General features: G+C 67.0%; 44 protein-coding genes, 2 tRNA genes and 3 pseudogenes (2 of these 49 only partly in view). 14 read left to right on the forward strand and 35 right to left on the reverse strand.

The genetic code is table 11. The features are described 5' to 3' along the window. The 3 genes and pseudogenes from ACZ9GM_RS13890 to ACZ9GM_RS13900 all read right to left on the reverse strand — a co-directional run. Positions 1-1,910: the 5' portion of a 3-hydroxyacyl-CoA dehydrogenase NAD-binding domain-containing protein gene (locus tag ACZ9GM_RS13890; RefSeq protein WP_291475486.1), read on the reverse strand. It extends 382 nt beyond the left edge of the window; only the first 1,910 of its 2,292 coding nucleotides appear in the window; its start codon is at positions 1,908-1,910; the stop codon falls past the left edge of the window. Positions 1,911-1,939: 29 nt separating this feature from the next. Further along, positions 1,940-3,175, reverse strand: a complete 1,236-nt coding sequence (locus ACZ9GM_RS13895) for an acetyl-CoA C-acetyltransferase (RefSeq protein WP_476038188.1) — start codon at positions 3,173-3,175, stop codon at positions 1,940-1,942. Positions 3,176-3,337: 162 nt separating this feature from the next. Beyond that, positions 3,338-4,151: pseudogene (locus tag ACZ9GM_RS13900) on the reverse strand (class I SAM-dependent methyltransferase). 105 nt (positions 4,152-4,256) lie between these two features. On the opposite strand from ACZ9GM_RS13900, the gene ACZ9GM_RS13905 reads away from it, so the two are divergent. Beyond that, positions 4,257-4,889 carry a DUF4395 domain-containing protein gene (locus ACZ9GM_RS13905; protein ID WP_255307709.1) on the forward strand — a complete coding sequence of 211 codons (633 nt, stop codon included), beginning with the start codon at positions 4,257-4,259 and terminating at the stop codon, positions 4,887-4,889. Here ACZ9GM_RS13905 and ACZ9GM_RS13910 read toward each other — a convergent pair whose 3' ends face one another. Continuing rightward, positions 4,890-6,137 (reverse strand): MFS transporter, encoded by a 1,248-nt coding sequence (locus ACZ9GM_RS13910; protein WP_476038189.1) that lies wholly within the window; start codon positions 6,135-6,137, stop codon positions 4,890-4,892. Positions 6,138-6,246: 109 nt separating this feature from the next. Next, positions 6,247-7,104, reverse strand: coding sequence for a hypothetical protein (locus tag ACZ9GM_RS13915; RefSeq protein ID WP_476038190.1), 858 nt, complete (start codon positions 7,102-7,104; stop codon positions 6,247-6,249). 164 nt (positions 7,105-7,268) lie between these two features. Between ACZ9GM_RS13915 and ACZ9GM_RS13920 the strand changes: the two genes are divergently transcribed. The 4 genes from ACZ9GM_RS13920 (at position 7,269) to ACZ9GM_RS13935 (ending at position 11,502) form a co-directional block, all read left to right on the forward strand. After that, positions 7,269-8,399 carry a glycosyltransferase family 4 protein gene (locus ACZ9GM_RS13920; protein ID WP_476038191.1) on the forward strand — a complete coding sequence of 377 codons (1,131 nt, stop codon included), beginning with the start codon at positions 7,269-7,271 and terminating at the stop codon, positions 8,397-8,399. 131 nt (positions 8,400-8,530) lie between these two features. Next, a complete protein-coding gene (locus tag ACZ9GM_RS13925; protein ID WP_291475499.1) occupies positions 8,531-9,607 on the forward strand; it encodes a quaternary amine ABC transporter ATP-binding protein in 1,077 nt (358 codons plus the stop codon). Continuing rightward, positions 9,607-10,482 carry an ABC transporter permease gene (locus ACZ9GM_RS13930; RefSeq protein WP_291475501.1) on the forward strand — a complete coding sequence of 292 codons (876 nt, stop codon included), beginning with the start codon at positions 9,607-9,609 and terminating at the stop codon, positions 10,480-10,482. Before ACZ9GM_RS13925 ends, ACZ9GM_RS13930 begins: the two co-directional genes overlap by 1 nt. 9 nt (positions 10,483-10,491) lie before the next feature. After that, positions 10,492-11,502, forward strand: coding sequence for a glycine betaine ABC transporter substrate-binding protein (locus ACZ9GM_RS13935; protein WP_014008838.1), 1,011 nt, complete (start codon positions 10,492-10,494; stop codon positions 11,500-11,502). Positions 11,503-11,614: 112 nt separating this feature from the next. Here ACZ9GM_RS13935 and ACZ9GM_RS13940 read toward each other — a convergent pair whose 3' ends face one another. Next, entirely contained in the window at positions 11,615-13,174 is a 1,560-nt protein-coding gene (locus tag ACZ9GM_RS13940) for an MmpA family trehalose lipid delivery protein (protein WP_476038192.1), read from the reverse strand. A gap of 28 nt (positions 13,175-13,202) precedes the next feature. Continuing rightward, the gene (pgfA, locus tag ACZ9GM_RS13945; RefSeq protein WP_476038193.1) at positions 13,203-14,393 is read right to left on the reverse strand and encodes a cell envelope lipid trafficking protein PgfA; all 1,191 of its coding nucleotides are present in this window, start codon (positions 14,391-14,393) and stop codon (positions 13,203-13,205) included. Between the two features lie 54 nt (positions 14,394-14,447). On the opposite strand from pgfA, the gene ACZ9GM_RS13950 reads away from it, so the two are divergent. After that, the gene (locus ACZ9GM_RS13950) at positions 14,448-15,692 is read left to right on the forward strand and encodes an acyltransferase family protein (protein WP_476038194.1); all 1,245 of its coding nucleotides are present in this window, start codon (positions 14,448-14,450) and stop codon (positions 15,690-15,692) included. A gap of 1,367 nt (positions 15,693-17,059) precedes the next feature. Here ACZ9GM_RS13950 and ACZ9GM_RS13955 read toward each other — a convergent pair. From ACZ9GM_RS13955 to ACZ9GM_RS13965, 3 genes and pseudogenes are all read right to left on the reverse strand, one after another. Beyond that, positions 17,060-18,994 (reverse strand): annotated as a pseudogene (locus ACZ9GM_RS13955) (DUF3367 domain-containing protein); the annotation flags it as partial. 68 nt (positions 18,995-19,062) lie between these two features. Beyond that, a complete protein-coding gene (locus tag ACZ9GM_RS13960; RefSeq protein WP_014008842.1) occupies positions 19,063-19,257 on the reverse strand; it encodes a DUF2613 domain-containing protein in 195 nt (64 codons plus the stop codon). 37 nt (positions 19,258-19,294) lie between these two features. Further along, positions 19,295-19,804, reverse strand: coding sequence for a universal stress protein (locus ACZ9GM_RS13965; protein ID WP_291475509.1), 510 nt, complete (start codon positions 19,802-19,804; stop codon positions 19,295-19,297). Between the two features lie 37 nt (positions 19,805-19,841). Here ACZ9GM_RS13965 and ACZ9GM_RS13970 point away from each other — a divergent pair, with 37 nt between their 5' ends. Further along, the gene (locus ACZ9GM_RS13970; RefSeq protein ID WP_476038195.1) at positions 19,842-21,128 is read left to right on the forward strand and encodes a glycoside hydrolase family 3 N-terminal domain-containing protein; all 1,287 of its coding nucleotides are present in this window, start codon (positions 19,842-19,844) and stop codon (positions 21,126-21,128) included. A gap of 82 nt (positions 21,129-21,210) precedes the next feature. Continuing rightward, positions 21,211-22,860: a VanW family protein gene (locus ACZ9GM_RS13975; protein ID WP_476038367.1), complete on the forward strand. Its 1,650-nt coding sequence runs from the start codon at positions 21,211-21,213 to the stop codon at positions 22,858-22,860. 239 nt (positions 22,861-23,099) lie between these two features. Here ACZ9GM_RS13975 and ACZ9GM_RS13980 read toward each other — a convergent pair whose 3' ends face one another. Both ACZ9GM_RS13980 and ACZ9GM_RS13985 read right to left on the reverse strand, forming a co-directional pair. Beyond that, a complete protein-coding gene (locus tag ACZ9GM_RS13980) occupies positions 23,100-23,282 on the reverse strand; it encodes a hypothetical protein (protein ID WP_476038196.1) in 183 nt (60 codons plus the stop codon). Between the two features lie 558 nt (positions 23,283-23,840). Further along, positions 23,841-24,944: an oxidoreductase gene (locus ACZ9GM_RS13985; protein WP_291473711.1), complete on the reverse strand. Its 1,104-nt coding sequence runs from the start codon at positions 24,942-24,944 to the stop codon at positions 23,841-23,843. A gap of 450 nt (positions 24,945-25,394) precedes the next feature. On the opposite strand from ACZ9GM_RS13985, the gene ACZ9GM_RS13990 reads away from it, so the two are divergent. Beyond that, positions 25,395-26,996, forward strand: a complete 1,602-nt coding sequence (locus ACZ9GM_RS13990; RefSeq protein ID WP_476038197.1) for an MFS transporter — start codon at positions 25,395-25,397, stop codon at positions 26,994-26,996. Here the strand turns inward: ACZ9GM_RS13990 and ACZ9GM_RS13995 are convergent, their stop codons facing one another. The 7 genes from ACZ9GM_RS13995 to ACZ9GM_RS14025 all read right to left on the reverse strand — a co-directional run bounded on the left by ACZ9GM_RS13995 (position 26,997) and on the right by ACZ9GM_RS14025 (position 33,944). After that, the gene (locus ACZ9GM_RS13995; protein ID WP_476038198.1) at positions 26,997-27,698 is read right to left on the reverse strand and encodes a LutC/YkgG family protein; all 702 of its coding nucleotides are present in this window, start codon (positions 27,696-27,698) and stop codon (positions 26,997-26,999) included. Next, positions 27,691-29,217 carry a lactate utilization protein B gene (locus ACZ9GM_RS14000; RefSeq protein ID WP_476038199.1) on the reverse strand — a complete coding sequence of 509 codons (1,527 nt, stop codon included), beginning with the start codon at positions 29,215-29,217 and terminating at the stop codon, positions 27,691-27,693. The genes ACZ9GM_RS13995 and ACZ9GM_RS14000 overlap by 8 nt, the downstream gene beginning before the upstream one ends. Next, a complete protein-coding gene (locus tag ACZ9GM_RS14005) occupies positions 29,214-30,038 on the reverse strand; it encodes a (Fe-S)-binding protein (RefSeq protein ID WP_291473707.1) in 825 nt (274 codons plus the stop codon). Before ACZ9GM_RS14005 ends, ACZ9GM_RS14000 begins: the two co-directional genes overlap by 4 nt. A 542-nt stretch (positions 30,039-30,580) precedes the next feature. Further along, a complete protein-coding gene (locus tag ACZ9GM_RS14010; protein WP_476038200.1) occupies positions 30,581-31,672 on the reverse strand; it encodes an acyltransferase family protein in 1,092 nt (363 codons plus the stop codon). Between the two features lie 110 nt (positions 31,673-31,782). Next, positions 31,783-32,355, reverse strand: a complete 573-nt coding sequence (locus ACZ9GM_RS14015; protein WP_476038201.1) for a hypothetical protein — start codon at positions 32,353-32,355, stop codon at positions 31,783-31,785. 3 nt (positions 32,356-32,358) lie between these two features. Further along, positions 32,359-32,868: an arsenate reductase/protein-tyrosine-phosphatase family protein gene (locus ACZ9GM_RS14020; RefSeq protein WP_476038202.1), complete on the reverse strand. Its 510-nt coding sequence runs from the start codon at positions 32,866-32,868 to the stop codon at positions 32,359-32,361. Continuing rightward, positions 32,865-33,944: an acyltransferase family protein gene (locus ACZ9GM_RS14025; protein ID WP_476038203.1), complete on the reverse strand. Its 1,080-nt coding sequence runs from the start codon at positions 33,942-33,944 to the stop codon at positions 32,865-32,867. The genes ACZ9GM_RS14020 and ACZ9GM_RS14025 overlap by 4 nt, the downstream gene beginning before the upstream one ends. 180 nt (positions 33,945-34,124) lie before the next feature. On the opposite strand from ACZ9GM_RS14025, the gene ACZ9GM_RS14030 reads away from it, so the two are divergent. Next, positions 34,125-36,380 (forward strand): glycosyltransferase, encoded by a 2,256-nt coding sequence (locus ACZ9GM_RS14030; RefSeq protein WP_476038204.1) that lies wholly within the window; start codon positions 34,125-34,127, stop codon positions 36,378-36,380. 569 nt (positions 36,381-36,949) lie between these two features. Here ACZ9GM_RS14030 and ACZ9GM_RS14035 read toward each other — a convergent pair. From ACZ9GM_RS14035 to ACZ9GM_RS14060, 6 genes are all read right to left on the reverse strand, one after another. Then, positions 36,950-38,104 carry a hypothetical protein gene (locus ACZ9GM_RS14035; RefSeq protein WP_476038205.1) on the reverse strand — a complete coding sequence of 385 codons (1,155 nt, stop codon included), beginning with the start codon at positions 38,102-38,104 and terminating at the stop codon, positions 36,950-36,952. A gap of 59 nt (positions 38,105-38,163) precedes the next feature. Further along, positions 38,164-40,866 carry a tyrosine-protein kinase domain-containing protein gene (locus ACZ9GM_RS14040; RefSeq protein WP_476038206.1) on the reverse strand — a complete coding sequence of 901 codons (2,703 nt, stop codon included), beginning with the start codon at positions 40,864-40,866 and terminating at the stop codon, positions 38,164-38,166. Positions 40,867-40,878: 12 nt separating this feature from the next. Beyond that, entirely contained in the window at positions 40,879-41,976 is a 1,098-nt protein-coding gene (locus tag ACZ9GM_RS14045; protein ID WP_476038207.1) for a glycosyltransferase, read from the reverse strand. Then, positions 41,976-43,505 carry a sugar transferase gene (locus tag ACZ9GM_RS14050; RefSeq protein WP_476038208.1) on the reverse strand — a complete coding sequence of 510 codons (1,530 nt, stop codon included), beginning with the start codon at positions 43,503-43,505 and terminating at the stop codon, positions 41,976-41,978. The genes ACZ9GM_RS14045 and ACZ9GM_RS14050 overlap by 1 nt, the downstream gene beginning before the upstream one ends. 443 nt (positions 43,506-43,948) lie before the next feature. Beyond that, positions 43,949-44,024: transfer RNA gene (locus tag ACZ9GM_RS14055), tRNA-Thr, on the reverse strand. 27 nt (positions 44,025-44,051) lie between these two features. Continuing rightward, a tRNA-Gly gene (locus tag ACZ9GM_RS14060) sits at positions 44,052-44,122 on the reverse strand. A gap of 101 nt (positions 44,123-44,223) precedes the next feature. Between ACZ9GM_RS14060 and dcd the strand changes: the two genes are divergently transcribed. Beyond that, positions 44,224-44,832 carry a dCTP deaminase gene (gene dcd, locus ACZ9GM_RS14065; protein WP_476038209.1) on the forward strand — a complete coding sequence of 203 codons (609 nt, stop codon included), beginning with the start codon at positions 44,224-44,226 and terminating at the stop codon, positions 44,830-44,832. Positions 44,833-45,078: 246 nt separating this feature from the next. On the opposite strand, the gene ACZ9GM_RS14070 is transcribed toward dcd, so the two are convergent. Next, positions 45,079-46,221 (reverse strand): lipase family protein, encoded by a 1,143-nt coding sequence (locus ACZ9GM_RS14070; RefSeq protein ID WP_291473696.1) that lies wholly within the window; start codon positions 46,219-46,221, stop codon positions 45,079-45,081. Between the two features lie 138 nt (positions 46,222-46,359). Here ACZ9GM_RS14070 and ACZ9GM_RS14075 point away from each other — a divergent pair, with 138 nt between their 5' ends. Continuing rightward, positions 46,360-47,676, forward strand: a complete 1,317-nt coding sequence (locus ACZ9GM_RS14075; protein WP_291473695.1) for a UDP-glucose dehydrogenase family protein — start codon at positions 46,360-46,362, stop codon at positions 47,674-47,676. Here ACZ9GM_RS14075 and ACZ9GM_RS14080 read toward each other — a convergent pair. From ACZ9GM_RS14080 to ACZ9GM_RS14105, 6 genes are all read right to left on the reverse strand, one after another. Further along, the gene (locus tag ACZ9GM_RS14080; protein WP_476038368.1) at positions 47,628-48,293 is read right to left on the reverse strand and encodes a response regulator; all 666 of its coding nucleotides are present in this window, start codon (positions 48,291-48,293) and stop codon (positions 47,628-47,630) included. The genes ACZ9GM_RS14075 and ACZ9GM_RS14080 overlap by 49 nt on opposite strands. Positions 48,294-48,370: 77 nt before the next feature. After that, a complete protein-coding gene (locus ACZ9GM_RS14085) occupies positions 48,371-48,547 on the reverse strand; it encodes a hypothetical protein (protein ID WP_476038210.1) in 177 nt (58 codons plus the stop codon). Positions 48,548-48,560: 13 nt separating this feature from the next. Further along, the gene (locus ACZ9GM_RS14090) at positions 48,561-49,742 is read right to left on the reverse strand and encodes a sensor histidine kinase (protein WP_291473692.1); all 1,182 of its coding nucleotides are present in this window, start codon (positions 49,740-49,742) and stop codon (positions 48,561-48,563) included. A gap of 15 nt (positions 49,743-49,757) precedes the next feature. Then, positions 49,758-51,014 carry a pyridoxal phosphate-dependent aminotransferase gene (locus ACZ9GM_RS14095; RefSeq protein WP_476038369.1) on the reverse strand — a complete coding sequence of 419 codons (1,257 nt, stop codon included), beginning with the start codon at positions 51,012-51,014 and terminating at the stop codon, positions 49,758-49,760. A gap of 37 nt (positions 51,015-51,051) precedes the next feature. After that, the gene (locus ACZ9GM_RS14100; RefSeq protein ID WP_476038211.1) at positions 51,052-51,939 is read right to left on the reverse strand and encodes a hypothetical protein; all 888 of its coding nucleotides are present in this window, start codon (positions 51,937-51,939) and stop codon (positions 51,052-51,054) included. Positions 51,940-51,999: 60 nt separating this feature from the next. After that, on the reverse strand, positions 52,000-52,935 hold the full coding sequence (locus ACZ9GM_RS14105) for an alpha/beta hydrolase fold domain-containing protein (RefSeq protein WP_476038212.1): 936 nt from the start codon (positions 52,933-52,935) through the stop codon (positions 52,000-52,002). 204 nt (positions 52,936-53,139) lie between these two features. On the opposite strand from ACZ9GM_RS14105, the gene dnaK reads away from it, so the two are divergent. Together dnaK and grpE are read left to right on the forward strand one after the other, a co-directional pair. Beyond that, positions 53,140-54,987 (forward strand): molecular chaperone DnaK, encoded by a 1,848-nt coding sequence (dnaK, locus tag ACZ9GM_RS14110; RefSeq protein ID WP_476038213.1) that lies wholly within the window; start codon positions 53,140-53,142, stop codon positions 54,985-54,987. Beyond that, positions 54,984-55,586, forward strand: a complete 603-nt coding sequence (gene grpE / locus ACZ9GM_RS14115; protein WP_291473687.1) for a nucleotide exchange factor GrpE — start codon at positions 54,984-54,986, stop codon at positions 55,584-55,586. The genes dnaK and grpE overlap by 4 nt, the downstream gene beginning before the upstream one ends. A gap of 450 nt (positions 55,587-56,036) precedes the next feature. On the opposite strand, the gene ACZ9GM_RS14120 is transcribed toward grpE, so the two are convergent. The 3 genes and pseudogenes from ACZ9GM_RS14120 to ACZ9GM_RS14130 all read right to left on the reverse strand — a co-directional run. Beyond that, positions 56,037-56,627 carry an SHOCT domain-containing protein gene (locus ACZ9GM_RS14120; protein WP_476038214.1) on the reverse strand — a complete coding sequence of 197 codons (591 nt, stop codon included), beginning with the start codon at positions 56,625-56,627 and terminating at the stop codon, positions 56,037-56,039. A 197-nt stretch (positions 56,628-56,824) separates the two neighbouring features. Continuing rightward, positions 56,825-57,250 carry a hypothetical protein gene (locus ACZ9GM_RS14125; RefSeq protein ID WP_291473685.1) on the reverse strand — a complete coding sequence of 142 codons (426 nt, stop codon included), beginning with the start codon at positions 57,248-57,250 and terminating at the stop codon, positions 56,825-56,827. Between the two features lie 213 nt (positions 57,251-57,463). Further along, positions 57,464-57,671, reverse strand: a pseudogene (locus tag ACZ9GM_RS14130) (transposase) (its annotated part continues 594 nt past the right edge of the window); the annotation flags it as partial.

Raw genomic sequence — 57,671 nt, forward strand, 5'->3', positions numbered from 1 at the left:
ACGGTGACCGGGGTGATACCGAGCTTCTCGGCGAGCTCACCACGCAGACCGGACCAGAGGCCGGCACGCTTGCCGTTCTCGTCGTACTCGTAGAAGCCCTTGCCCTCGAGCTTGCCGGGGCGCTCGAAGTGGTCGAGCATGGCGTCCACCAGGGCGTTGACACCACCGTCGTCGACGGTGACACCCGCAGCATCTGCGGCGGCCTTGTTCTCGGCACCGATCTTGCGGGCCAGCTTGAGGTTCAGCTCGTCCTGCAGCTGGAGCTGCGGGGCGGGGTAACCGGCCTGGCGGCCGGCGGATTCGATGACGGCCGGGTCGACACCCTCGACGAGCATGCGCATCGCCTCGTTGAGGACGGTGCCGATGACGCGGGAGGTGTAGAAACCGCGGGAATCGTTGACGACGATCGGGGTCTTGCGGATCTGGCGGGCGAAGTCGAGGCCCTTGGCCAGGGTCTCCGGGGAGGTCTCGGCGCCGGAGATGATCTCGATGAGCGGCATCTTGTCGACCGGGGAGAAGAAGTGCAGACCGATGAAGTCGCCCTTGCGGTCCACGCCCTCGGCCAGACCGGTGATCGGCAGGGTGGAGGTGTTGGAACCCAGGACGGCGGTGCCCGGCACGGCGGCCTCGATCTCGGCGAAGACCTTGTGCTTGAGCTCGGTGTTCTCGAAGACGGCCTCGACGACCAGGTCGACGTCGGCCAGGTCGGCGTAGTCGGCGGAGGGCTTGATGCGGCCCAGCAGCTCGGCGGACTTCTCCTCGGTGGTGCGGCCGCGCTTGAGCGCCTTGGCCTCCAGGCCCTCGGAGTAGGCCTTGCCCTTGGCGGCGTTCTCCTCGGAGATGTCCTTGAGGACGACCTCGATACCGGACTTCGCGGCGACGTAGGCGATGCCCGCGCCCATCATGCCGGCGCCGATGACGCCGATCTTCCTGAAGGTGGTCTTCGGGAACGGGGTGCCGTCAGCCTGCAGCGGGCGGGAGCCGCCGCCGTTGCAGTGGTTCAGGTCGAAGAAGAAGGCCTGCATCATGTTCGTCGAGGTCGGGCCGGTGACCAGCTCGACGAAGTAGCGGGTCTCGACGGCCGTGGCGTCCTCGATACGCTTGAGCTGCGCACCCTCGACGGCGGCGGCGAGGATCGCCTTCGGGGCGGGCATCGGGGCGCCCTTGACCTGCTTGGTGACGTTGGCCGGGAAGCTGGGGAGCATCGCGGCGAGCGCCGGGGTGGACGGGGTGCCGCCGGGGATCTTGAAGCCCTTGCGGTCCCACGGCTGGGTAGCGTCCGGGTTCTCGGCGATCCAGGCCTTGGCGGCGTCGACCAGCTGGTCGGCGGGGACGACCTCGTCGATGAGGCCGATCTCCTTGGCAGCCTCGGCGTTGAACTGCTTGCCGGTGGTCAGGACCTTGGTCAGGGCTGTGGCCAGGCCGAGCAGGCGGGTGACGCGGGTGACGCCGCCGCCACCGGGCAGCAGCCCCAGGGTGACCTCGGGGAGGCCGACCTTCAGGCCCTTGGCGTCGGAGGCGATGCGGTGGTGGGTGGCCAGGGCGACCTCGAGGCCACCGCCGAGGGCGGCACCGTTGATCGCGGCGACGACCGGGACGCCGAGGGTCTCCAAAGCGCGGAAATCGGCCTTCATACCGTCGCACATGTCACGGGTGGCCTCAGCCTCGGCGGGGCCGGCGGTGATCATGGACTTGATGTCGCCGCCGGCGAAGAAGGTCTTCTTCGCGGAGGTGATGACGACACCGGTGATCTCCTTGGCCTCGACCGCGGCCTGCAGCTTCTTCACGGTCTCGGCGAGGGAGTCGCGGAAGGCGTCGTTCATGACGTTGACGGGGGCGGACGGGTCGTCGATGGTCAGGGTGACCACACCGTTGGCGTCTGCGTCCCAACCGATGATGTTCTCGCTCATTGTTGCTCCTTGTTGAGGTGGTGGGGCGCTTAGACGCGCTCGATGATGGTGGCGACGCCCATGCCGGCGGCGACACAGAGGGTGATCAGGGCATAGCGTCCGCCGGAGCGGTGCAGCTCGTCGACGGCGGTGCCGGTGATCATGGCGCCGGTGGCACCCAGCGGGTGACCCATGGCGATCGCACCACCGTTGATGTTCAGCTTCTCGTCCGGGATGTTCAGCTCGCGCTGGGCACGCAGGACGACGGAGGAGAACGCCTCGTTGATCTCCCAGACGTCGATGTCCTCAGCCGTCAGACCGGCCTTGGCCAGGGCGGCACGGGCGGCCGGGGCCGGGGCCGTGAGCATGATCGTCGGCTCGACACCGGTGGTCGCGGCGGTGACGACGCGGGCGCGCGGGGTCAGACCGTTCTTCTGGCCGGCGGCCTCATTACCGATGAGCAGCAGGGACGCGCCGTCGACGATGCCGGAGGAGTTACCGCCGTGGTGGACGTGGTTGATCGCCTCGACCTGCGGGTACTTGTTCAGCGCGACGGCGTCGAAGCCACCCTGGTCGCCGACCATGGCGAAGGCCGGGCGCAGGCCGGCGAGCTTCTCCGGGGTGGTGCCGGGGCGGATGGTCTCGTCGCGGTCGAGGACGGTCAGGCCGTTGTTGTCCTTGACGGGCACGACGGAGTTGGCGAAGCGTCCCTCTTCCCAGGCCTTGGCGGCGCGCTCGTGGGAGCGGGAGGCGTAGGCATCCAGCTCGTCACGGGAGACACCGTCGAGGGTGGCGATGAGGTCGGCGGAGACACCCTGCGGGATGAAGTCGTTGTAGAAGGAGGTCTCCGGGTCCATGGCGAGGGCACCGCCGTCGGAACCCATCGGGACGCGCGACATGGACTCCACACCACCGGCGAGGACGAGGTCGTCGAAGCCGGAGCGGACCTTCATTGCGCCGTAGTTCACGGAGGTCAGGCCGGATGCGCAGTAGCGGTTGAGCTGCACGCCGGTGACGGAGTAGGGCAGGCCGGCGTTGAGTGCGGCGGTGCGGGCGATGTCCATGCCCTGGTCACCCAGCGGGGTGACGACGCCGGTGAGGATGTCCTCGATGGCGCCCGGGTCGAGCTCCGGGTTCCGCTCCAGGACCTCGGTGATGAGGCCGGAGAGGAGGTCGACGGGCTTGACGGTGTGCAGCGAGCCGCCCGGCTTGCCCTTGCCACGCGGGGTACGGATCGCCTCGTAGATGAAGGCCTCGGGGATTCCCGAAGCGGATGCGTCAGTCATAGTGGTCCTCACATCTGTGCTGTGTTGCCGCCGTAGCGCAACCTGTGTCGCCGATCACTATAACCGCATATCGGTCTCCGGTGGGCAATCCCCGGCGAATCGGGGGTGGTTTCTTTTATGCCCTCTGCCTGCGGTTTTGTCCTGTGAACCTATGTTGGCTGCTCACCGCTTCCGCAGGACCAGCACGAGGTTCGAGACCCCCACTTCGCGCAGCCCGGGCACCTTGGTCATCCACCAGGCCCACGACGGGTGGTACCGGGGGAAGGACGCCACGAGCTCGGCGTCCCCCCTGTCCTGCAGGGTCTGCGCGTACTGCAGGCCGTCGGCGCAGGAGACATTGAACAGGGACTCTCCCCACCGGTTCTTCGGTGGGTGACCGTGCGTCTTCTCGTAGCGGCGCGCCGCGAACCCGCCGCCGACATAGTGCTGCCACAGGCCGGTCTCGTGGCCGCCGAAAGGCCCCAGCCAGCAGGTGTAGGAGTAGACCATCAGTCCGCCGGGCCTGGTGACGCGCAGCATCTCGTCCGCCATCCGCCACGGGTCGGACACGTGCTCGGCGACGTTGGAGGAGTAGGTGAGGTCGAAGACCTCGTCCGCGAAGGGCAGGTCCATGCCCGACCCCCGCACCGAGGACGCCAGCCTGATCCCCGCCGCCGCCATCTCGCCGACATCGGGTTCGCAGGTCACGTAGTTGTCGACCCCGGCCGCGGCGAAGGCCTGCCCGAAGTAGCCGGGTCCGCCGCCGACGTCGAGGATCCGGGTGCCTGCCAGGGAGGCTCTCCCCGCGGATGTGGTGGGGCCGGGCGTCCGCCCAGATGTCGGAGAGGATGCCGACCGTGTCTGCGGCGAGGTGCCCGTAGAACCGGTCGGGGTCGGACTGCTCGAAGCGGAAGTCGGCGAGCAGACCGAGGGACCGGCGCAGTGTCGCGCGGCGGCGCAAGGTAGGGAGGGTCGTGGTGGCCGACGTTTGCGTCACCTTTTCCGCCGATCCGTGGCAGCGAACGGCGGAAAAGGTGACGCAAACTCGGCGGTTGCAGGTGACGCGGGTGATGACGCGGGCATGCGTCGATCATGGCACAGTGTGACCGGAACCCTGGCCAGTACGGCGGCGGGGGAGTACGCTCCGCGGATCATGAGCCAGCAGTACAACCTCAGCAACCTCAACGCCCCGGTCATCCCCTCGCTGACTGAGCAGGACGCGCGTCCGCCCCGTGGTGCGGGGACGCTGTGGTGGTTTCCTCCGGTGGTCAACGACCGTGCGGCGCGGACGACGGCGATGCTGGTCGTGGTACTGACGGTAGTGACTGTCGTGGTGTCTCTGCTCGGGTTCGGCACCGCGGCACTGGTCCTCAATGCCCTGCTCTTCATCGGTTTCGTGCTCCGGGTGCTCGCCGGGCCACGGTTCGACCCTTTCGGCCAGCTCTCGGTGCGGTGGCTGGCCGGTGCGGTGTTCGGGGAACCGCTGATGACCGCCGGGCCGCCGAAGCGGTTCGCGCAGGGGATCGGGGTGGTGTTCTCCGGGGTGGCGCTGGTGTTGCGCCTCGTCGGTGGAGACATCGCGGTGGTCGCCGCCGATGTGGTGCTCGCACTGCTGGTGGTGGCCGCGTCCCTGGAAGGTTTCGCCGGGTTCTGCCTGGGCTGCCGGATCTTCGCCTGGCTGCAGCACCGTGGCATGATCAGTGCGGATATCCGGGCGGACTGCGCGGTGCGGTGACTACCGTGCGGCGTGACGCACCGCACCGGCCACCAGAGCGCCGACCACGCCGACCGCGGCGAAGAGCAGGAACGCAGCAGTTCCACCGGAGGTCGCGGACACGATCCACCCGGTGACCGACGGGCCGACGATGCCGCCGATCCGTCCGATGCCCAGTGACCAGCCCACACCTGTGGTCCGTGCCTGCGCCGGGTAGGACCTCGTCACCCAGCCGTTGATCAGCGTCTGTGTGGCCACCGCCCCGTAGCCGGCGACCGCCGCCAGAACGAGCAGCAGTGCGGTGCCGTCCGCCCCGGAGAAGGCGAGGACCGCCAGCGCCCCGACGAGGAAGGACGCCGTCACCACGATCTTCGACCCCCACCGGTCTGCCGCCCATCCTGCGGCGATGCCGCCGACGATCGCTCCGAGGTTGAAGCACAGCAGGAAGTTCAGCGAACTGGAGAAGCCACGTCCGTCGTCCTGCATGAGAGTGGGCAGCCAGGTGTTCGCCCCGTAGACGAACAGCAGGGAACAGAAGCTCATCACCCAGAACATCACCGTGGTGGTCCGAATCCCGGGGGCGAAGATGGCCCCCAGGCCGGCCCGTGCGGCGTCCCGACGCTCCTCGCGGGACGCCGCCACCGACTGTTCCTCGGCGGATTCCGGTAGCCACCGCCACGCCGCCGGAAGGACAGTGATCAGCGGCAGAGCGGCGATGAGGTACATCCAGTGCCAGGAGAACTCGGGGATGATCCACTTCGCCAGCAGGGACGCCGCGACGCCGCCGACCGGATAGCCGGACTGCATGATGACGTAGGCGACGGCGGCGCGGTCACGTGGGGCGAACTCGGTGGTGAACGCCGCGGCCAGGGGCATGACGCCACCCAGGCCGATACCGGCGAGAAAGCGGACGACCGCGAAGAACTCCGGCCCGGGCGCGGCGGCGCAGAGGACCATCAGCACACTGAACCAGGTGACGCAGGCGAGGAAGGTGCGCTTGCGCCCCCACCGGGAGGCGAAGGTCCCGACGACCAGTGCGCCGAGGAACATGCCGACCAGGGCTGCGGAGCCGATGTTGCCGGCCTGGCCGGAGGTCAGGCCCCATTCGTCGCGGAGTCTGGACAGGGTGGTGCCGTAGACGACGATGTCGTAGCCGTCGAAGGCGATGGCGCCACCGCAGATCGCCATGATCCCGACGGGTAGGCGGGAGGGGGAGGACGCGTTGAGGGCACCGGTGGTAGGGGGGTGTTCACGGTTCTTCTTTCGCACTGCGGCGCCGATGCTGGTGCCGGCACCCGGGAAAATGAGCGTGGTTAGCCTAGCCTCTCCCGAGGTGGGGAGGAAAACCCTGCTGCGTGGGTACGGTGGTGGCCCGGTGTCAGAACCCCGGCGCATCGTGGGCGCACACCCGCTGGAACTCCTCCGTCCCGTCCGGCACGCGCCAGTAGTGCAGCCGCCGGGCTGCGGCCGTGTTCGTCTCCAGGTCGACCCGGTAGGCCGTCGCCCGGTCGTCGCGGACCAGGTAGGGCGCCCCACCTGCATCGGAGATCCGGAACTGGTGGGGGCGGGTGGTGCGCTCCCCGTAGCCGCTGGCGATCCACATCATCACCCGGGGCAGTTTCCACCGCAGGGCTTCGCTGTCGTCGATCACCCGACGCACGGACCCGAGGAACCCCACACTGAACCGGAAGCGCAGCGGGTGGGTGGCTTTCGCCGCGGCGTCGACCCGCCTCGCCCACTCCACCCGGATCTCGAGGTCCAGCTGCTCCGAGAGGTCGGTGAACTCGTTGCCGATGAACGGTCGCTCAGTGTGTACGACCTCCACCTCGGTGCGCACCCGGCGCCGGGACCCCTCGGACTGCACCGCACCGGGAAGTGTGGTCGGGACGTGGACGCCGGCCCGGCGCAGCCCCTCCAGCTCCGCCACGGATCCCGCAGGGACACCGACCGTGACGTCTTCCCTGGTGAGGGAGGGCTCATCAGCGACAGTGCCGTTCACCGCCGCCCGGGGCGGTCCACCGGCGCGCAGTGGGGGAGCGTCATCCGCCACGGCGCCGTCGCTGCCCTCGCAGCCCGGTGCGACCACGATCTTCAGCGCGCCACGGAGCTCCCCGACGGACTGCACCTGCACCGCGATCACGTCGCCGACCGACACCGAGGTACCGATACCGGTCCGCGTCAGATAGGAGGACAGCCCCGGCACGACCTGCACACTCACCTGGCTCTTCGCCATCATCCCGGCGACCCGGGACCCGTTGTCCGGACGGATGTTCGCGAACAGGAGATCGCCGGCGAAGCAGTCGGCCGTCCACGTCAGACCGTGGGCGGTGCGGGGCGCATAAGTGCGACGCTAGCAGGGGAAGTCACCCCCAGAGGGTGAGTGTTACGGTTGTTGCCATCATGAAAGTCCTACTGCTCTGCTGGCGCGATTCCCGGCATCCCGAGGGCGGCGGCAGCGAGGTCTACCTCGAGCGCGTCGCGGAGTATCTGGCGTCCCCGGCGGGAGGACGTCACGACGTCACCTTCCGTACCGCGCGCTACCCTGGTTCCGCCCCGGTGGAGCACCGGAACGGGGTGACCTACGTCCGTGGCGGTGGTCCACTCACCGTCTACCCGCGGGCGTGGCTGGCCATGCTGTGCCAGCGGTTCGACGTCATCGTCGACACCCAGAACGGCGTCCCCTTCTTCGCGCGCGTGTTCGGGCGGGGACGCGCCGGGCGGCCGGACGTGGTGCTGCTGACCCACCACTGTCACCGTGACCAGTGGCCGGTCGCAGGCCCTGTCCTGTCCCGGATCGGCTGGTTCGCCGAGTCCCGGCTCTCCCCGCGGATCCACCGGCATACCCCGTACGTCACGGTCTCCGCGCCGAGCGCGGACGACCTGGTGGGCCTGGGTGTGGGCCGGGAACGGATCACCATCATCCGCAACGGGGTGGACGCCCCGCCGGAGCTTCCGCAGGACGCCGGGGACGCCGTTCCCTCGGGCGGCGTCCATCTGGTCACCCTGTCCCGCCTCACCCCGTACAAGCAGATCGAACATGCCCTGCACGCGTTGGCCGTGGTCCTGCCGGATCATCCCGGCACCGTGCTCGACATCATCGGTGACGGGTGGTGGTCGGAGAACCTGCGGCAGTGCGCCGCGGACCTGGGCGTGACCGACCGGGTGGTCTTCCACGGCCATGTCTCCGAGGAGGTCAAGCACCGGCTGCTCGCCGGCGCCGCGGTGCACCTCATGCCGAGTGCGAAGGAGGGGTGGGGGTTGGCCGTCATCGAGGCCGGACTGCACGGTGTGCCGACGATCGGCTATTCCTCCTCGGACGGTCTGCGTGACAGCGTCGTCGACGGTCAGACCGGCCTTCTGGTGGATTCGGAGGGAGGTCTCATCACGGCGCTGGCGGGACTGCTGGACGACCCGGAACGGCGCCGCGAGCTCGGGGACGCCGCCCGTGAACGGTCACGGAACTTCTCCTGGAACCTCACCGGAGAATCGTGGAAATCACTGTTGAAGAGAATTCATCGTCCGCGCAGGTAGTCGTGTAGTTTTCGCGGTGATTTCCGGATGAATAACCGGTGATGGACCTGAGGGTAATTCTCTGATTCGGTACAGTGGTCGGGTGTTCTTCTGACGAGAGCCGTAACTGCTACAGCTGGAGGAGATGACCGATGACTGCAGTGCGAGCCGAGCACCTCTACAAGGTGTTCGGGAAAAAGCCTGGTGAAGTGATCCGGAAGTTGGAGGCGGGGGCCGATCGGAGCGAGCTGACGGACCTGGGGACCGCCGCCGTGATCGACGTGAATTTCGAGGTGGAGGAAGGAGAGATTTTCGTTGTCATGGGACTGTCGGGGTCCGGTAAATCGACCCTGATCCGTATGATCAACGGACTCTGGAAAGCCACCGCCGGATCTGTCGAGGTGATGGGGAAGAACATCGCCGAACTCGACGGGAAATCGCTGCGCGACCTGCGTGCCAAGCACGTCTCCATGGTGTTCCAGCACTTTGCGCTGCTGCCTCACCGCAGCGTCCGCGAGAACGCCGCCTATGCCCTGGAGATCCAGGGGACTCCGAAGGCGGAGCGTCTGGCCAAGGCCGATGAATGGCTCGCCAAGGTCGGACTCGAGGGCTGGGGCGATCAGCTCCCCGGTCAGCTCTCCGGTGGTATGCAGCAGCGTGTGGGGCTGGCCCGCGCGCTCGCGGCGGAGACCGACATCCTGCTCATGGACGAGGCCTTCTCCGCCCTCGACCCGCTGATCCGTACCGAGATGCAGGACCAGCTCATCGAGCTGCAGCAGGACCTGAAGAAGACGATCATCTTCATCAGTCACGACCTCAACGAGGCCATGAAGCTCGGTGACCGCATCGCGATCATGCGCGACGGCCGCGTCGCCCAGATCGGCACCGCCAACGAGATCCTCACCAACCCGGCCGACGCCTATGTCGCCGACTTCATCGCCGACGTCGACCGGTCCCGCGTCCTCACCGCCGCAGAGATCATGACGCCGATCGACAAGGCGGAGTTCGAGTCCGACCCGGACTCCGGGCGCTTCCCGGTGGTCCAGGCGTCCGACACGGTCTCGGACCTCTTCGAGCACTCCGCCTCCACCGACGGCCCCATCGCCGTCGCCGAGAACGGTTCCGTGGTCGGCACCGTCGAGGCCGGGGACATCGTCTCCGCCATGGCGACGCCGGACTACGAGTACGACGACGCTGCAGACGCCGCCACCGAGGAGGATGAGAACTGATGGGTACCTTCGCCAATCCTGATGTCCCGCTCGGAGACTGGATCTCCGACTTCATTGACTGGTTCACCGATGTCTTCGGCTGGCTGCTGGACTTCATCGGTACTGTCCTCGACGGACTGCACGACGCCTTCCACTGGGTGCTGGACACGCCGGTCTACTACGTCATGATCATCGTTTTCGCGCTCATCGCCTGGGCTGCCGTCTCCTGGAAGGCCGCCGTCTTCACCGCGCTGGGCTTCTACCTGGTCCGCGCGGTTGATGAGTGGCCGCAGGCCATGGAGACTCTCTCCCAGGTGCTCGTCGCCGTGCTCTTCGCGGTAGTCCTGGCTGTTCCGCTGGGTATCTGGGCCGCGAAGTCGGAGACCGTCTCGAAGATCGTCAAGCCGGTCCTCGACTTCATGCAGGCCATGCCCGCCCTGGCGTACCTGGTGCCGATCATCGTGATCTTCGGCATCGGCGTCACCCCGGGCATGATCGCCACCCTGATCTTCTGTATGCCTCCCGGCGTCCGCTTCACTGAGCTGGGAATCCGCCAGGTCGACAAGGAGACCGTGGAGGCCGGTCGCGCCTTCGGCGCGACGGGCACCCACATCCTGTTCCGCATCCAGCTGCCCCTGGCCCTGCCGACCATCATGGCCGGTATCAATCAGGTCATCATGCTGGCGCTGTCCATGGTGGTCCTGGCCGGTATGGCCGGTGCCCCGGGCCTCGGCGCAGACATCACCAGCGCGATCAGCAGCATCAACGTCCCGCTGGGTGTCAATGCCGGTGTCGCCGTGGTGATCCTCGCGGTCTTCCTCGACCGTGTCACCGCCGGACTCGGCAACAAGACCCCGCTGGCCAAGGCCCGCGCACAGCAGGCCCAGGACGCGTAGGAGGACATCATGCGCACCATCACACAGAAGACCCGCACCGTCGCGTCCGCCCTCGCGATCGGTGCACTCACCCTCTCCCTGGGCGCCTGCGGAGCGAAGAACTCCAATGACGAGGTCGAAAGTGACAACGGCAATGAGCCCTACGCCGCACGGTTCGCCGACTGCACCCCGGGTGAGAACTCGTCGGACGTCAACGGCATGGACGTCGACGACGACAAGAAGATCACCCTTGCCGCCTTCAACGGCTGGGACGAGTCCTTCGCCGCATCTCACCTGCTCAAGTATGTGCTTGAGGACGAGGGCTACTCCGTCGACATCGAGGCCCTGGATGCCGGCCCCGGTTACACCGGTGTCTCCCGCGGCGACATCGACGTCGTCATGGACACCTGGCTGCCTGTCACCCACGAGGAGTACCTGGAGCAGTACCAGGACTCGATCGAACCGCTGGGCTGCTGGTACGACAACGCGGTGCTCACGCTCGCGGTCAATGAGGACTCTCCGGCACAGTCCATCGCCGATCTCAAGGACATGGGCAGCGATTACGGCAAGAGGATCGTCGGCATCGAGCCCAGTGCCGGCCTGACCGCCCAGACGGAGAAAGCCATCCCGGTCTACGGTCTGGACGACTGGGACTTCGTCACCTCCTCTACCCCCGCGATGCTCGCCGAGCTGAAGAAGGCGACCAACGCCGGTGATGACATCCTGGTGACCCTGTGGCGTCCGCACTGGGCCTACGACGCCTTCCCGGTCCGTGACCTGGAGGATCCGGAGGGTGCGATGGGTGGTGCGGAGAACATCTACAACTTCTCTCGCACCGGCTTCGGCGACGACAATCCCTATGTCGCGCAGTTGCTGCAGAACCTGGTCCTCGACGACGAGCACCTGGCGTCCCTGGAGAATGTCATGTTCTCCGACGACAACTACGGCGGCGAGAACCTCGACAAGGCCGCCGCCGAGTGGGCTAAGGACAACCCGGAGTTCATCGAGGAATGGAAGGCCGGCGCACTGGGCGGAAAGTAGTCTCCGCCGCACCCCGGTATCCCGGTACACGATCGTGACGGATCCTGACCTCCAGGACAACGGAGGCGCGGGATCCGTCACGATTGTGTACGGCCGGGCGCCGGCCGGAAGCTCACCGCACGCGGTAGAGCTCCCACCCGTCGGCCGACCACAGCAGTTCGTGAGGGGACGCCCCGTCGGTGAGAACTGCGGGGACGCTGACCCCGGCGTCCTCCGTGGCGTCGGTCTCGACGAGCACCAGGTCGACACCCGCTTCGGCCAGGCCGTCGTCACCGGCGGCGAGACCGGACAGCAGCCGTACCGTGTCCGGGTCCCCGTCGACGATCCGCCCGTCGACGACGAGGTAGCCGGGGTCCACCGGCGAATCAGGCAGCGTCTTCAGCAGCGGGTCAAGTACCGGGCGCCCGTCGATGATCCGGTAGTTCCCCGGCGGCCACAGCAGGGTGCGTCCGGCACCTGCATCCTCCACCGCAGTCACGGCGTCGGCGTACCCGGTATCCGACGTCACCGGACGCAGGTCGGAGACATCCACGGGCAGTGCCGGGACCTGCAGGAAGGCCAGCGTGCCGACGATGAGGGCCGGTACAGCAGTCGCCACCCGCGGCACCAGCACATCGACCCGGGCGAGTAGCACGACCAACGCCGGCAGTGCGAGGACCACGTACTTCTGGGTGTCCCGCAGCAACCCGGCGCCGGGGAGGATCTCCAGCACCTCACCGAGCACCGTGAGCCCAGGTCCGGTGGCCAAGAGGGCAGGTGCCAGCACCGCACCGACACCCAGTACCGACAGGCGCAGCAGGCCGGAGGACCGTTCACCCCGCCGCCACAGCACCACCGCCACGACTACAGCCACCACCGTGAGCAGCACACCGGCGAGCGGCACACGGTGATCCGGCACGGCGCCCGCGTTCCAGATCCCGCCGAGTCCGGCGAGTGCGCCGAGTGTGCCCACCCACGGCTCCGCCCGCGCGGCGAACAGGGACGCCCCGGCCGCATCAGTGAGCGTGGCCGAGGCGTTCCCCAGCGACGGGATCAGCCACGGCAGCGACAGCACCGCCCCGGCGACCACCGGAACCAGGGAGAACACCCGCCAACCGGACGCCACGACCGCAGTCACCACCGCCAGGACCAGCCCGGTCGGTGTCAGCGCGCACACGGCCAGAACCACCACGAGCAATACCCGTCGCTTCTCCAGCGCCAGCCACGCGACGAGCGGCAGCAGCATCCCGGCGGCGACCACCGACCAGTGGCCCTGCAACAGCCGCTCGGCGAGATACGGGTTCCACAGCACGAGGAAAGCGGCGAGCGCCTGCCCCGAACGGCCCGCTCCGAACCACCGCGCCAGCACAGACCCGCCCCATGCCCCGGCCACACCGCAGGCGCACATGAGCAGTCCCACGACCACCGGCGGGGGGATGACCGGGGACAGGACGGCGAGCACGGCGTCCTGTGGAACGGCGCGGGCCAGGCCGTCGGCCCCGGTGGCGAGGTCGTTGAGCGCCATGGACCCGGGCACGGACAGGTCGCGCAGCAGCAGGGCGGCGTCCCGGTCCCACCCCGCCACGACGGCGACGGCGAACGGCCACAGCACGACCGCCGTCAGGACCACGCACCACGACAGACGCCACCGGACCCCGGTGCGGGATTCGGTGGCGTCGGTCGTGATGGTCACTTCTGCAGGGTACCTGCGGTCAGGTCACTCAGCCCTTCCGCGCGCTGCGGTGCAGCACAAAGCCGATGATCAGCAGGATCAGGCCGATGAGACCCGCACCCCACGGCACGTAGGTGCCTATGAGGTTCATCTGCGACAGGCCGTCCTTCGCCCGCTGCATCTGTGAGTCCTGGGTGGCCTGGTTGAACTCGCCCGGGAAGTACAGTGCGGTGCGGGTCGGATTCGCCAGCTCCTTCTCACGGTTCTCCGGCTTCGCCATTTCGGCGGCTTCCTCGTCATCCTGCGCGTAGTACATCCACACCTCTTCGGCACCCTTGACGATCACGCCGGTGTCCGGTTGGACGTGCAGGGTGCGGTTGACGGTGTAGTAGCGGGACATCTCGACCTCGGGGCCGGTCTCGTCGTCCTCGTCCCAGCCGTCGACCTCGTCGCGGGAGAGACCCCAGGTGGACGCCGGGAACTTCAGCCGCAGTGCCGCCAGGGACTGCTTGTCCGCCGCGGAAAGCTCACCGTCGGCGTTGAGACGGGACTCGACCGCCGGGTAGAGCTCGGTCGGGGCGACGGTCTGCTCGAAGCGGTACACCGTCTCACCCTTCATGGTCTCCTTGTCGACGAAGTCGATGTCCTGGCTCTTCAGGACCTGACCGTCGAAGTAGGGGTACGCCTTCTTCTCGGTGCCGAAGGGGAACTGGTACTGCAGGCCGTCACGGACGAACACCGGGGTGTCCTCCTCGGCCACGCCGCCACCGACGGTCGGGGACGTCATGTCGAAGGAGGAGACAGGCTTGTCGATCGGGAAGGCGGTCTTCCGGGTCAGGGTGACGCGGTCGATGGTCGCGGCAATGAGGTTCTGCGGCTCAGGCAGGTCGGTGCGGAAGACGGTGTTACCTGCCTCGAGGGTCACCTCCTTGTCGGTGGTCGGTTCCTGGGCGATGATGTGGCGCTGGTTCTGCAGCGGCACGTCGGACCAGATGAAGCAGGAGACGGTGGCATTGTCACCACGGCATTCCCGCTTGTCCGCGTTGTCCCCCACAGGCTTCCCCGCGGCCAGAGCGGCAGCGTCCAGCAGGCGTCCCTCCGTCTCATCGGTGACCGTGTAGGACTCGATGTCCTTGGGGATCACCTTGCCCTTCGGCAACACGTAGATCGGCAGGGCAATGGCGATGACGATCAGCGCAGCACCGATGACGATGAGCGCGTGAGAGAGAACCTTTTTCATGCGGTCTAGTTTAACGGGAGAAACCTCAATCCGGGGGTAGGATCGTCGAAGATCATGTCGACTTCCACGCAACAGCCGTCACCGGGGCCATCCACGCCGTCACCAGCGCAGGTCCGCCTCCCGTTCATTCCTGCACTGGAGGGGTTGCGTGCCGTTGCCGCGCTCGGCATCATACTCACCCACGCCGCCTTCCAGACCGGCAACGACACGGGCGCGGTCATCAGCCGCGTCATGGCGCGTACCGACTTCTTCGTGCCCGTCTTCTTCGCGCTCTCCGGGTTCCTGCTGTGGCGACGCCACGCCGCCGACTTCACCGTCTCTCCGGAAGGACGCCGCAACTGGGCGGGTTACTACGTCAAGCGACTGGGCCGGATCATGCCCGCGAGCCTGATGCTCGTCACCGTCGTCATCGCGCTTTTCCCGGTCGCCGGCGATCCGGGCGTCCTCCAGATCGTGGCGAACCTCCTGCTGCTGCAGAACTACGTCCCCGACGGCATGATCGGCGGTCTGACCCACCTCTGGTCATTGTGCGTGGAGATGTTCCTCTACCTGGTCATGCCGCTGCTGGCCCTGGCGGTCGGACGCCGACGTCGCGCGGTCCGGGTCGCCGCCATCGTCACCGTCGGAGTGCTCAGTGCGCTGTGGCCCTTCCTCGCCGGGCCGCGGTCCGGCGACCTCAACCCGCACATCATGCCCTGGGCGTTCTTCGGCTCCTTCTGCGTAGGCCTGCTCGCCGCGGAGACCGAGGGGTGGCTGGCGGAGGTCGACGGCTCCCGGGAGGCGACCGTCCGACGGTGGGCCGGACGCCGCCTCGTGTGGGTCTCCCTGGCCGTCGGGGTGCTGGTCCTGGCGTCCTTCGACGGGCCGGAGGGCCTGTCCTCGGCGTCACCGGCCGAGTTCTTCCGCCGTACGACCTGCGGGGTCGCGTTTGCTGCGGCACTGGTGGTGCCGGTGGCGCTGGCCCCGCGGTCCCGGTTCCTGGAGAGCACGGTGATGCAGGCCCTGGGACGCTGGTCCTACTCGATCTTCCTGTGGCACATGGCGATCCTGTCGCTGGTCTTCCCGCTGCTGGGGATCAACCTGTTCAGCGGCGGCTACGCGGCGCTGCTGCTGGTCTTCGCGGTGACCGCCGTCCTGTCGGTACCGGTGGCCGCGTTGAGTTACGCGCTGGTGGAGGATCCGGCGCGCCGGGCGGTCTCGCGGTGGTGGCGGACGCGGGTCGCGGCGAAGGAGGCCAGGAAGACCGAGGTCAGGCCGACGACGAGCGCGAGCTGCACGACGGAGGAGTCGCCGGCGTAGCCGTCGGTGCCCCACGGGCTGCGGGTGAGCAGCAGGGTCGCCAGACCGCCGGACATGAAGAGGACCCACAGCGGCTGGACTCCGGACCACACCCGGGGCCGGTACCGCAGCACGCCCACGGTCGCCGCCGCCGCGAGGACGCCGGGGATGCCGGCGAGGACCCAGCTGACTCCTGCCCAGGCGACGACGGTGGCCGGTCGCGTCAGGCCTGCGACACGGCCGGTCGGCAACACGCAGTCTGAGGTTGGTGCGGCACCCACGGAACCGACCTCAGGTTGCGTGATGCCGACACTCTTCCTGTCTCTCCGGCCCCGCCACAGCAGCAGTGCCCAGACCCCGAGCAGCAGGACAGCCGCTCCGAGCCCCGCCGCCAGCCAGGTCCGGTAGGCCGACGTCGGGGAGAAGTCCACGGACACCGCGTCGGCGAGGTCCTCGTCCGACATCTCCGGGGCGAGGTCCGCGGGGACGAGCCACCCCTGTGACCAGCCGTTGACGGTCACCGGCTCAAGCTCCACGTCGGTGTCGTCGGTGTCGTCGGTGTCCAGGGTCCCGACCCGCCCGGTGTTGACCGAGGAGGGGGTGTAGACGATCCGGTCGCCGCCTCCGGTGGACGCTGCTGTGGCCGCTGTGCCTGTCAGATTCTCCAGCTCCACCCACCGGGCGGTGCTGTGCACCGTGTGCTCCCCGGGGGTGAGGTCGAGGGTCTGGCCGCAGCGCACGGCGTCCCCGTCGACGGTGGTGTCGGCCGTGCAGTCCGCGGTGGAGACCTCCACCGTCGCGCCGGGTTCCGGCACAGTGATGATGCGCCGCATCGTGCCCTCCGGGATCTCCTGACCGAGCACCCACCGTGAGACCTCGCGTCCTTCCGGGGACGGTACGACGATGTCGCGACGTGGCGTCATATCGGTGCCGTCTGGTGCGGTGAGCGAAAACTCGCTGATCCCCGTCTGCCCGAAAGCGCCGGTGATGCGCAGCTCGACGCGGTCCGTCTCGCCCGGTGGGAGGGTGAAGGTCTCCTCCCGGCCGACCGGCACCTGCACGGTGGAGGACGCCACGGTGTCCCCGTCCCGCAGTGTCGTGACATGCAGCCGCAGGGCCGACCCCTGGGCGCGGGCGGTGAGCCGCAGCTGCCCGACCGGCTGCGCGAGCTCCGCTGTGACGGACTGGTTCAACGGGGAGCCGGACGCCGGGTACCAGGCGGTTGTCGGGTCTCCGTCGACGGCGGCGGAGACGGGGGAGAGGGTGTCCGCCCCGCCGAAGGACGTCGGATCGTCACCGGTGGAACTGGGGATCAGGCGTCCGTTGGTCTCGCGGACGGTGGTCTGTTCGCCGGTGACCGGGTAGTCGCGCACCGGGTTCATCCCGCTCCACGGGTCACCTGCCGCACGGATCGCGGAGTCCGGAGAGGTCACGGTGCCGTAGGAGTGCCCGCGCAGGGCGGGGGTGTCGGTGACGGTGACCGGTCCTGTGGCGTCGGGACCGGTGATGTCGGTGGCGTCCCCGGTAAGGATGCGGTCGCGGGGTTCGCCACCGTCGGCGGCGGCGAGCCGGGGCAGGACCTCCGGCCCACCGGCGACAACATCCAGGTCATCGACGTGTACGGTTCGCGGGGCGGTGGTGGCGGCGCCACCGTCAACCCTGAAGATCCGCACGTCACCGTCGCCGAAGGACGCCTCCTCGGTGAACCCCGGGGAGTTGCGCAGTGTGCGCAGCACCGACCTCGAGCCGGGCGTGTCGGCGACGCGGGTGAGATCGGAGCGGACCAGCAGATAGCCGACACCCTGCTGGATCAGCGTCGCGGCCAGCGAGTCGGAGGACGCCCCGGTGTCGAACTCGCGCTGGACACCGTCGATCCCACGGATAGCCTCGGGCGGGACCAGCGGTACGGCGTCCCTCACGACCCAGGGCACGTCGAGCAGAGCCTGGGCCGGTTCATCGCGGGTGTTGCCCCAGTCCTGTCGGGCGGACGCGGCCCTCGGCAGGATCATCGTGCGGGATTCCGCCGCACCGTTCGCCGGGTCATTGAGCCAGTCGGCCGCGTCCGTCCAGTAGGAGGGTACGGACCGGTAGCCGTCGGCGGGGACCAGGCGGGCGGACCAGGCGGGGGCCGTGATCGTGGCGACGAGCAGGCCGACGGCGGTGACCACCACCACCTGCCGGTGCTTCTCCGGGTGTGCCCACTGGCTCCGCTCAGGCCAGGTCATCCGGCCCAGCAGGTGGGCGATGCCGATGATCAGCGGCAGGTGGACCAGGGCGTCGAACTTGTGGAGGTTGCGCAGCGGGGCGCCGGCACCGTCGAGGAAGGACCGGGTGGCGTCCTGGACCGGGGAGAACGGCCCGGCGACACCGAAGATGAGCAGCCCGCAGCCCAGCATCACCAGCCACACGTGCCGGTAGGGCAGCCGGGTACGGGACACGCCCGACAGCCCCCACAGGCCGAGCAGTGCGAGGGTCAGCGTCGCGGCGACGAAGACCGGCTCGCCGACGAGGGCGGCACCGGCCTGTCGTTCATCGGAAAGGTAGGGCGTCCAACTGGTGGTGCCGCGCAGCACCTCGCCGAGGCTGAACCAGTGGGTGGTGATGCCCGCGGACTCGATGTAGTCGGTGAACGGCGGAGAGTACCGGCCGAGGATGAGCAACGGTCCGGTCCACCAGAAGCACGCGAGGACGCCCGCCGGAACCCACCAGGCCACGAAACGCCAGGCGGTGCGTCGTCGTTCCCGCGTCCGGGCGCAGGCTCCGGCGACGACCCACCAGATCACCGCAGGTACGACCGCGGCCAAGGTGGCGACCGCGTTCACCGCCCCCAGGCACAGCGCCGCCACCGCCGAGGAGCAGGCGGCGGTGGCGACCTGTCTGCGGGTCGGGGTGGGCGCCCCCAGGACCCGCACCACCGGCAGCAGGATCCACGGCACCAGTGCGATCGTCCACGCCTCCGAGGAGATGGCGCCGAGGGTGGTCATGATCCGTGGCGAGAGCGCGAACAGTACCGCGGCGACCAGGCGTGACGCCCGGGACCCGGTGTCCAGGGCATCCAGCAGTTTCACGGTGCCGGCGAAGGCGAGCGTGAGCAGCAGCGCCCACCACAGCCGTTGGGTCAGCCAGTCCGGCAGCGGGGAGAGCAGGGCGAAGAACAACCCGTGGGGGAAGAGGTAGCCGTAGGCCTGGTTCTGCAGCTGGCCCAGAGGGAAGACGTCGGTCCACGGGGAGAGCGCCTGGTGGAGGAACCCCCACGGGTCCGCCACCAGGTCGTGCTTGGTGTCCGCGACGGTGAGAAGCGGTGCCTGGGCCAGACACAGCACGAGCCAGGCGCAGGTGGAGAGAATCCACCCGCGCCTGGTGAGCGTGGGAGTCAATGCAGCTGAGTCGGTCAGCGCCGCTCACCGTACTGGACCGAGCCCAGGACGGCGTCGTTCGCGTCGACGTTGTTCGACGGCAGACTGGAACTGTCGGCGACCATGCCGACGCCGACAGCGACAAGACCGCCGAGGACGACGCCGACGACGGCGGAGGCGACAGCAGGGCCGAGACTACGGCGGGGCGTGGAGTCGGTCTCGAAGGGCATGTGTTTTCTGTCCTCTGGTCTGGTGCTGCTGTGACTGTTACTGGAGCGGCTCGTCAAGCGGGGGCACGACGAGCACCGGGACACCGGCGTGCTTGACGAGATTGTCCGCCACGCTGGAGTGCAGGAGCGACTGCCATCCGCTCAGCGCCCGGGTACCGGCGACGATGAGATCGACATCCAGCTCCTGGGACGCCTCGACGATGGCGCTCCACACGGCTGTGGAGGACTCTACCAGGTAGGGTTCGGTCTCGAAACCAAGTTCGGCGGCAAGGGCGACGCCGGCGTGGCTGATCTCCGTGGCATCGACGTACGCCGGATCGGTGGAGTAGTCCGAGGGGTCTTCATTGATCCCCTGGCCGCCGGTCGCCAGTCCACCCACACCGGCCGCGCGGGCGGCCTGACGGTGGATCGGTTCCCAGGCGGTGATGATGTACGCCTTATGGGTGGACAACAGCCGTGCTGCATAGCGGATGGCGGCTTTCGCCTGGTCGGAACCGTCAAAGGCGATGAGGACAGAATCGGTGGGGGTGTTCGTGTCGCTGCTCATGCCCACGAGAGTAGTCCCACCACGTACCGTCGGGAGGATGAACGCCCGAAGGCCCACCCGCACCACCACCCGCAGATGCACAACCGCTGTGGCGCTCATGGCCGTGTCCGCCGCCCTCTCCGGGAGTTTCCTCGGCGCATGTACCCCGGATTCCTCCGACACCCCGGACGGCGACGCCTCCCCCGCCGCGTCCGCCACAGAGAGTGTGGAGACCACGCCGGGTACCGCGCCCGTCGAACAACCCGTCTCCTGCGTCGGCGAGATCGACCCGGCGGATTCTGAAGCGGTACGCCGGGCGGCGGCGGCCACCCTCGCAGTGGGGGTCACCGGTTTCGACGACGCCGCTGCCGCGGTCGACGCCGGCGTCCGGCACCTCTTCATCGGGTCCACCACCGACCAGTCGATCCTCAACGGCCAGGGTGACCCCGCCCGTTCCCTGGCCGCCCTGCAGGAGCGTGCCGGCGGCGACCTCACCGTCTCCGTCGACGAGGAGGGCGGTCAGGTCCAGCGGCTCGCCGATCTCACCGGATCGCTGCCCTCTGCCCGGGAGATGACGGCGACCATGGCCCCTGAGGAAGTCGCCGAACTGTTCACCGACCACGCCCACAAGCTGCGTGACCTCGGCATCACCATGGACTTCGCGCCCGATGTCGACCTCGACGGCGGCGAGGCGGTCAGCGACAACGCCATCGGCGACCGCGCCTTCTCCGACGACCCCGCCGTCGTGGTGGAGTACGGCCGGGCGGTCATCGACGGGTTGCTCGCCGGCGGCGTCACCCCGGTTATCAAGCACTTCCCGGGCCACGGCCACGCCACCGGGGACTCGCACCTCGGCACCGTCACCACCCCGCCCATCGACCAGATGGGACCGGACCTGCAGCCCTTCGCCGAACTGGCACAGGTCCCCGGGGTTGCGGTGATGGTCGGCCACATGCAGGTCCCCGGCTTCGACGTCGGCGACGGCGACGTGCTCGGTGCCGAGACACCTGCCTCGCTGAACCCGGCGTCCTACGGGCTGCTGCGCAACGGGGTCAATGACGCGCCGGGCTTCGACGGCGTCATCTACACCGACGATCTCACCGGCATGCAGGCGATCACCGACCACTTCAGTCCCGGGGACGCCGTGACCAACGCACTGCGCGTCGGGGCAGACGCCCCACTCGTGTCCTCCGGGATGGACGCCGACTCCGTGGCCGGCGTCCTCGACGCGGTTGTCGCCGCGGTCGCCGACGGTGCGCTGGATCTCGGTGTGGTGACCGCGGCGGCGGACCGGATCTGCAGTTCAGTGCAGGCAACGGACGTGCCGGAGCCCGTCAACAGTTAAGGTATGGGGCGTGAGCAGCAGAACACATGACGTCCACGCACCCCGACGCGCCAACAGGTCCCTGTTCCGGCGCCTCTGGTGGATGTGGACCCTGCTCGGAGTGCTCGGGATCGGCGGCGTCCTCTACGCCACCGACCTGGTCATGTCCGAGGGGACGGTGCCCCGTGGCGTGACTGTCGGGGGTGTCGACATCGGGGGGATGTCGCCTGACCAGGCGGAGATCCGGCTGCGCAACCAGCTCGCCGACCAGGTGAAGTCACCGGTGGACGTGTCCGCCGGTGGCCTGGAGACGACCGTCGACCCGGTGACCTCGGGGTTGAATGTCGACTGGGACGCCACCGTCGACCAGGCCGGCGAACAGCCGAAGAACCCGATCACCCGGCTGACGAGCTTCTGGCAGACCCGTGAGGTCGGCACTGTCAGCCACTTCAACGACAACCTCCTCGCCGGCACCGTCCGCCGGGTCTCTGACGACCTCAGCCAGGACGCCTCGAACGCCACCCTCGCCATCAACGACCAGGGCAAGGCCGACATCACCGATGACGTGGACGGTCAGAGCGTCGAACAGGACGCCGTGGATGAGGCTATCCGTGACAACTGGCTCAACACCGACCACAAGGTGAGCGTGGACGCCGACGTGACCAGCGCCGACATCAACCGTGAGGAGGCTGACAAGGTCGCCCGCGAGGTCGTCGACAAGGTGACCTCCGGTGACCTCGTCTTCGCCGGCCGCGACAATGCCGAGGGAGTGCTGCGTCCGGCGGACATGGGACGCATCGTCACCTTCGTCCCCGACGGGGACAGCCTGCGCACCGACTGGAACAGCGAGGCCGCCAAGGAGATCCTCACTGAGCAGCTGGGTCAGACCGAGGTGGAGTTCCGTAACGCGAATTTCGAGGTCAACGGCAATGACCTCACCGTCATCCCGTCCCAGGACGGGGTGGAGATCGACTGGGAGAAGACCCTCGACAAGCTCGAGGACAAGCTCCTGGACACCCGGGAGCGCCACCATGACGTGACCTACAACGACCGCAAGGCGACGTACACCACCGAGATGGCGGAAAAGGCGACCTTCGACGACGTCATGGGTGAGTTCTCCACCGACGGTTTCGCCAGCGACTCCGGTGTGAATATCCGTCGGGTCGCTGAGCAGGTCAACGGTGCGATCGTGCTGCCGGGTGAGACCTTCAGCCTCAACGGTTACACCGGTCCGCGTGGTGAGGCGCAGGGGTATGTGGACGCGGGCGTCATCCAGGACGGCCATGCGGACACCGCCGTCGGTGGCGGCATCAGCCAGTTTGCCACGACGCTGTACAACGCGTCCTACTTCGCCGGTATGGAGGATGTCGCGCACACGGCGCACTCGTACTACATCAGCCGGTACCCGGCGGGACGCGAGGCGACGGTGTTCGAAGGTGCCATTGACCTGCAGTTCAAGAACACCTTCGACACCCCGGTGCTGATCCAGGCCTCGGCGGACAGTTCCTCGGTGTCAGTGAAGCTGCGCGGCGTGCGGCATGTGGACGTGGAGTCCATCCCGGGTGCGAAGACGAACTACACCGACCCGGAGCGCATCGAGCTGGAGGGCGACAAGTGCTCCGCCTCCTCAGGCTCGCGCGGGTTCACCACCACGGACACCCGCGTGGTGCGGGACCTCTCCGGCCGTGAGATCTCGCGGGACACCACGACGACGAAGTACGACCCCTCGCCGATCGTGACCTGCAAGAAGTAGCCCCGCCGGGCCACTTCCGCCCCTCCATCCTCCGCAACTCACCCTCACCGGCAGCCGATCCGCGCTTTCCGCTGCTGGTGAGGGTGAGTTGCGTGAAAGGTGGCGTAACGGGACCCGTGGAAGACAGAGGTGCGTCATTCTGCGGCACGTGCAGCAGCGGCGCGGGCGATGGCGGCGTTGACCTGCTTCATCAGTTCCTCCGGGTCGGAGAGTGGAGCGCGGTTGATGCGCACCGCCTCCTATCCTGGGTCCTTGATCTGCTGGAACAGTCGGAAGTCCGTGTCCGTCTGGTCATCACCGTCGTGATGCTGACCGTCGTAGTACAGAGCGACCCGGAGACCGGTGCATGCGAGATCCGGGGTGGTCTTCTTTCCTCGGGCGACGGTGGAGAGGCACTGGGCGAGGGCAGCCGCTGCATCCACGCACCGCAGGGTGGGGAACAGTCTGTCAGGACAGACGGTGGTGGGCTTCGCCGGCATCGGGCGGAAGCGTGCATCGCCAGCGCGACCCACCCGCAGGCGACCGCGTCCTTGCAGAGCAGCCAGTGTGCCCGGAGGCGGGTGATGATGTCCCAGCGGAAGGGCCCTCTGCTTCCGGCGGTATAACCTCACCTCGGGTGGGGCGGTCCGATGCGTCGACGAGGCTGCGGGGAACCCCGTTGTCCAGTGCCTCCTTGCGCAGCACCGGCGCGAGTCCGGGTAGGATGCGTCGTGTGAAGAGCGGACCGCGTCCAGGCTTGATCCGGCCATCGGATTCCGCGGCGTCCCAGTGTTCTCCCCCGAATTTCCCCATGGGTGTGAGTTGACAGGGTCCGGGCGAGCCGCGGGGCATTATGTCGGGGAAAGTGGAGATCGATCTCCGTACCATCGCATCATCGTCGCCAACTCACCCTCACCAGCAGCGAATCAGTGTATCCAGCCGCCTGTGAGGGTGAGTTGCGGAGAAAGTGTGGCGTGGCCGAGAAGGGGACGCAGCGGGCGTCAGAGCGTCGGGTAGTCGGTGTACCCCTTCTCTCCGCCGAAGTAGAAGGTCTTCGTGTCCGGGGTGTTGAGCGATTCCTCGGTGTAGTCCGGCGCGGTCCAGCGGATGACGAGGTCGGGGTTGGCCAGGGCAGGGCGGGCGACAGAGGCGGCGTCGTACCCGAGCGAGAGGATGTCCAGCGCGTCCTCGCGGGTACTGGCCTGCCTGGTACCGGTGGTCCGGTTGGCGAAGACGGGGCCGTTGAACTGCTCACGGATACCGGTCGCCAGCTCACCGTCGAGGTAGGGCTGGGCCAGGTTGAGGTAGGCGATCCCGGAGCCGTCGCCCAGGGCGTTGAGTCCGTCGATCAGATGCCGGTACGTCTCGGCGGCGACGGCGTCGTCGTCTTCGACGGCACCCTGGATCGTCATACCGGGGCTGATGCGGATGCCGAGGCGGTCGGCACCGATCTCCTCGGCGACGGTAGTGGCGACCTCGATGACGAAGCGTGCCCGGTTCTCCGGGGATCCGCCGTATTCGTCGTCCCGGACGTTGGAGTTCGGGGCGAGGAAGGAGTGCAACAGGTAGCCGTTGGCGGAGTGGAGCTCCACACCGTCGAGCCCGGCGTCGACGGCACGGCGGGCGGCGGCGGCGAAGTCCCCGCGGATCCGGTCGAGACCCTCGGCGTCGAGGGCGACGGGGGTCTCGTAGGGAAGACGGTTGCCTTCGGCATCGTGCGCCCAGCCGTGGTGGTCCACGGCGCTCGCGGAGACGACCGGCAGGCCGGTGACCTTCTCGTGGGTGTTCCAGCCGGCGTGCATGAGCTGGGCGACGATGCGTCCTCCGGCGGCATGGACGGCGTCGGCGACCGCGGCCCAGCCGGCGACCTGGTCGTCGGAGTACAGGCCCGGCTGAGTGAACATGACGCGGCCGTCGCGGGAGGGGGAGGTGCCGTCGGAGACGACGAGCCCCATGCCGGCGCGCTGCCGGAAGTACTCGACCATGAGATCGCCGGGGCGTCCTTCCAGATCAGCGCGGAGGCGACCCATGGGCGCCTGGACGATGCGGTTCGGCAGCTCGAGCCGGCCGACGGTCAGGGTGCTGTTGAAAGGCGATTCATTCATGCGGGCCACCTTACGCATGCGGGGTCCTCGGTGGGAGAGTGCGGAGGAAAACCCTGGTGTAACACGGCGGAAACGGCTGTTGTTGCTGACCCGTAACTGCCGCGCAATCCGTTGATAGTGCTCCCCCCATACATTCATGGGTGTTCGGGGCGCTGATACGGACATCCGGTCAGCCCGAACTATCACCCTCACCTCAACTCAATTTTCCTCAGGAGGAAAACCACATGGGTCTCGTTGCTGGTCTTATCGGAATTGTCGGCGATCTTCTCCACCTGCTGCTCGGCGGTCTCTGAGTCACAGCACCCCGCCAAGGGGTCCGGTAACCCCCGCGCCTGTCCATTCCGGACGGACGCGGGGGTTCCGTCATGTCTGAGTCTGAATGGGGCTGAATATGACTTGTGTGGCCACTGTTCCACCACAACCGCGTTCCCCTTCGATACAGTGACAGGAATGAGTACCGCACCCAGCGCACGGACCGGCCGAGGAAGGCACCGGAAGGTCAAGGCGAAAGCCAGCCCCGACCGGTCGTCCCGGGGCATCGTCGGCTGGAGTCTCGGCGTCTCCGCGGTCTCCACCATCATGATGACGCTGGACATCACCATCGTTCTCGTCGCCCTGCCCGCCATCCGTGAAGATCTCGGTCTCACCCTCTCCGGCTCCCAGTGGGTCATCAACGCCTACTCGCTGACCTTCGCGTCCCTCATGCTCGCCGCGGCGAGTCTCTCGGACATCATCGGACGCCGCACGATCTTCCTCATCGGACACGTCGTCTTCCTCGCCGCGTCCATCGGTTGTATCGTCACCGGATCGGAGGCCGGCCTGATCGCCTTCCGTGCTCTCCAGGGGGCCGGTGGCGCGCTGGTCTTCGGCACCGCCACCCCGCTGCTGTCGGATGCCTTCTCCCCGGACGAGTCCGCCACACGTACCAAGGCGGTCGCCGCGATGATGGGCATCGGTGGTGCGGCCAGTGCCTTCGGCCCGCTCATCGGTGGCGCGCTGGTGGAGACCGGGCAGTGGAAGTGGATCTTCGCGATCAACATCCCGATCGGCGTCATCGTCATTCTCGCGACCCTGTTCTTCGTGCCGGACCTGCACCGCCGTGATGACCCGACGCAGGAGAAGGCCCCGCGCGTCGCCCCGTTCGCCATGGTGCTGACGGTGGGTGCGCTGGTGCTGGTGAACTACGGCATCATCGACGGCGAGAACCGCGGTTGGACGGACCACGCGATCCTCGCCGCGCTCATCGCCGGCGTCCTCCTGTTCACCGCGCTCATCCTCTGGGAGATGAACAAGAAGGACGCCGCGATGGTGGACTTCCGCCTGTTCCGTATCCCCTCCTTCGCCACGGTGACCTTCAACGCCTTCGCGTCCCGCATGTTCAGCTTCGGCATGCTGCCGTTCCTGGTGCTGTGGATGTCGGGTCAGCTGGGGCTCTCCGCCCTGGAGATCGGCTACGTGGCCAGTGGTCTGGCGGTGCCGATGATCATCTTCTCGGCGGTCGGTATCCGGGCGGTGACGTGGATCCCGGTGGGGTGGGTGCAGGCCATCGGTATGGTCGTCGTCGCCGGCGGTCTGATGCTGGGGCTGCGTCTGGACACGTCCTCGGGCTGGCAGACGCTGCTGCCGATGCTCGTGGTGATGGGGGCCGGCACGGGCCTGATGCTGCCGCACGTGATGAGTCTGGCGGTGGAGGTCGTGCCGGCGTCGCGCACGGGTATGGCCAGTGGCCTGGCGAATACGGCGTTGCCGCTCGGTACGGCTTTCGGTGTGGCGGTCTACGGCGCGTACCTGGCGAACAAGGTCGGGTCGGGACTGGACGGCCTGCCGATCCCCGACCAGTTCCGGGATGTCGCCCAGGAAGCGGCGGAGGCCGGTCAGTTCCGTGCGATCGCGGAGCAGTCGGAGCCGTTGGCGCAGCAGTCGCTGCAGTTCTTCCTGGACGGCCTGCACGGCATCTTCATCATCGCCGCCGTGCTGGCCCTGGTGGGTGCGCTGGCCTCCGTCGTCTTCATCCGGAAGCCGGCGGAGCGCAACCTCCCCGCCGGGGACTGACTAGCCCGCGAGCACCACGTCCAGTGTCCGCGGCCCGTGGACGCCCTGCACGCGCACCAGCTCGATGTCGACCGAGGCACTGGGTCCGGCGACCATCGTCACCGGGGAGGTGTGCAGGCCGGCGTCCGTGAGCCGGGTGACGGCCTCGGGCAGCAGTTCGACGATGTCGGCGACCTTCACCACCACGATGTGGTGGTCGGGGACCAGGGTCGTGGCGCGGCGTCCGGAGCCCGGTCCGGCGAGCAGGATGGTCCCTGATTCCGCCACCGAGCAGAAGGATGCGGTGACCACGGCGTCCACCCGGTCGAGGTCGGCCACGGCCAGCGGTGCGGTGGTTGAGTCCTGCAGGACCTCACCGCCGGCGTCCTCGAAGGAACCGAGCCAGCGCGCGTCGACGTCGGCGGGGGAGACGACGGTGTTCCCGTCTCCGCCGTGACCGCGGTCGGCGAGGTAGGACGCCACGGCGCCCGCGATCGCGGCATCGGTGTCCGCCACGCGGCGCACGGTGGCGTCGTAGTCCTCGAGCCGGTCGACGAGGAGGTCGACGAGGGCGTCTCCGGTGAGGTCGCCGCTGCGGCGGTAGTCCCGGGGGATGGCGGTGGTCTCACCGGCGGGCAGGGTGCTGTTCTCTCCCTCGCGCAGACCCAGGGACGACCGGATTCTGGCGAGCACCTCGGTGCGGGCGTCAGAGGTGTCAGTCAATGTTCTTTCCCTTCTCACCGTTCTTCTCGCGGTCCTTGAACCAGCTGCGGAAGGACTGCGTCGGCGGCTGCGGCACATCGCGTGAGGAGGTCCACTTCCCGGCGACACCGGGCAGTCCCCACAGGCCGGCCTTCGGGGACAGTCGGTTCGCGATCGGCAGGCTCTTCTCGACCAGGCCCATGCGCCGGCCGTCGCTCATCATCCATTTCGCGCCGTCGAGTGCGGCGTCCAGCTGGGTGTGTGGCAGGCGGCTGTTGTGGTTGACCTCCTGGTCCTCGTTGCGCAGCCGGGTGAGCATCTCGGGGATGTTGATCTTCACCGGGCAGGCGTCGAAGCACGCACCGCAGAGGGAGGACGCGTAGGGCAGCGAACCGTTGGCGGATTCATCCACGCCGGTCAGCAGCGGGGTGAGGATCGCGCCGATGGGGCCGGGGTAGACCGAGCCGTAGGCGTGGCCTCCGGCGCGCTCGTAGACCGGGCAGACGTTCATGCAGGCGGAGCAACGGATGCAGCGCAGGGCGTCACGGCCGTGCTGGTCGGCCAGCGCCCGGGTGCGGCCGTTGTCGAGCAGGACGACGTGGACGTTCTGCGGGCCGTCACCGGGGGTCACTCCGGTCCAGAAGGAGGTGTAGGGGTTCATCCGTTCGCCGGTGGAGGACCGGGGGAGCAGTTCCATGAACACCTCCAGGTCCTGGAAGGTCGGCAGCAGTTTCTCGATGCCCATGACCGTGATGAGGGTCTCGGGCAGGGTGACGCACATGCGGCCGTTGCCCTCGGATTCGACGACGGACAGGGCGCCGGTGTCGGCGATACCGAAGTTCGCGCCGGAGACGGCGACCTTCGTCTCGAGGAACTTGCGGCGCAGGTGCCTGCGCGACGCCTCGGCGAGGTGCTCGGGTTCGGAGTCGAGGTCGGGGTCGACGTCGTCCATGCCGTTGAGGAAGATCTGCCGGATCTCCTCGCGGTTACGGTGGATCGCGGGGACGAGGATGTGGCTGGGCTTGTCGCCGCCGAGCTGGACGATGAGTTCGGCGAGGTCGGTCTCAAAGGCGTCGATGCCGGCGGACTCGAGCGCTTCGTTGAGTCCGATCTCCTGGGTGGCCATGGATTTCACCTTGATGACGTCGCGGCGTCCCCGCTCATTGACCGGGGCGTTCTCCTCGATGAGGCCGGTGACGATGGCGTTGGCCTCGTCGGCGTCGCGGGCCCAGTGGACGTGGCCGCCGGCTGCGGTGAAGGCCTCCTCGAACTGGAGGAGGAGTTCGGGCAGCCGGTCGATGACGTCGTTCTTCGTCGCCTCGGCGGTGTCACGGAGGTCCTCCCAGTCCGGCATCTCGGCGACGCGTTGCAGACGCTTGCCGCGGATGGTGCCGGTGGCCTTGCGCAGGTTGGTGCGCATCTGGACGTTGCCGAGCTCGTGTTCGGCGACCTCGGGGAAGGGGTGGAGTTCATTGAGGTTGCCGCGGCCGGGGACGGTCGGCATGCCCAGGACGGTGGTCTTGCGGGTCGGGGTACTCATCGCAGCGCACCTCCCGTCACCGTGGCGCCGTCCTCAGGCAGCAGCAGCGGATTCTCCTTCGTGGACGCGAGGATCCGGGCGAGGTGCACGGTGGCGGGCACATGGCCCTCGCCGGGCACGAGGCGTCCGGTGCGGGAGAGGCCGCCGCCGATATGCATGAGGCAGGACGCGTCCCCGCCGGTGCATGCGGATGCGCCGGTTGACAGTACTGACTCGACCTTGTCACCGAGCATCGCGCCGGAGACCTGCGGGTTCTTCACGGAAAAGGTTCCGCCGAAGCCGCAGCACGAGTCCTCGTTGCCGATGGTGCGCAGTTCCAGGCCTTCGACGGACGCCAGCAGGTCGCGTTGCCGGTCGCCGAGACGCAGCAGCCGCATGCCGTGGCAGGACGGGTGGTAGGCGACGGAGTGCGGGAAATACGATCCGAGTTCCGCGGCGGCGTCGGTGACACTGCAGACGTCGGTGAGGAACTGGCAGAGCTCGTAGGTACGGTCCGCGATCTGGGTGGCCCGGGCTCCGAGATCCGGGTCGCCGTTGTAGTCGGCGATCATCGGGTGCTGGTGGCCGAGGGAAGCGACGCAGGAGCCGGACGGCGCGACGGCGTAGTCCCAGCTTTCGTCCTCGAAGGCGCGGACATGGTTGCGGACGACCGGGTAGGCGTCCTTGAATTTGCCGGAGTTGATGTGCATCTGGCCGCAGCAGGCCTGACGTTCCGGGAAGGTGACCGTGTGGCCGAGCCTTTCCAGGACGTTTACCGTGGCCTGCGCGACCTCCGGATACATCGCGTCGACGATGCATGTGGCGAACAGTGCGATTCTCATGGGGAGTCACCCCTTGTGTTGTGGGACAGTCAGTCACGCACCAGCGTATACCTGGTACGGAGTATTGGCCTGACCACAGGGGGTGGGGGATGCACGGGGGAGATGAATTCAGGCACCACCGGTGTCGGACGCCGGAAAGAGGAGGATCCGGTGTCGACATGCGCTGCAGGAGAGTGGCCGTAGGAGGAGAGGTACGGTCGTCTGAGGGGTGTATCCGGCAGCGGGCCGGTTGGTGCCTGATGGAGATAACCCCCGGGGAGTAGAGGGGTGAGCTGGAGAGGCTCGTTTTCCTCGGGGTGTGCAGTGACAATATGCAGGTCAAGTGGGGTATGGCAATCGAACCGGTCGGACCTCGGGGGGTGCCGACCGGGTACCCCAGTGGGGTACCCGGATGGCTACTTTTGCCAGCGAGGCGCAGGTGACAGGTCGTTACTGATAACGATCCGGTAACGTTTCAGCGATTTGACAATCTGTTACACGGGGGTGGGAAGGGGTCAGGTTTGCCAAAGTTATGTGAGCGTATCGAGACGATGTCTGGATGGTTAACTCGCAGGTCGACCGGCTTTTCCGGAGGCTCTCCAGGCTTCGGGGCGGTGCCGTCCGGAGGGGGTGTCCACAACTCGGGGTGACCTGGTATTGGCGCCGTCGCCGGTCCACGGCGCGGTGAAGAGTCCGGGTACCGGACGCAGCACGCGCCAGATCGCCAGGGAACCGGCGATGGCGAGGGCGGTGAACAGGAGAGGAACGCCAACCGAGACAGCAGCATTCTCGGGGAGGTTCACGTCGATGCTGTAGAAGACGCCGAGCAGGGGGACATGGAGCAGGTAGATCGGCAGGGTGTGTCGGCCGAGCCGGTCCAGGTGCAGCCACGGAGTGTGGCGTGCCATAAGGCTGGCGGCGGTGATGCCCATGGCCATACCGAGAAGCGTCACGGGGATGCGGCCGATGTTGTCCAGACCGTCGAAGAGGAGATAGAGGACGCCACTGCCGAGTCCCCACAGCAGACCGAGCCCCAGCAGCCTCATGAGAGTGGCGCGGTCGGCGATCCTGGCGAGAACCGTGGGGCCCAGGGCGCCGACCTGGAAGGTGATGAAGTGGGACAGCAGAGTGGTCCAGGCCCAGGAGTTGAGCTCGATGAATCCGCACGCCACCGGGAGGGAGACGGCAGCGCCGATGAGGAACTGTGCCCGGACGGGGAGTGGGCGCATGAGTTTGACGGCGACGAAGTAGATGGCCAGGGCGTAGATGTACCAGGGGCCGACGCCGGGTTCGACGAAGAGGCGCGCCGCGTCCCCGAATCCGTAGTCGGACTCGCGCTGCCAGGGGATCACGTGGAATGCGAGGACCCAGAGGAAGGTCCACAGGACGTACAGCCAGAGGAACGGGCCCGTCCGGTTCCTCAGTTGCCAGGACCAGGGCCGGTCCACGCGCCGGAGGAAGAAGAAGCCGGACATGGCGAAGAACAGCGGCATCCGGACGGTGAGCAGCGCATCGGTGAGAGTGTCGAGCTCATCACCGGACCAGGTCTTGGCACCTGCGAGGCCTGCTGCGTGATAGAGCACGACGAGTACGATGGCCACGCCTTTGACTGTGTCTATCCAGGTAAGTCGGGCGGATGAGGAGGGGGAGGGCATGTCTGATCCTTTGGCGGGAAGTGAGGGAGACAGGATGACAGAGGGAGAATGAGGAGAGAGGGAGAGGACGCGTCTTCGACCCTAACACCCTGCTGGCCGGTCACGTCGGGTCAACAGGCGCTGTCCTTCATCGCCTTGATCCATCCCGCGGTCTGGTAGAAGGACTGTTTCAGATGCACTGTCACGGCTCTTCCGGACGCCGGCCGGTTCACGGCCAGTTCCCCTCCCCAGCATCGGGAGAAGTACAGCCGGGCCCGCTCGACGTGCTCACGTCCGGTGGAGAGAACGTAGGCGGAATGCCAGTCATTCGTCGCAGCGAGCTCTGCGAAACCGCGGGCCTCTCCCCGGGTCGTCGACGGGTCCGGTGCGAAGCAGTGGACCCGGACACCCTCCAGCGGCCCGCAGTAGCGGTCGTGCACCTCGGTGCCGGAGGACGGGTCTGAGAGGACGAGATCCGGGATGCCGAGGCGCCGGGCGGTGTCCCGAGCGGTCTGGTAGTCCTTCCACGGGATTCCACCGACCTGGACCAGGACATCGGCGTTCTCCGGAGCCTGGTCGAGCCGGGGGAAGTAGATCTTCGTCGCGGCGAACCAGCCCCAGGCCCCGACGAGTACCACCAGAACAGCGGTCAGGACGGCAAGGGGGCGGCGTCGCCGGGCAGTTGGACTGATCCGGCGCGGCACGGTTCAGACCTCGACAGGCAGGAGTCGGGCGAGTGCCGCGACGTCGGCGGCGATCACGTCGAGAACCCGGAAGTAGTCGTCGAAGGTCTGGAAGGTCACCGGATCCTCCAGTCCGCAGTTCACGGCGGGGAGTGTCCGGCGCTGTGCCGGCAGGTCGGCGAGGGACGCCAGGTTTCCGGTGCGCTGCCAGTCGGCAAGCTGACAGAGCCGGAAGGTACCGGAGATGGCTGCAGGCTGCAGGGCGAGGCATTCGTTGACGTGGTCCTGCTCGAAACCGATGATGAGGTCCGGTTCCTCGAGGATCCGACGGCTGATCCGACGGGCCGTGAAATCGTTCCCGTCGATGCCGCGGAGCCGCAGATACTCCACTGACCGGGGGTCCATGGCGTATCCGGTCAGTCCCGCGATGCCGGCGCTGGAGACGGTGTGACCGTCGCCGACCAGGTCACGCAACAGGTGTTCGGCGACCGGGGAGCGGCAGATATTGCCGGTGCAGACGAAGAGGATGTTCATTTCTTTCCCTTCTCGCCGAGCATGATGCGACCGACCATGACCGGACCGATCCGGAAACGGCGGAGGATGACGATGCCGAGGACAGAGCCGAAGAGGCCGCCGAGGGAGAGGATGATGAACCGCGGTACGTCAGCCTCGATGCCGACGGCACCGGTAAATGCCCGGAAGAACCCGATCGCGAAGGCATGCAGCAGGAAGATCCCGGAGGAGTACCCGCCGATCCAGGCCAACGCCCGCGACTGCAGGGACCAGCCGAGGAAGGCGACGGGGAAGACGATGCCCAGTGCGATACCGACCACACTGTGGCGCGAGTCGAACTCCGGAAGTTGGCCGTTCAGCGACAGCTGTACCGCGACGATCAGGGCGATGAGCGCAGTCGTCCAACACAGGGCCGCCGGGACGGACCGTGGAAGCAGTCGGAACCGGTGGATGCCGACACCGGCGAGGAAGAAGGGGAACAGGGTCAGTGCCTGGCCCAGCTGGAGAATCCGGAATCCGGTGGTGTCCTGCAGGATAACGATGGTCGAGACCGCGAGGAACACGCCACCGAAGACCCACGGGCTACGCAGTAGACCGTAGGAGTCTGCGAGCGCGACAACTGCGAACATCCAGAAGGTGGTGAGCAGGAACCAGTACGGACTGAGTGACGTCAGCAGCCAGTTCAGAGGTTCGAAGTCCCGAGCGCCGTTGACGTCCGGGGCGACCATCTGTGTGATCCCGAGCAACGGCACGAAGATCACGTAAGGTACCAGCAACCGACGGGCCTTCCTGGTCATGAAATCCCGGTACTTCGACGGGGCTGCGAGCGGTCGCCAGGCGTAGACCAGGCCGGACAGCAGGGTGAACAGCGGCATGCGCAGGTATTCCACCGAATCGGTGTAGTACCGCCAGGCGCTGTCGTCGGAGACCCGGATGCCGTCGAGCGATGTGTCGCCGATGACATGGAAAGTGACCAGCAGAATGCAGGCGAGACCTCGGAGGGTGTCGACCGGGACATTGCGGGTCGTGGGTTCGTGGTGCCGACCGGGCGTCGTTGTCGCCGACGCCGGGGCAAGGGTCGTCTGATCGGACGTCATGAGGGTTCGTCCTGGGAGGTGTGAGGGGACAGGAACAACAGGGAGAGGGGGAACACAGAGAGAACACAGAGAGAAGGAGAACGGAGAGGTTCTGCCGTTCATGCTAGCCCCGGCTCCGGGGTGCGGCAATGTGAGCATGCGGCAGTGCGGTACCGGCAACGGGGCCGTACAGTGACAGGCATGTCCAACGACAGGTCCCTCACCCTGTCGCCTGACGCACGGACCCTCTGGGTCCACTGGGGTCGCACCGGTGGTGGCCCCCGTTTCCTCGCCGACCTTGTCGACGGGGATCTTGCTGCAGGCGACCTGCCCACCCGTACCGACAAGATCTTCCTCTCCTGGAACCCGGACGCCGAGATCGCCCCTCGGCTCGCGGAGACCGGAACCCGCTGCGCCGGAGATTTCCCGTTGCGTACCTACACCTCAACCCTCGGTGTGATCTTCGGTGTCCCCCGGCTGCTGTGGAATTCACTGCGGCTGCGTCGCTGGCTCCGGGCACAGAAGATCGACCGTTTCGTCTGTGTGATGGAGAGTGTCTACCAGTCCCTCGCACTTCCTGTGCTCACCCCACGGGATATCGAGTACGTCGCCTGCATCCATGACGCGACCATCCACCCTGGCGAAGAGAACATCCTCCAGATCCTCGGTAAGCGCAATGAACTGCGCCGTGCCGACCGGATCGTCACCTTCTCCGACTCCGTGACCCGGGCGCTCTCTGACAGGGTCGGTGTTCCGGTCGCCACCGGTTCCCACCCGCCCTTCGATCTGCAGGACGCTGCCACGGAGCCACGCGAGCTCCCCGATGTCCCGGTGATCGGACTGTTCGGCCGACTGCAGGCGTACAAGGGCATCGACATCGCACTGGCGGCGGCCAGGATCCTCCGGGACCGTGGCGTCCCGCCGTTCGAACTCCGGATCACCGGCAGCGGCCCCGAGGAGCGGCTCCGTGAGACCGACCTCGGTACCGAGGCTGTCTGGGACACCCGGTGGATCCCCGAGGACGAGGTCACCGACGTCGTCCGGGGCATGGACATCATGTTGCTGCCGTACACCGAGGCCAGCCAGTCCGGACCGGTGACCCTCGCGCTGGCGCATGCCGTGCCCTGCGTAGGAACACCGGTCGGCGCGATACCGGAACAGCTCGAGGGCTTCGGTGCGGTCTCTGACGACACGACTCCTGAGGCCGTGGCGGACGCTCTGGAGCCGCTGCTCACCGATCCTGACCTCTACCGTGGGTTGTCCGCCGGTGCTGTCCGCCGTGTCGCCGAACAACCGGACTGGTCGGATCTCGCGGCCCTGGTGCGGGCCGGGGACACGACGGAGGACACGGCGTCCCCGGTGTCCCGGGTATCCCCGGTCGACCGGGTGAAATGGCTGGGGCAGCGGGTGTTCGGGCAGGTCAACGTACATATGCCGCTCCCTGCTGCCCCGTCGTCGGGTGCCGGCCGTACCCGGGTGATCCTCCCTGCCCCGCACGGGTCCTTCGGTGATGAGGCGATGGGTGTCGTCGCCGCGCAGATGTATCCCGACACCGACCTGGTCGTTCCCGGTGACCCCGCCCCTTGGAGGTCACTGGTCCCGGACTCCGTCGGAGTTCTCGCACTGGGCGATCTGACGGTCGGTCCGGGGATGACTCCGACGCGCAGGACAGTTCATGCGCTGGCCGATGGTCCTGTGGCCGTCATCGGTGCGGACACCCTCGCCGGTGACTATGAACTCTCCCTGCTGGGGACACGGATCCGGCTGCTCAACGCGGCGGTTTCCGCCGGGCACCCGGCATCTCTGGTGAACTTCAGTCTGCCGGAGAGTATTCACCCTGATGCCCGACGGATCCTGCGTCAACTCGACGATCGCGTCACTGTGCAGGCCCGGGACGCCGTCTCTGCGCGCCGGGCGAAGGACGTGTTCGACAGGGAGGTCTCCTGTGCCCCGGACATTGCGGCGGAACTGGAACCTGCGGGGGAGGCGGGCGGTGGTTCCCCTGTGGTGTTCGTTCCGAATGCCCATCTGGGCGGCATGTACGGCGTCACCACGGAGCAGTTGGTCGACCTCTGGAGGAATATCGGACTTCAGTTGGGACAGCCGGTGGATATTGTCGTCCACGACATCCGGGAGGAGGTCGGTGATCTCGAACTGGGACGCAGGACTGCGGCCGCGCTCGGGGAGGCGGGGATCCCGGCGACAGTGACCGTCCCGGCGACGGCAGCGGAGGCGAAGGACGCTATCAGCGGAGCCCGGGTCTGTGTCTCTGCCCGGATGCACGCCTGTGTGGCAGCACTGAGCAGCGGAGTGCCCACGGTCGGTATCGGTTACGTGGGGAAGTTTGCCGGCCAGTTCGCCTGGTACGGGGATCTCGGTGCTGTGCTCGAGTACCGGCCGGATCTGACCGCGGCAGAAATCGTGAGCCTGATAGCGCAGGAGGACCGGGCGGTCTGAGTGGTCGACGGGATTCGGTTCAGAGTGCGTCAAGCTCGTCCGTGAACATACTGGAGGCTGCTTCGTAGACCGCTTCGGCGGTGGGGGACCAGTTTTCCTGTCCTCCGCTACCACGGCCTTGAAACTGCTGACGGACATGCGTTCCTCTTCGGACCACGGCGGTTCTTTCTGCTGCAACTGTGTGGGTTGACACATGATGCGGTCAACCTCTGAGTCTCCACTGTGTAAGCAGGAGTCGCGCCGCGCGGATCCCCGTCTGCTGACGTTTCTCCGACGGGTCGGGGTCTTCGGTTCCCGTGAAAGGTGCAGAACACCCGGAGCAACGCTCTGAGATCGCGCAATCGTGCCGGCTACCGGACTGATACCCCGGGCGTCCACAGGGAACGTCTGATCCTGAACTCGTAGAGGTCGTCCCCGAGTGCCCTGTCCCATCCGATCCTGCAGGTGTCGATCCCGATCGCCGCCGCAGGAACTGCACGGTCGACCCCGCCCTGATCACGAACGGTGACGGTCCACGGCGTTTCCCCGATGTCCCCGTGCGATGGAGGTTGCAGGAGAGCTTCCGGGGTCTACCGGGCTTCTCCGCGCACCGGGCGCAGCGCCACACAGAGGAACGCCACGGACGCGAGGGTCTGCACCACCACGGTTCCGGTGAGAAGTGCGGTCCCTGAGGTGAGCAGGAGACCGAGCAGCAGCACCAGGCGACCGGAAGACCAGGCGAGGAACGCGTGGTCGAAGCCCTTCATCAGGGGGATTTTCACCGACAGGTTCGTGGCCAGGGACATCGTGCAGTACACCGCGGTGAGGGCGAGGACGCCGACTGTCAGTGCCTCGTCATCATGGAGGGCGAAGAGCAGGGCACCGGCCTGGATTGCGGCACACAGGACGCCGAGGACGAGACCACCGATGGCGCACATCCTGCACCACCTGGCCGTCGTCGCCGCGTCACCGTTCCTGATCGCCGCAGCAATACGGGCCTCCAGTCCGGGGGCGATCACCTGCTGTGCCAGAGTGCCGAAGCCACCGGTCAGACGCACCACAACTGCCCAGATTTCCTGGTACTGGCCGAGGAACGGGGTAATGAACCCCTGGATCTGGAAGCCGCACTCCGACAGGAAGGTGGCTCCGGTCGCCCGCCCGGACCCTGCGAGGTAGAAACGGTGCTCACGGTCCAGCATGCGTGGCAGATCGCTGACTGTGGGAGGAAGTATCCGGTTCTGCGTCCGTGCGAGGATCAGCACGGTGCCGACCAGTGGATTCGCTGCCGCGGCGACGATCAGACCGGCCTGGAACGGGACAACGAAGACCACCAGTGAGGTGATGAAGATGTTGGTGACGCCGAAGGCGAGTCGTGCGGTGGAGTAGACGTCCATCCGCTGTTCGCGCGTCGCCACGGCCACTGCCATGAGATACAGCCCGTTGCTGACCACGAGCAGCCCGGTCCACAAGGCGACGTCGCGCACCGGAGCAGCAGTCGCCCCGACCAACAGACAGAGCAGAGTTGTCACCGACAGCGATGCTGCTGATACCGCTGTCGCGGTCCGGGTCCGTTCCCCCGGCACCGTCAGGTAGCGGCTGTGGAAGCCGAGGATCGAGGTCCGGGACAGGACGGTCGCCAGGGCCAGGGGAAGCATGAGGTAGGCGAGTTGACCGGTTTCTCCGCCGACGATCGGCAGGAGCATCGCCAGGAAGTTCAGGCACTGGCCGAACAGGGCTCCACCCATGTTCCACACACGGGAAAAGACCCGGCCGAATCGGCCGGGTCTACGGTGCTGGGCGGCGCTCAGTTCTCCACCTCGGCCCGTTCCGGTGTGCCCTCGGGGATGTCGTCCATACGATGGGCGGTGGTCCGGACCGAATCGGATTCCGGGGTGGATTCCGGGGTGGATTCAGGGGACACCGGTGCCTCACCGGAGGTGACGGCCTGGGTCGTATGTCCTGTCGCGCCGTAGCCGTAGCCGTAGCGGTAGTATCCCTTGCCCTTCGCCGCCGGCGTCAGCGTCACAACGGCACCGAGGACACGTGCATTGACGGCGTCGAGCCTGTCAGCGGTCGCAGTGAGTTGGTCGGAGGTGGTTCGGTTGTGGCGGACAGCGAGAATGACACCGTCGGCGGACGCGGCGACGAGCGCACCATCGGTGACCGGCAGTGTCGGGGAGGCATCGATGATGACGTGGTCGAAGTGGGCGGCCAGGGTGGCGAGTACCTCCCCGAACCGTCGCGAACCCAGCAGCTCGGCCGGGTTCGGCGGGATCGGACCGGAGGTGATCACGCTGAGGCCGTCGACGGCGGTCAGCTGGATCACGTCATCAACTCCGGCGGACCCGGAGAGGGTGGTGGACAGGCCGACCGCGGACTGCAGGTTACCGCCGGCGTAGTTGGCGATGCTCGGATTGCGCAGATCGCCGTCGACCAGGCAGACATTCTCGCCGTCATCGGCCAGCGCCAGCGCCAGGTTCATCGCCAGCGTCGATTTTCCTTCACCGGACATACCGCTGGTGACGGCGAGGACGGTCGGGGCGTTGTCGACGTCGAGGAAGCGCAGGTTGGTACGCAGCTCGCGGAACTGTTCGGCAGCGGGGGTCGGGGCGGCCGTGAAGTCGATGGTGTGGTGCTCGGCGAGAGCTTCGGTCGTGCCGATGGTGCCCACGACCGGGGCATCGACGATCTTGCGGACCTCGTCGCTGCCGCTGATGCGACGGTCGGTGAGACCGCGGATCACGGCGGCGACCGCACCGATGACCAGTCCGACCACCAGGCCGAGGATGATGTTGAGCATGGTATTCGGTGAGGAAGGCGAATCCGGGACTTCCGCGTCATTGAGCACGGCAAGCTGCGGAGCGCCGGACTGGCCGTTCGGGGAAGTCTGTGTGTTGAGGTCGTGGACCATCGCCTGAAGCTGTGCTGCGGCGGAGTTCGCCACGTCGCTGGAGAACCGGGCGTCGTCCGAGGCAACGCTGAGGTCCAGGATGACGGTGTCCTTGTGGGCGCCGGCGCTGATCATCGAGGCGACCTCGCCCGCGGTCTTGTCGAGGTTCAGGTCATCGACGACCCGCTGACCGAGCGCCCGGCCGGTCGCCATCTCGGCGTAGGACCCGACCTGTTTCTGGCTGAGCATCGCGCCGTTGTAGGCGTCAGCGGATCCACCGGAGGATGCGGTGCCGACGTAGAGCTGCGAGGTCGCGGTGTACTCCTTGGTCATCACCGCGGAGATGCCCCAGCCGACGAGTCCACCGACGATGAGGCCGACGACCAGCATCCACCACCACCGGCGGAGGTGTCCGAGGTAGTCGGCGAGCACATTGCGTGCGGTGGCGCCGTCGGTGCGGTCAGTGGTTCTGACGGTCATGAGGGTCCTAACTGATCGTGGGGGCGTGATGGATGGGGACGTCTGGTCTGGAGGTGGAGAGCCCGGTGGCGCCGCTCTGGTCTGTTCCGACAGAGCTACGGCTCCGACGATGAACGGGATGACCGGTGTGGCGTGCCGTAAGGCGGAGCCCCAGTCCGGTTCAAAGAGCCCCTGGACGACTAGGAAAGCCAGTGGCAGGGCGATGAACCGTCCCAGCATCGGGGTACTGCGGCCGGCGACGGTCGCCGCACGCACCGCGCTGATCCAGATCACGGCGAACAGAACGCCGATGAACAGGTAGTACGGCGAGAGCTTCAGCAGCATCGGCAGTGGGGCGATGAAGAAGAGTGAGGTCAGGGTGGAGTTCAGGACTCCTCCGACCGGCTCCGGTGCCTCGATGAATCGGGTGATCAGAGAGCCGGTGTTCGCCTGACGGGCGGCGGTGTCGTTGACGTCTCCGCGGAAACTGTCCGCAGGAACGCCCTGTGTCACCCACATCGCCAGTCCGGTGAGCACCGAGAACAGGATGATCATCCACACCACGCGGCCGACCGTGCGTCCGTCGCGGCGGGAGAGCAGGAACCGGAAGACCACGTAGACGGCGGCGACGATGAGCCAGTAGGAGCGGAACTCGGCACCCAGCACAATGAGCGTGCCGATGACCAGCAGTTCACCGAGCCAGTTCACCGGCATCAGCACCACGGCCAGCATCGCCAGGGAGATGATGATCTCCTTGGTGTACGCGGCCTGGTAGATACCGATCGTCAGCGGTGTGATGAACGCCAGCGCCAGGGACAGTCGTCCGCGGTGGACGCCCCCGACACGGATCAGGACGACCGCGAGAACTGTCGCACCGACCACCGCGCCGAGGACACCGGCGGCGGTCGGGGAGTCCGACAGTCCGATCCGGATGTAGAAGTCGGCGATGACGGAGTACGAGCCGTAGCCCAGTTCGACGGCGTCGAACGGCGAGGTCATGATCGACTGGATCGTCTTGGCGTCGCCGCCGAAACCACCGAACCTACCGGTCAGTGCCGGGCGGACGACCAGCCCGACGGTCACGGCGATCGCGCCGAGCACGACCGAGAGCACCAGCGGAGAGGATGCTGCTCCACTGGTGCGTCTGGGATCCGTCACTGATCCTGGCATTTACACGGTCACCTGTTCCTTCGGTAGGCCGACGGCGAGGCGGTAGGCCTCGGTGAGTCGGTCGCGCTGACGGTCGGGGGTGTGGGCACGGTCAAGACTGTCCCAGCGGGCCGGGTCGGTCCCCTCACCGAGAATGGTGAGGGCCTTCTCCGCAGCCTCCTGAGGTGTGCCGAAGCGGGCGGTGGCGGGGCATTCCTGCAGGGCGGGGATGTCACGCACGAGCAGGGGGACGCCGATCCGGCGCACCTCGAGAACCGCCATCGGGAAGCCGTCCCACCGTGCGGTGTGGATGACCAGGGACAGCTCCGAGATGCGGTGGCGCAGCTCTTCGCCGGTCAGCCATCCGGTGACCTCGATGCCGGCGTCGGTGAGCAGATCGGTGAGGGCGGCGTCCTTGCCGTCGCCGTCTCCGATCCACGTGAAACGCACATCGGGGCGGGACGCCCGGATCCGCTTCGCGGTCTCGACGAAGAACGCCGGGTCGCGCTGCGGCGTGACCCGGGAGACGACGCCCACGGTCGGTGGCTCGGTCGGTGCCCAACTGTCCGGGATTGCCGGATGGTCGTCGAGCAGCACGTTCGGCACGACAATCACCGGGACACCCGGGGCGAACCGGTTGCCGAGACCGACCATGAGCTCGCCTTCCCGGTCGGCGCAGGGGACGCCGACGGAGGTCAGCGGGTAGAGGACCCTCTCCATGCCCCGGAACAGGGACCTCTTCCAGCCGGGAATGTCCGCCCGTTCGAAGGCGAAGCTGTGCGGGGTGTAGAGGACCGGACGGGCGTGACCGCCCGGCAGCACCCGGTCGAGAGCTGCCGCGGTACGCGCGTAGGCTCCGGCGAAACTGGAGTGGGCGTGGACGATATCCGGTCGGTAGCGCCGGACAGCGTCCCGCACGGACCGTACCGCCGCGACAGGGGACGCAGGCAGTCCGAGGTCGGTGACGAAGACGCCGGGCGTGCGCTGGACCGGGGCATCCGACCCCCGGGCGTTGTTCGCGAGCAGCAGATGATCGTGCTCCGGAGTCAGTCGTGCGTACTGGTCGACCGCGGTGGCGACGCCGCCGTGGAAGCAGTCGGTGACATGGAGGACGCGCATCAGTACGCACCCCGGGACAGGGCGACGGCACGGAAGGTCCGGGCGACGGTCTTCACGTCGAGGGACAGGGACCAGTTGTCGACGTAGTAGAGGTCGAGCTGTTCGGCCTGCTGCGGGGTCAGATCGGACCGGCCGGAGACCTGCCACAGGCCGGTGATGCCCGGTCGGACCTCCATGCGCATCCGCATGTCGGAGCTGAAGGCGTCCACCTCGTGGCTGAGGTGGGGGCGGGGCCCCACGACGCTCATCGTGCCGAGCAGGGAATTGATGAACTGGGGCAGCTCGTCGATGCTGGTCTTGCGGATGAACTTTCCGACCTTCGTGATGCGGGGGTCGTCCTTCATCTTGAACAGCCCCTCGGCGCCGACCTCGTCGCGGAGCTTCTGGAGCCGATCGTCGGCATCGGTGTGCATGCTGCGGAACTTGAAGATCCGGAAGGACTGCCCGTGGTAGCCGACCCGCTCGCTGATGTAGAACACGGGGCCGCGGTCCTCGATCTTGATCGCCAGCGCGGTGAACAGCATGATCGGGGAGATCAGGACCAGTGCGACAGCGGAGACGATGATGTCGAAGGCTCGCTTGGCCAGCCCGTTGGCGGCACTGAACCGGGGGCGGTCGACATACAGGGCATGCCGGGGGCCGAAGGGGACGACGTCGAGGCGGGTACCGCTGATGCCCTCGAGCATCGGGTCGAGGTAGAGACGCATGTTGAGCTTGTTGAGCTGCCAGGACATCCGTCGCAGATTCCGGTGGCCGAATTCGCTGATTGAGGCGACCCAGACGGCGTCGCAGTCATAGGATGCGGCGGTCTGGATGAAGTCCTCGGTGGTCAGGACGCTCATGCAGACGGAGTCCACCGGCACCGGTCCTGCATCGAGGAGGTGGTCGCGGTTCTCCGGGTCGGTCAGCAGGATGCCGTGGATGAGGGTGCCGGCCTCCTGGATGTCATGGAAGGACCGCAGTAGACGGTTGATGTCCCGGACCTGACCGATCGCGAGGAAGTTGTGCTGCAGTTCGGCGAGGTAGCGCTTGGTGACGCGGAGGCAGACCATGCGGGAGACCATCAGCAGGAACAGGCCGACCGGCAGTCCGAAGAGGGCGAAGTGGCGGAACAGGGAGTAGCTGGACACCGCGTCCACCATGGCGAGCACGGCGGCGAAGACGAGACTGCCCTTGATGACGTTCTCCCGGCCGATACGGGGGAACGTCCGGGCCTGGTGGCTGTACCCGTGGGTGAAGGCGATCGCGCTGAGCCAGAAGGTGATGACACCGACGGACAGCAGCAGGTTGCGCTCGGAGAAGAAATGGTCGGCGACGAGGCCGACGCTGGGTGCCCAGGTGTATATGGAGAGCAGGTCGGCGATGACGGTCGCGGTGACGATCGCGATCAGGTCACCGGCGACATAGAGCCAGGTGCGCTGTGCATGACGGAACCGGCGGGTGTCGCGGTTTCGGGTGATCCGACGCGAGGACGGTTCGGCGGTGACCGACGGTGTTCCGGGGGCCACAGTGGAGGTGTGGAGAACCATGGGAGAGTCGTTTCTTGTGGGCCGGCCGGTGAGGGGGTGAGAGGGGTGGCCGGGGTATGGAGAGGTGAGGGAACGCGAGGGAAAGTGAGGGGAAGAGTCGGGGAGTGGGGGTGAGGGAGATCGTGAGGGTGGAAGAGTTGACGGGTCGAGCCTAACGCCTCAACCGGTCACCGCGTTCCCTGACTGGGACAACTGAGTTCTGCCGTGCTCCATGAGCAGGGGAAATCGCCGTGGAAGAAAACTGGCGGTGCCGCACTTTGTCGCCATGACCTGCCGTTACAGTCTCCGGTGTGATATTTGTCACTCGCAAGGACGGCAGATTTCCCCTGTGTGTCCGCCATGCGTCCGACAGTTGTGTCGGCAGGTGTTTCCCTCGGTCCCTGCCGCCGATGCACCGCAGCCCGGTGCACCGTCACTACAGTGCGCCGGGCGGCGGAGAGAAATGGAGCCCCCTAGCAGAATCGAACTGCTGACCTTTTCCTTACCATGGAAACGCTCTACCGACTGAGCTAAGGGGGCGTGCGGAAAGCACTGTAGCATCCGCTGAGCCGATGACGGGAATCGAACCCGCGCCGTCTGCTTGGGAAGCAGAAGTTCTACCATTGAACTACATCGGCAGTAGGCCGGGCCCGCGGCGTTCGCCGCGGTCCAGCCGACGGTCAGTACTCTAACACAGGCGCTCGACCCCTTGTGCAACCCGCTGGGTTACTCTGGTCACGTGCTTCTTTCCGACCGCGACATACGCTCCGCCATCGACGACGGGGCACTGTCCCTCGACCCCTTCGACCCGGCGATGGTCCAACCGTCCAGCATTGACGTGCGCCTCGACCGGTACTTCCGGGTGTTCAACAACTCGAAGTACACCCACATCGACCCGAAGCTCCCGCAGGAGGAACTGACCACTCTCGTGGAGGTCGGCGACCACCTCGGTGAGAACGGTGTCCCGCTGGCGGAGGGGGGTATCGCGGAGGACGCCTTCATCCTCCACCCGGGTGAGTTCGTCCTCGGCTCGGTCCTGGAGTACGTCACGGTCCCGGACAACCTCGCCGCCCGACTGGAGGGCAAGTCCTCCCTCGGGCGCCTCGGACTGCTGACCCACTCCACCGCCGGTTTCATCGACCCCGGCTTCACCGGTCACATCACCCTTGAACTGTCGAACACGGCGAACCTGCCGATCGCACTGTATCCCGGCATGAAGATCGGGCAGCTCGCCGTCTTCAATCTCTCCAGCCCGGCGGACAACCCCTACGGATCCGGTCCGCTGGGGTCGAAGTACCAGGGGCAGCGCGGGCCGACGGCCTCGAAGGCCTACCTCAACTTCCGGTAACTTCCGGTAACTTCCGGTAACTTCCGGTAACTTCCGGTAACTTCCGGTAGCTGCCCGGCCACTTCCGGCAGACACAGATCACCCCCGTCGAGCGGATGCTCGGCGGGGGTTCTCTGCTGACGTTTCAAGAGGAGAATGCTCAGCTGCCGTATACGGTTCCTTTCCGTCTGTCCCTGTACCGATGAGTGTCAATCTACGGTCCCTGTCTTGGAGGACCCTGGCAACGCCCTGCAGTGACTATGGGGATCAGATACGGGCCTTCGCAAAGGCCACGGCGTCCGCCAGACCGTCGGTCCAGCCGGCATGACCGGCCGGGTCGTGGTCGACCCGGTAGGTGACGTCCATGCCGTTGCCGCGGGCGGAGTTCACCAGACGGTCAGTGAACGGCGCCGGGCTCACGAGGTCGAACTGCTGCTGGTAGATGAACACCGGTGCGTCCCATCCACGGTCCGGTACGGCCAGGTGCTCCCGCAGTGCGGCGAGGAAGTCGCCGGACGCCAGCGGCCTGGTCACCATGTCGCCGACCGGCAGTCCGGCGACAGCATCCGACATCTCGAAGTAGTCGGCCTCTTCCGCCAGGTCGACGATCTCCCGGCCTTTGTCGGAGAGGTAGTCATCCAGCGGGAAGTCCGGACGGGCGGCGCGGAATCCCGCGAGCACATAGCTGACGTAGGTCTGCAGGTCAGGCTGGCTCAACGGCACGCCCGGGGCGATCGTCGCCATCTCGTCGGCGATTCCGGCCGGGACGCCGCCGGCGGTCGCAGCCGCAAGGTGCAGTTCGGGTGCATATTCGGCGGCCATCCCCGCCGCGGCGATGGAGGCGTGACCGCCCTGGGAGTAACCGTTGGTGACCCACGTGGTACTGAGCTGGTCGGACAGGGCACGGGATGCCCGGACGATGTCGATCATCGCCGCGCCCTCGCTGTGGGTGTTGAGGTAGGGGTGGACGCCGTCGGTGCCTAGACCGACGTACTCGGGTGCAGCGACCGCGAAACCGGCGTCCAGCCACTCGGCGAGGTACTGGTCGCCGCTGTTGTCCTCACCCACCCAACCGGTCCAGCTGACGTTCCTGTCACCGAGGCCCTGGGTGCCGTGGCCGTAGACCAGCACCGGCCAACCGCCCTCGGGTGCCTCGCCCTGCGGCAGGTACAGCGTCCCCAGGCTGCTGGCCGTCTGCCCCTGCGGGCCGTCCGTCTCGTACTCGAAGTGCCAGCCGCCGGAGGAGCGGGTGAGAACCAGGTCATCCGGAAGAGCGGAGCTGGTGAGGACCGCGCCTCGGGTGGATGCGGGCGCCGCAGCGGCGGCGACGGGCGCGGCCGTGCCGGTGACGAGCGTGGCGACGACGACTGCGGCCAGCGTCGTCGGGCGGGTGTCCGGGAAACGTCTCATGTCGGGAAGGATAACCTCACACCCGCGCAAAACCGCTGTTTCTCCGTCAATGTCGGAGAAAATTGCGCGGAACGGTCAGTCGCTGTCGCGGAACTATGCCGTGGCAGCGGCCCGGGACGCCCGTGATAGAACCGGGGTATGAAGATCACCGTCCTCGGTACCGGATACCTCGGGGCCACCCATGCCGCCTGCCTGGCGTCCCTCGGTCATGACGTCCTGGGTGTCGACATCGATCCCGTCCGCGTGGACTCACTGAACGACGGACGCTCCCCGGTCCTGGAGCCGGGACTCGATGACCTGCTCACCGCCGGCCTGAAGGCCGGACGCCTCCACTTCACCACCTCCGTGGCGGAGGCCGCCGTCCATGCCCGGGTGCATTTCCTGTGCGTCGGGACGCCCCAGTCGGCCGACGGTTGGGAGATGGACCTCTCGGCCGTCGACGGTGTCGTCGATGAGCTGGTGGCACACTGCGACGACGGTGACCATCTGATCGTCGGTAAGTCGACGGTCCCCGCCGGCACCGCACAGGGACTTCAGGACCGGACGCCGGAACAGGTGACGGTGTGCTGGAACCCGGAGTTCCTCCGGGAAGGTCACGGCATCGCGGACACCCTGCACCCGGACCGCATCGTCCTCGGTGTTCCGGAGTCGGCCGCCGACGCCGAGGCGACGGTGCGGGAGATCTACGCGGACCTCGGCGACATTCCGTTCCTGGTCACGGATCCGACGACCGCGGAACTGGTCAAGGTCTCCGCCAATGCGTTCCTGGCCACCAAGATCAGCTTCATCAACGCCGTGGCCGACCTCTGCGACGCCACCGGCGGTGACGTCTCCGTGCTCTCGACCGCTCTCGGGCTGGACCCCAGGATCGGGCCCGGGGCGCTGACTGCGGGGCTCGGTTTCGGTGGCGGATGTCTGCCGAAGGATCTCCGGGGTCTCGCGGCACGGGCGGAGCAGGTGGACGCCACATATGCGGCGGACCTGTTCCGGGCGGTCGACGCCGAGAACATGCACCGACGCGACCGCCTCGTCAACCAGGTGGTCGACGTCTGCGGGGGTTCCGTGTCGGGGCGCCGGATCACGGTACTCGGAGCGTCCTTCAAACCAGGCAGCGACGACATCCGGGAATCCCCGGCGACTGATGTCATCGGGCAACTTGAGGACGCCGGGGCGCTGGTCACCGTGTGCGATCCTGCAGTACCCGGGTACGGCAGGGATGTGTCCGGGGCACTGCGTGGGGCAGAGGTGACGGTGATCGCCACGGACTGGCCGGAGTTCAGGGATCTTGATCCTGCGACAGCCTATGACCTGGTGTCGGTGCCGACCGTCGTCGACGGGCGAAACTGCCTGCCGGTCGACCGGTGGACCGGCGCCGGGTGGGACTACCGCGGAACCGGATGCGGGGCTCAGTCCTCCGGGTGGAACCCGGCCTCGACGGCGAGAACCGCCAACTGAATCCGGGACTCGGTCCCGAACTTCGCCAGCAGGGAGGACACGGCCTTCTTCACGGCACTCGCCGACCGGCCGGTCTCTCGGGCGATTTCGGAGTTCGACAGTCCGGTGCAGATGAGCGCGAGGACGCGCTCCTCGGCAGGCGACAGCCGGGCCAGTCTGGAGGAGGTCTCCGGACGGTCCGGTGCCGGGGCGACCGCAACCGATGTCGCGTCCTCGGGAGACTGACCGTCGGGCGCGGGAAGATGCTGGATCAGCCGGGTGGCCGGCTGCGGGCTGACCACCGTGCCACCGGCGAGTGCCTGGTGGACGGTGTCGATGATGAACTCCGGACGGGAGCTCTTGAGGATGTAGCCCGCGCCGCCGAGGGAGAGGATCGAGAGCATCGTCTCGTCCTCGTCCAGGGCGGTCATGGCGATGAAGACCGGGGGATTGTCCAGGGAGCGGACCTCCCGGAGCAGTGAGACGCCGTCCATGCCGGGCATGTGGATGTCCGTCATGATGACATCCGCCTCGACGGTCTTCAGCAGGTCCAGTGCGGCGGTACCGTCCGTGGCCTCGCCGACGACCTCGATGGCCGCTGCGGCAGGTGTCGAGAAGTACAGCCGGAGAGACGACATGACCAGGGGGTCATCGTCGACCAGCAGCAGTCGGATCGTGGCGGGGGCGGGCGTGGTCACCGGGGTCTCGGAACCTGTCAGCACCAGGGGTAGTTGTGCTCTCCGCAGGCGAAGACCTGGCCGAGGGACGCCTTGTAGTCTCCGTGGGTCGGGGCGGCGGAGGCGACACCGGTGGTGAGACCGGCGGACAGGCCGACGGTGAGGGCTCCGATGGCGAGACGACGCAGAACGGACTTCTTGTGGGGGGTGTTCATGACTTCTCCTCTGTCAGGGGGTGTCACGGAGAGTGACAGAATCTTCGGGAACGCTGTCAACAATAGGCAAGGTGACTGTGGTTCGCCAGACTTGAGTGTCGCTGTCCTGCGTGATCAGCCCCGCAGTGAGGTGACCCTCGGCAGCGGTGGCACGGGCAGTCATGGAGCCGATGCCCAGATGGGTGGTCAGCGCGGGATCCTTTTCACCGTCGCCGACAGGGGCCACCGGGTTGGTCATGGACACGATGAGCGCGTCATCCGTGGTCCGGCAGCGTATCTTCACCGTGGCGTGGTCGGGGGAGTGTTTCACCGCATTGGAGGTCATTTCGGTGAGGACGCGTGATAGCGTCCGCCGGTCGACCGGTGGTTCACCGGTCCGTGGCAGGGTGATGGTGGAGGTCACCCGGAGGCGGTGGGCCCGTAGCTCACGGGTGGCGGTGGCGAGCCCCGCACGGACAGTGGGCGGCGGTGCGGATTCGGTGGAGTCCGGGCCGGACTGGATCTCGGAATTGAGCAGTCGGAGCATGGTCCGCACCTGTTCCAGGGCTTCCCTCGAGGTCCGGGAGATGTCTTCCAGACCCTCACGGATCTCTGCGTTGTCGTCTCCGGTGGCCGTGAGTTCCAGGGTCTGGGACCGCATGACGACACTGGTCAGGCTGGTGGCGACCGAGTCATGGAGCTCGCGGGCCATGCCCAGTCGCTGGCGCCGTTGACTGTCAGCCAGAGTCCGACGTAAATCGGCGTTGCGGATCTCCTGGGTGAGGCGGTTACGACCGATGAGATGGCCGGTACCCAGGATGGCGAGGACCACCACCAGGACCGCGGGGTCCATATCCACCGTGCCGCCGGTGAAGTCCACCATGGAGAGGGCCGTGTGCACCAGCACCAGTATCAGTCCCGCCGTCGCCAGGCCAGCGGCGGTGACCACCTCGATGATGATGACGATGAAGAAGACGGCATAGGTGCTGGCGTCCTCGGCGACATAGGAGGAGGCCGCGGCGAAGGGGACGGACAGGGCCGCCACGGTCTGTGGCCAGCGCGTGCCCCCGGCGACGAGGAGGACGCCGGCCACTGCGCAGGCCACGGACGCCAGGGTGACGGGTTCGGAGGAGACGGTGAACTCGGTGACCAGCACCAGCACCGCCAGCACCACCTCCGGACCCCCGAAGGGGATCCGTCCTCGCAGCCTGATCACCGTCACCTCCCCCGGTTACTGCTTGTAGCTGGCGAGGAAGTTGCCGAGCCGCTCGATCGCTTCCGCCAGGTCCCGTGCCCACGGCAGGGTGACGACGCGGAAGTGGTCCGGGGTCGGCCAGTTCATGCCGGTGCCCTGGACCAGGTGGATCTTCTCGGCGCGGAGCAGGTCGAACATGAACTGCTCGTCGTCGTGGATCTCGTGGACGTTCGGGTCCAGCTTCGGGAACGCGTAGAGCGCACCCATCGGCTTCACGCAGCTCACCCCCGGGATCTCGTTGAGCTTCTCGTAGGCCACGTTGCGCTGCTCCAGCAGGCGACCGCCGGGGAGCACCAGATCATCGATGGACTGGCGTCCACCCAGCGCGACCTGGATGCCGTACTGGGCGGGCACATTGGCGCACAGGCGGGTCGAGCACAGCAGCTCGATGCCCTCGATGAATCCCCGTGCATGCTCCTTCGGCCCGGTCAGTACCATCCAGCCCGAGCGGAAACCTGCGGCGCGGTATGCCTTTGACAGACCGTTGAAGGTGATGCACAGCAGATCGGGGCACAGGGACGCGGTGTTGATGTGGACGGCGTCATCGTAGAGGATCTTGTCGTAGATCTCGTCGGAGAGCACCAGCAGGGAGTGCTTCCGGGCGACGGCGACAATCCGCTCGAGCACCTCGCGGCTGTACACCGCACCCGTCGGATTGTTCGGGTTGATCACGACGATGGCCTTGGTCCGCGGGGTGACCTTGGACTCGATGTCCTCGATGGACGGGGCCCAGTCGTTCTCCTCGTCGCAGAGATAGTGGACGGCCTTGCCGCCGGCGAGCGTGGTCGCCGCGGTCCACAGCGGGTAGTCCGGCGAGGGGATGAGAACCTCGTCGCCGTCATTGAGCATCGCCTGCGTGGTCATGGTGATGAGCTCGGAGACACCGTTGCCGAGGTAGACGTCATTGGTGGTGAACGTGGGGAAGTCCGGGATGAGCTCGTAGCGGGTGACGACGGCACGGCGCGCCGAAGGGATGCCCTTGGACTGGGAGTACCCGGCGGCGTAGGGCAGGCCGGCGATCATGTCCTGGACGATGGTGTCCGGGGCGTCGAAGCCGAAGGCGGCGGGGTTGCCGGTGTTGAGCTTGAGGATCCGGTGGCCGTCGGCCTCCATGCGCTCGGCCTCGGCGTTCACCGGGCCACGGATCTCGTAGAGGACATTCTGGAGCTTCGTCGACTGGTCCAGGGGACGAAGCTCCACGGGGTGCTTCGGTGTGGTGCTCATTCGTCCCATCATGCCAGCGTGGGGCTACTGCGTCCGCGATACCCCGCTATTCGGTGGTCTCTCCGCCGGTGTCACCCGTGTCACCTGCGCCACCGGTGTCACCCGTGCCCCCACCGGGGGTGTCGGTGCCCGGGGCGCCGGACTCGTCCGGGTCATCGCCGTCGCCACCCGGGGCACCGGTCTCCGGACCGTTGTCACCGGTGTCCCCGGCTCCGTCGTCGGTGGTGTCCGTCGGGCCGACGTTCTCGTCATTGTCCCAGTCCCCACCGCTGTCGCCGGTGGTTCCGCTGTCCCAGGTCTGGTTGCCGAGACCGTCACTGTAGGGGTCGAACCCGTAGCCCTGGTCCGCGGTCGGCACGTCGGCGGACGGGGAGGACTCCTCGCCGTTCCAGGCCTCGGGACGCTCGTAGTTCGGCTGCACACTGGTCAGCGGGGCGGGGCCGGAGGTTGAGTTGCCGCGCATGAGGGCGGCGGTGACCAGCCCGACCACGACAGCGAGGACTGCGCCGACAACGAGGATCCAGCCCCACGGGGGAATCCGTCGGAAACCGCTGCGCTCATCATCGGTGCCGTCGTCCCCGTCACCCCCGCCGGCCGCGGTCTCGACAGACGCCTCAGCAGCTTCAGCAGGGACCTCAGCCGCCGCCGGGGCAGCCAGGTCCGCGGGCCGGGGGCTGTCGTCGCGGATCGCCGGAATGATGCCGGTCATCTCCGGATCGGAGGTGTGGCCGAGCGCCTCCTCGCCGACGACATCGGCGTCGACGACGGAGCCGTCGGTGGCATTGCCGTTGTCGTCCTTGTTCTCCACGACATCGGCGGTGAAGCCGGAGCGGGATGCCGCATCGCCGAAAGAGAACTCCGTGTCCTCGAACGCCGCGGTCTCCCGGGGCCGGTCACCGCCGGAGGGTCGCTGAGGGTCTGAGGGTTCGTTCATCTGATCTCTTCGTTCCGTCGGGCCTGCGTCGGTCTCAAGGGGTACATTGACTGTTCCATACTAGTCAGAGTCGGGGCCCCCGCTAAGCCACGCGATGACTTCCTGGCGCGCGGCCTTTCCCTCGGGGGTCGGTGTCAGCGGGTGGACGTGCACTGCACCGGGGGTCGTCAGGACCTTGTGTTCCACACCGCAGGCGGTCAGTCGTCGGTCGAGGGCGAGGGTTTCCGCGGAGAGGATGTCGCGCGTCCCGGTCCAGATCCTCACCTGGGGGAGGGACGACAGTACGGCGTCCGTCGCCGCCAGCGGACTGACCAACGGGTCCTGCAGGTCACGCCCGCCGGCCCAGGCCTCACCTGCGATCCGGAGTCCCGTCGGGTGCAGCCAGGGATCGTCGTTGACGAGGGTGTCGAGACCAGGGGAGGAGCAGGTGACATCGAGCCAGGGGGCGATCAGTGCGAGCCGTTCAACCGCCGACGCGGCGTCTTTGTGCCCGGTCGTGAGCAACCATCCGAGTGCGAGGCCGCCACCGGCGGAATCTCCGGCGAGCCGCAGCCGGTGCCCGGACTGTTCCGCCTCCGTCGCGGCGTCCCCGATGACGGTGTCCAGCAGGCTGAGCGCGGCATCGGCGTCATGTTCCGGGGCGAGGCCGTAGTCGGGGACGATGACCCGCATCCCCGCGCCGGCGAGATCACTGACCATCCTCCAGTGTCGTTCATCCATGCCGTGGATGTAGCCGCCACCGTGGAGGTAGACGCAGATGTCGAGCGGGGTCTCGCGGGACGCGTCGGTCGCGGGGGCGAGGCCGTGCACGGTGAAGGTGCCGCCGGCGGTGGTGACCTCGCTTCTGACCATGTGGTTGACCTGGTAGAGCTCGTGCGGCACCGGTGCGGACTCCCGGGGTGAGGCCATGACCTCACGGGTCTTTTCCCCGGAGGCCCAGGTCCGGTGACGGGTCCGCTTCACGTAGGCGGCGACAAGCTTCATCTGCAGACTCATGGACTCCGATCGTAGTGGTCGAAAAAAGTTGAGCGTACCGGGAAACAAGCTCGCGGGCTCCGCCGTTGTACCGTATGTCATCAAGTTGAGCTGGATATACTCAACTAGGTTTGACAGTCCGGAGAACCGGGTGCCAGACTTGAGCCTGGCTCACTTAACAAACAGTGCAACATCATCAGCACCAACACACAGGAGGACGTCACTATGGGACGCGCAGTGGGAATTGACCTCGGTACCACCAACTCGGTGGTTTCTGTTCTGGAAGGTGGCGAGGCCACCGTCATCGCCAACTCCGAGGGCGCCCGCACCACCCCGTCCGTCGTCGCCTTCGCCAAGAACGGTGAAGTGCTCGTCGGACAGTCGGCCAAGAATCAGGCCGTCACCAACGTCGACCGCACCATCCGCTCCGTCAAGCGCCACATCGGCGACGACGGCTGGACCACCGAGGCGATCGACGACAAGAAGTACACCGCGCAGGAGATCTCCGCGCGTACCCTCCAGAAGCTGAAGAGGGACGCCGAGGCCTACCTCGGTGAGGACGTCACCGACGCCGTCATCACCGTCCCGGCCTACTTCAACGACGCCCAGCGTCAGGCCACCAAGGACGCCGGTCAGATCGCCGGCCTCAACGTCCTGCGTATCGTCAACGAGCCGACTGCCGCCGCCCTGGCCTACGGCCTGGAGAAGGGCGACAAGGAGCAGACCATCCTGGTCTTCGATCTCGGTGGCGGTACCTTCGACGTCTCCCTCCTGGAGATCGGTGACGGTGTCGTGGAGGTGCGCGCCACCTCCGGTGACAACAAGCTCGGTGGCGACGACTGGGACCAGCGCATCGTCGACTGGTTGGTCGAGAAGTTCAAGACCGCCAACGGCGTCGACCTGTCCAAGGACAAGATGGCCCTGCAGCGTCTGCGTGAGGCCGCGGAGAAGGCCAAGATCGAGCTGTCCTCCTCCCAGCAGGCCTCCATCAACCTGCCGTACATCACCGTCGACCAGGACAAGAACCCGCTGTTCCTCGACGAGACCCTGTCCCGCACCGAGTTCCAGCGCATCACCCAGGACCTTCTCGACCGTGCGAAGAAGCCCTTCGCCGCCGTCCTGAAGGACGCCGACGTCAAGGTCGCCGACATCGACCACGTCGTGCTCGTCGGTGGCTCCACCCGAATGCCCGCCGTCTCCGACCTGGTCAAGGACCTGACCGACGGCAAGGAGCCGAACAAGGGTGTCAACCCGGACGAGGTCGTCGCCGTGGGCGCGGCCCTGCAGGCCGGCGTCCTGCGCGGTGAGGTCAAGGACGTGCTGCTCCTCGACGTCACTCCGCTGTCCCTCGGTATCGAGACCAAGGGTGGCGTGATGACCAAGCTCATCGAGCGCAACACCACCATCCCGACCAAGCGGTCCGAGACCTTCACCACTGCCGAGGATTCCCAGCCTTCCGTGCAGATCCAGGTTTTCCAGGGTGAGCGCGAGATGGCCCAGCAGAACAAGCTGCTCGGCTCCTTCGAGCTCGGTGGCATCGCCCCGGCCCCGCGTGGCGTCCCGCAGATCGAGGTCACCTTCGACATCGACGCCAACGGCATCGTCCACGTCACCGCCAAGGACAAGGGCACCGGTAAGGAGTCCACCATCACCATCCAGGACGGTTCCGGCCTGTCCCAGGACGAGATCGACCAGATGGTGAAGGACGCCGAGGCACACGCCGAGGAGGACAAGAAGCGCCGCGAGGAGCAGGAGGTCCGCAACTCCGCCGAGTCGATGTCCTACCAGACCCGCAAGTTCCTCGCCGACAACGAGGACAAGGTCTCCGAGGAGACCAAGACCAAGGTCACCGAGGCCGCCGACGCCGTCGACGAGGCTCTCGAGGGCGACGACATCGAGGCCGTCAAGGACTCCGTCGAGAAGCTGTCCGCCGAGAGCCAGGAGATGGGCAAGGCCATCTACGAGGCCGAGGCCGCCAACGCCGAGGGTGCCGAGGATGCCGAGGGCGCGTCCGCCGACGATGACGTCGTGGATGCCGAGGTTGTCGACGATGCCGAGGATGAGAAGAAGTGACCGAACCCAACCCCGCCGACCCCGGCTCCCCGTCGGAGACCGACGAGGAGTTCACCGAGGCCGCCATGCCCGAGACCACTCCTGAAGAGGACGCCGTGAGCGCTGACGCTTCCGTGCTGGCCGGTGACGAGGACGTCGTCGCCGACACCGCCGACGCCGACATCGACGATTCCGGTGAGCTTTCGGACGCCGAGCAGCAGCTCGCCGAGCGGACTGCCGACCTCCAGCGGATCACCGCGGAGTACGCCAACTACCGCAAGCGCACCGAGCGTGACCGGGTGGGCATCCGTGAGTCCGCGAAGGCCGACGTCGCCGCCCAGCTGATTCCGCTGCGCGATGACCTCACCCTGGCAGAGCAGCACGGTGATCTCACCGGACCGCTCAAGTCCGTGGCCGACAAGCTGGACTCCGTGTTCAGCGGCCTGAAGATCGAGGCCTTCGGTGTCGAGGGCGATACCTTCGACCCGTCGCTCCACGAGGCTGTCCAGGACACCTCCTCGGGCGACGAGAAGGTGCTCGGGACCGTGCTGCGCCAGGGCTTCCGCCTCGGCGAGCGCACCCTGCGCACCGCGATGGTCATCATCGCCGACCCGCAGTAGGCCCCGCTCCACACCAGAGTCCTCACCACCTGAGGTACGTTCCGACTCTCCGGGCGTTCCTCAGGAGGTGAGGACTTTCGCGTTCACGCGTCTTTTCCCGGTATCACACGGTCCACCGCATCCCAACTCACGACAAGAGGCAAACTGATCCACAACCCGGGGCCATGGACCGGACTTGACCAGATCGAGTTCGCAACGATGGAGAACATCGGGTGCTGTTACCCCCGCGGAATCCACGGCGAGCGTAACTGCCGAACACCCGTCGAAGCCGAGCGCGACTACTTCAATCACGAGACTCTGGCATATATCTCGTGATGACGGTACGGAAGCCTCTGCAAAAACCGGGGCGATTCAGCACCATTCGGGGTTTGGTCCTGTACTCCGATGGGTACAGAAAGACCATTGCGACCGTCATCAGCTGACTGCCGCCAATCTGATGCCTGGATATACCTAGTCCTCGTCGAGAAGCTGCAGTTTGGCCTTCTTGAACTCCTCAGCGGAGAGCGCTCCCGATTCGCGCAGTCGTACCAGACGCTCGAGTTGTTCCGGCAGCGACGCGTTGCTGTGTCTTGCTGGGCTGCTCTGTCGCTGGGCACGCGGTCGGGTTGCCTGGATGAGCGTCCATCCGTCGGGAAACTGCCACAAGTGCACCTTATCGCCGTGGACGGGTGCTTCAAACGGCTGGAATACGGCATCGGCGGCGAGACGGTGCGCAACCATCGGGTGTCTCATATCGGGATGCTCAACTGCGAGGACGAAATCGACGATCCCCCCGGATTCCCCGCGGGCCATCCACGTGTCCACGACAGTTCCCGTCACAGAATCGAGGCTGTCCCGGACTCGTGCGTACTGTGCCCGGAAGTGATCGTCCGCAGGTTTCTTGGTGAGAGACTTAATGAATGAGCTCCACAGCGGTAAAAGAAAGAACCAGGGAAACACCAGCCAGACGATGTTCCAGTACCATGGGAAGAAGTTTTCATGGTCCCACGCCTGGACGGTACTGAGGTAAACCCCGGCAATGGTGATCGCAATGATGATCACCGTTCGCAAGATGATTTTACCCGGACCAGTCCCGGGTCCTACCCATGACTGGGCCCTCGTGGGAAGTTCACCAGCCTCCTGCCCGTAGGGCGTGACGCGCAGCAGTGCACGCGGGTCAGCGAGCCTCTTCGCGCTGAAGATGTCATCGGCTAGGCGTGAATTGTCCTGATTAGCCTGCTCAGCCACCATCTACCAGCTCACTGCTGCGGTGCGAGGCCGCTGTAGGCGTATTGCCCGGGAAGTTGCGGGTTCTGCATCAGCAGAACCCTGTCTCCGGCACGAGGGATCTGTAGCTTCGGCACGAGCGCCTGCAGTTGCGTCTGTTCACCGCTGTCGAGCGTAACGGTCATATCGACCACGGGATCAAAGTTGATCAGTTTCCCGGTATCCGACAAGGTCAGGACTGTCGCCGGGATCGTGGGCAGCCCCTGATTCTGGAGAGCCGTGGTTGCCTGTGCCTGACGTGCGGTGTCTATTGCCGAGCTCAGTTGGGCTGCGTTGTCAGCGCCCATGAGTCCTTTCATCAGCTTGCCGCTCAGACCCTTGCCTCCGGAGATGTTCTCCGCCCGGCGCATCGCCTTCTCGGTCGGGTCCTCGTTCTTCTTCCGGCTGAACAGCCCCATCAGATCCTCTTTACGTGCCGCGATAGTTAGCGAGGGCATAGCCTACCAAGAGTCCGTTGCGAACTGTGTTGTATGTCGCTGTCACGCAACTCAGTGGACTAGGGCGTGTCTCCTAATGTCTTGACCCAGGCGACGATCGCGGCCAGGACAGCAGCTCCTCGGTAAACCACCGCGAGCTTGTCGTTCCTGGTCGCTAGTTGCACTTCCCGGGGAGGTTGTGAACTCGGTCCTGGTCAACAGGGCACGGCGGTGCCTGTGCGACGGGTCGTCCCTCCACCCACGGTGTCCGGTTGTTTCCCGCGGCAGGCGTTGACGACACCCCGTGGGCTTCCCAGCGGCGAGGTGGACGACGTCGAACGGGTCCGTGACCTTGCGTGTGGTAGGCGTGCGGCAGGTAGGGCGTGGTCCACGGTGGTGGCAT

This window comes from Corynebacterium sp. UD i78 (assembly GCF_056280545.1).

What these genes read in the sequence shown, in the direction of transcription:
- dnaK (WP_476038213.1), top strand. Translation starts at nt 53,140, where the DNA reads ATGGGACGCGCAGTGGGAATTGACCTCGGTACCACCAACTCGGTGGTT.
- ACZ9GM_RS14095 (WP_476038369.1), bottom strand. Translation starts at nt 51,014, where the DNA reads ATGGGACGAATGAGCACCACACCGAAGCACCCCGTGGAGCTTCGTCCC.
- ACZ9GM_RS14035 (WP_476038205.1), bottom strand. Translation starts at nt 38,104, where the DNA reads ATGGGTGGAGCCCTGTTCGGCCAGTGCCTGAACTTCCTGGCGATGCTC.
- ACZ9GM_RS14025 (WP_476038203.1), bottom strand. Translation starts at nt 33,944, where the DNA reads ATGACGTCCGATCAGACGACCCTTGCCCCGGCGTCGGCGACAACGACG.
- ACZ9GM_RS13930 (WP_291475501.1), top strand. Translation starts at nt 9,607, where the DNA reads ATGGGTACCTTCGCCAATCCTGATGTCCCGCTCGGAGACTGGATCTCC.
- ACZ9GM_RS14125 (WP_291473685.1), bottom strand. Translation starts at nt 57,250, where the DNA reads ATGGGGCTGTTCAGCCGGAAGAAGAACGAGGACCCGACCGAGAAGGCG.
- ACZ9GM_RS13960 (WP_014008842.1), bottom strand. Translation starts at nt 19,257, where the DNA reads ATGCCCTTCGAGACCGACTCCACGCCCCGCCGTAGTCTCGGCCCTGCT.
- ACZ9GM_RS14105 (WP_476038212.1), bottom strand. Translation starts at nt 52,935, where the DNA reads ATGAGTCTGCAGATGAAGCTTGTCGCCGCCTACGTGAAGCGGACCCGT.
- ACZ9GM_RS13990 (WP_476038197.1), top strand. Translation starts at nt 25,395, where the DNA reads ATGAGTACCGCACCCAGCGCACGGACCGGCCGAGGAAGGCACCGGAAG.
- ACZ9GM_RS14085 (WP_476038210.1), bottom strand. Translation starts at nt 48,547, where the DNA reads ATGAACACCCCCCACAAGAAGTCCGTTCTGCGTCGTCTCGCCATCGGA.
- ACZ9GM_RS13985 (WP_291473711.1), bottom strand. Translation starts at nt 24,944, where the DNA reads ATGAATGAATCGCCTTTCAACAGCACCCTGACCGTCGGCCGGCTCGAG.
- pgfA (WP_476038193.1), bottom strand. Translation starts at nt 14,393, where the DNA reads ATGAAAAAGGTTCTCTCTCACGCGCTCATCGTCATCGGTGCTGCGCTG.
- ACZ9GM_RS14030 (WP_476038204.1), top strand. Translation starts at nt 34,125, where the DNA reads ATGTCCAACGACAGGTCCCTCACCCTGTCGCCTGACGCACGGACCCTC.
- ACZ9GM_RS13925 (WP_291475499.1), top strand. Translation starts at nt 8,531, where the DNA reads ATGACTGCAGTGCGAGCCGAGCACCTCTACAAGGTGTTCGGGAAAAAG.
- ACZ9GM_RS14075 (WP_291473695.1), top strand. Translation starts at nt 46,360, where the DNA reads ATGAAGATCACCGTCCTCGGTACCGGATACCTCGGGGCCACCCATGCC.
- ACZ9GM_RS13935 (WP_014008838.1), top strand. Translation starts at nt 10,492, where the DNA reads ATGCGCACCATCACACAGAAGACCCGCACCGTCGCGTCCGCCCTCGCG.
- ACZ9GM_RS14005 (WP_291473707.1), bottom strand. Translation starts at nt 30,038, where the DNA reads ATGAGAATCGCACTGTTCGCCACATGCATCGTCGACGCGATGTATCCG.
- ACZ9GM_RS14010 (WP_476038200.1), bottom strand. Translation starts at nt 31,672, where the DNA reads ATGCCCTCCCCCTCCTCATCCGCCCGACTTACCTGGATAGACACAGTC.
- ACZ9GM_RS13965 (WP_291475509.1), bottom strand. Translation starts at nt 19,804, where the DNA reads ATGAGCAGCGACACGAACACCCCCACCGATTCTGTCCTCATCGCCTTT.
- ACZ9GM_RS14070 (WP_291473696.1), bottom strand. Translation starts at nt 46,221, where the DNA reads ATGAGACGTTTCCCGGACACCCGCCCGACGACGCTGGCCGCAGTCGTC.
- ACZ9GM_RS13920 (WP_476038191.1), top strand. Translation starts at nt 7,269, where the DNA reads ATGAAAGTCCTACTGCTCTGCTGGCGCGATTCCCGGCATCCCGAGGGC.
- ACZ9GM_RS13950 (WP_476038194.1), top strand. Translation starts at nt 14,448, where the DNA reads ATGTCGACTTCCACGCAACAGCCGTCACCGGGGCCATCCACGCCGTCA.
- ACZ9GM_RS13915 (WP_476038190.1), bottom strand. Translation starts at nt 7,104, where the DNA reads ATGATGGCGAAGAGCCAGGTGAGTGTGCAGGTCGTGCCGGGGCTGTCC.
- ACZ9GM_RS13975 (WP_476038367.1), top strand. Translation starts at nt 21,211, where the DNA reads ATGTGGACCCTGCTCGGAGTGCTCGGGATCGGCGGCGTCCTCTACGCC.
- ACZ9GM_RS14050 (WP_476038208.1), bottom strand. Translation starts at nt 43,505, where the DNA reads ATGGTTCTCCACACCTCCACTGTGGCCCCCGGAACACCGTCGGTCACC.
- ACZ9GM_RS14020 (WP_476038202.1), bottom strand. Translation starts at nt 32,868, where the DNA reads ATGAACATCCTCTTCGTCTGCACCGGCAATATCTGCCGCTCCCCGGTC.
- ACZ9GM_RS14100 (WP_476038211.1), bottom strand. Translation starts at nt 51,939, where the DNA reads ATGAACGAACCCTCAGACCCTCAGCGACCCTCCGGCGGTGACCGGCCC.
- ACZ9GM_RS13970 (WP_476038195.1), top strand. Translation starts at nt 19,842, where the DNA reads ATGAACGCCCGAAGGCCCACCCGCACCACCACCCGCAGATGCACAACC.
- ACZ9GM_RS14080 (WP_476038368.1), bottom strand. Translation starts at nt 48,293, where the DNA reads ATGTCGTCTCTCCGGCTGTACTTCTCGACACCTGCCGCAGCGGCCATC.
- ACZ9GM_RS13895 (WP_476038188.1), bottom strand. Translation starts at nt 3,175, where the DNA reads ATGACTGACGCATCCGCTTCGGGAATCCCCGAGGCCTTCATCTACGAG.
- ACZ9GM_RS14045 (WP_476038207.1), bottom strand. Translation starts at nt 41,976, where the DNA reads ATGCGCGTCCTCCATGTCACCGACTGCTTCCACGGCGGCGTCGCCACC.
- ACZ9GM_RS14000 (WP_476038199.1), bottom strand. Translation starts at nt 29,217, where the DNA reads ATGAGTACCCCGACCCGCAAGACCACCGTCCTGGGCATGCCGACCGTC.